Below are 57671 nucleotides of genomic sequence, written 5' to 3'. Positions count from 1 at the left end.
CCTCAACAAATTCCAGTTTGATACCCAGTGGAACAGCCCTGGTTTCCAAAACAGCTCTGGTCTGCGGCCATATATGTTCATCCACCAGACAAGCATCAACACCCGATTTTACCTGCTCACGGCTTCTGGTATTAAACATCATAATCATTGCCTCGGCTGCTGCCGTAGCTTCATCCAGCAGAGATGCGTTGGCCATGGGAAGAGCCGTCAATTCCGTCACCATGGTTTGAAAATTAAGCAACGCTTCCAGCCGTCCCTGCGATATTTCTGCCTGATAAGGGGTATAAGAGGTGTACCAGACAGGATTCTCCAAAACATTTCGGATTATAACAGAAGGCGTAAATGTATTGTAATACCCCATGCCGATATAAGTCCTGAAAATTTCATTGCGCGCTGCAATTCCACTTACCCGCTGTAAAAACTCCTGTTCCGTAAGAGCAGGTGAAAGGTTCAGCTCCCTCTTCATTCTGATACCATCTGGTATCGCCTGGTTTATAAGATCATCGAGAGATGATGCCCCGACTCTTTCGAGCATCAGGTCCGTTTCCCGGGCATCAGGCCCGATGTGCCGTTCTGCAAATTGACTCATATCGAACTGTTTGGATGATTGTTTTTGTATCAGTAACTGGTTAAATTATAAGTTTATAAAAGAACTAATTATTTCCAATTCTCACCAATGATTTTTATCAAAAACAGAACATCTGTTTTTGTAAGTTTTTATCCGCCCGGCATTGATAAAAAATTGTAATTTAGCCTGACTTCATAAAAACTGACGAATGCAAAAGACCATCAACTATAAAATCATCCTCATCCTGCTGATTTCTTTTCTTTTATCAGATTCTGTCTCTCTATCCCAAAACAAAAGCATCACCATCATCGTTGAGTCTCTGCCGGGAAACACTCCTGCAGATGAACCCATTTTTGTATGCGGAAACTTTAACAACTGGAACATCAGAGACACTGTCTATCAGCTGAAACAAAGAGCTGATGGAAAGCTAATGGTAAATATTCCTGACGTTGCTGACACCATTCAGTTTAAGTTTTCCAGAGGTGACTGGATGAAAATTGAAACATCATCGGACAACTCGTACCTCCCAAACCGGACATTGATTGATAAAACGGAAGACCATATTGATGTACGCATCCAAAACTGGCAGGACTTGGGAGGAAGAACCTCCATGCCGGTATTTGTATTCATCTTGTCTGCAGCCATTCTAAACGGGATATTTCTAATTATTCTGTTGAGGAGTAAAAAGAAAAAATACGACACCCGCAAAACCAGACATACCATCATCTGGACCCTCACACTCATATTGGTTCTGTTGGGAGCCGTTATCTATGAGTTTTCCAATCCGCTATGGAAATTCAGATTAATGCAGGGTTTCGAGTTGATGCTTTTCCTTGCAGGCCCCCTTGTTTTCATCTTTTACCGCTCTTTCCTTACAAAAATAAAATCAATTTCGCCGGTTCACTATACTCCTGCCTTATTGACTTTCATCCTTAACATGTTCCGTCTTTCGGGGCTTTGGCAGACAGCCTGGCTACAAGTCTCTTTAAAAAACAACCTTTTTCTCATTGATGCCATCCTTATTTTAACGGGAAGCATTTCTCTCCTCACATACGTTTCTCTCTCCATCTTTACACTTCTTAGGCACAAAAAAGCAACTAAAAGAGAAAATACCTCTCACCCATATGCATTCTCAATCAATTCGCCCAATGAAGTAAACTCAGATACCACACCTGCAGCATCTTCCGAATGGATGTTTTTATATCTGACGGGTGCCATCAACCTTATGTCCGTAATTGCCGGAATATCTCTATTCTGGCTGATTGCATCCGGCCTTCTTCTGTTCAGGAATTATCAGGACATTCCCCTTTCCCTTTCCTCCATCCAACTATTTGTCATCTTCTACTTCGTCTATTTTAATGAAGCCATTTTTTATCCGCCCAAGACCGAAAAGATCAATGACCTCAACCGAATACTGGCCAACAGGATTCTAATGATCATGCAGGAATCCAAACCATTCCTTAATCCTGATTTAACCCTTGCCGGCTTTGCTGAATCCATAGACAATAAGCCGCATACCATTTCAAAAACCATCAACGACTGTTTTAATAAAAACTTCCGCGACTTCATTAATGAATACAGAGTAAATGAATTCATTAAAAAAATGGATTCCGAAGATGCAAAAAACATGACCTTCCTCTATCTTGCTTACGAAGCAGGGTTCAATTCAAAATCAACTTTCAATCTTGCATTCAAGAAAGTTACAGGATTATCTCCAAGAGAATATTTCTCCACAGAAAAATAGAACCCTATATAAGACAATCACTTAAACGTCCTATTTTACAAAACCGTACCACAACCAAAGTCCTAAAACCCAAAATAAGTCGATTTTATCTTTCCGTTTTACCAACTTGCCAATGCAAAAAAAGGTCTGGATTTACCAATATTAAAATCCCTTTACATCACACCAGACCACATAATTCACTACAAAATCCAGGTAAAATGAAAAAAATCTTTACAATGCTAAGCATGGCCATGCTTATGCTGTCAGGAAATCTGACAATGCAGGCCCAAAACGATGTTATGCTCCAGGCTTTTTACTGGGATGTACCAGTAGATGCGGAAACCAACAACGGTTTCTGGTGGGACAATCTGTACAACAAAGCATCCGAGTTCAAGGAAATCGGTATCACAGGCATTTGGATTCCCTCGCCGGCTAAAGGAAACTGGGGAATCTATGATATGGGCTACGGCATCTTCGACCACTATGATCTTGGTAATTACAACCAAAAAGGAACCGTCGAGACAAGGTTTGGAAGCCGCCAGGAACTGGAGAGTATGATTGCTGCCATGCATGACACCAACAACGGACAACCAAAAGTGGAGGTGTATGCAGACATCATCCTGAATCACATGTATTCATCGGAAGAAGATGCAGAGGCAAATCCGGCAGTAAAAGAATACGTCTTCGATGAAGCCTTCAGGAACGGTCAGCAATATGTTCCCTATCCCACCAACGAAATAAAGTGGGTAATAGAAGATGCTGCCGCTGGTGACTATTACATCAAATTCAAAGGATTCTATCTCGATTACTCGGTTTCGTATCAGGAACGTGCCTACGACATCCAGATTGACTACAACAACAGCGGTTTTGGAAGTTCCTACAGCTGGGAAAGTGAACCCAACAACGGAAACGGAGAAACAAACACCTTCCCGGCATCCGGAGAAACGGTCAGAGCATTCATCAATTCGGAAGGTGACATTGATGAATTTAAAGTGACTGCTCCCGGCGGGAAAGATATCATCATTCAGTTAACCGCACGCAGGCAGTCCGGCGATGAATGGCAATGGGCGGATCAGACTCACGGATTCTATCCTTCTGAGATATGGCACAACGGGCAAAACCTTGCTGTCAACGAACTGAAAGCCATCACCAACACGGGAATATCATACATCAATCATACCGGAACCGGGGAAGCCAACCTTACCTGGGATTACTCCTATTTTCACCCGGTTGATGAGAATGACTGGCTTGGCAACTGGGGCTCGGGAGACGAAATCATTACCAACACCAAAGGGTTTGGAAATGATCTCAATACTTTCGACCCAAGAGTCCAGACACGCATGAATAATTGGGGTGAATGGCTCAGTGATGAAATCAATTTTGACGGTTACCGACTCGATTTTGTCCGCGGATTTCAAGAGGAATATGTGGCCAACTGGATTGCAAACCTGCCGCCCATCAATAATCAGCAAAGATTTATTGTGGGAGAATACTGGGGTTCTGCTTCAAGTATTCAAAGCTGGGTAAACAATGTGGCGACCAACGGCGCAGATGCCGATGCTTTTGACTTCCCCTTAAAATCAACATTGACAGGAATGTGTAACGGAGATGCGGGTTTCGATATGAACTGGCTCAACCACGCAGGCATGATACGTAACGGGGATGGTAACAGTCTTCCGGGAACATCGGTAGTTACTTTTCTTGAAAATCATGACACCGGCAAAGAACATGACAAATGGGTTACCAAAGACTGGCATCTGGGATATGCCTACATGCTTACTCACGAAGGAAAACCCTGCATCTTTTACCCCCATCTCTACGGAGTAACCCTTGTGGACAATCACGATGCCTCTGTACAGATCGAGGTTCCTGCTTCTTTGAAAGAGGATCTTAAAAAACTTATTTTTATTCGCAAAACCTACCTCAATGGCAGCCTCTCTGTCCTGAGTGAATCAGGAAATCCATATCCTTCTTCCGACACCCATGATGTATATGTTGCCAGAAGAGAGGGGAACAACAGCAAAGGTGGCGCCATTGTCGTTCTCAACAACAGCCACTCTGACAAAGGTCTTTGGGTGGATGCAACCCCTCAGGATTGGAGTTCATGGACCAATAAGACGCTTGTTAACGCTTTTAATGAAGAACAAACGACGGAGGTTTTTGGAGACGGAAGAGTTTGGGTGGAAGCCCCGGCACGTGGTTACGCGATCTATGTGCTTCAGGAGGATTATGAAAATTACAATGATTTAAAAACCATAACATCAGACAATAGTCTTATAAATCAGACCTCAGATTCTGACAATAAAAGCGAACTGAGTGTTTTCCCAAACCCTGTAAAAGCAGGTCAGTCGATTCAGGTGACAGGTACCTTTGAGGGGGCAGTTCAGATTCAGCTTTTCGACAAACACGGCCGGATGGTTTTTAATCAAAAGGAGGTTCAGCCTGCCGGAAATGATCTTTGCATTACCTGCCCCGGAATAAACCGGGGCGATTACATCCTCAGCGTAAAGGATTCAGAAAAATCGGAAAGTCGGTTTATTTCTGTACAATAATTCAAAAAAACATTTAGGCTATGGTTTAAAATAACGTTTTTGCAATTAGAGATTGCTTCTGGCATTGCCCTCGCAATGATAGTGTACTGGATGAAAGATAGGAAAAAAGGGTGCGGCAGCGCCGCACCCTTTTTTCCTCCCTCCTTCAGTGTGGCGTTGTCATTGCGAGGGCTCAGCCCAAAGCAACCTTTAAACACCGATACACAACTATAAATTTAAGCCAATATTAATTTGAGCTCACGGTAGAGGTTCAGTTTGTATTACTCAATTATGGAAAGAAAAAACTCACCAACCGGATAATCCATCGCTACTGCAAAAACGGGTTTGTTCTTTTCTCCTCTCCAATGGTGGTTTTAGGCCCATGCCCGGAATAAACAGTAACATCATCAGGCAAAATCAATAATTTCTCCCGAATACCATCAATCAACTCATGCTGGTTCCCTCCCGGAAGGTCTGAGCGACCGATGCTTCCCTTAAACAAAACATCTCCGGCAAGAAGAACTTTTTCTTCTGCACAATAAAAGGCAATGCCACCGGGTGAATGTCCGGGAATATGAATGACGTCAAAAGAGACATCACCCAGCTCGATTTGGTCGCCATGATTCAGATATCTGGCCGGATAAGGAGGGTTCTCATTCATATCCATTCCGAAGCCTGCAGCCATTTCTTTTGTTCGCTCCACCAAAAAAGCATCTCCTTCATGGCCAATGGGCTCCAGCCCCCATTTTTTTGAAACAAATCCGGTACCCAGCACATGATCAACATGCAGATGTGTTTGAAGCAACAACTTAGGTCGGAGATTTAAACCCTCCACTTTCTCTACCAAACGCTCTTCTTCATGCGGAAAAAGCATTCCGGGATCCACAATTGCACACTCCCCATTATCGGTATAAACCAAATAAGTATTTTCCTGAAATGGATTGAATACTAAACTCTCAATATGTATCATAACATTTTACGCTTTCTGATTCCTGATTCTTCTTATTATTTCACAATCCCTTTTAGAAGGGGCACAAAAGCAAAATCACCAAACTTCTCCTGTTCGAAGTCATCTTCTGATAAACGTTTAATTCTTATCATTGTTTGCGACTTTACCCCCACAGGCAGCACCATTATTCCTCCAACTGCAAGTTGAACCAGCAGCCCGGCCGGGACTGATTCCGCTCCGGCCGTAACAATAATCCGGTCAAAAGGTGCTTCATCGGGCAACCCAAGATTCCCGTCACCCAGAAAAAGTCTGATTTCCTTATAACCTGTTTTCCGAAGCAACGTTTGGGTCTTCTCATACAATTTTCTCTGTCGCTCCACCGAATAAACCTCAACTCCCATCTCGGCAAGCACTGCTGCCTGATAGCCTGACCCGGTGCCTATTTCCAGCACCTTACACCCGGGGAAAACCTCAAGCAAACTGCTCTGAAAGGCTACAGTATAGGGCTGGGAGATGGTTTGCCCCTGACCTATCGGAAACGCTTTATCCTGATAGGCAAGATGAACAAAAGAGGGATCCATGAAAAGATGCCTGGGAACCCGGCCAATGGCTTCAAGAACGCTTTTACTGGTTATACCCTTTTTTTCGACCTCTTTTACCAGTCTGTTTCGCAACCCGATATGCCGAAATGAATCATTTGCATTTAACATGGAACAAAAATAGCCTGATGACCGTAAGAAAACAAAAAAACATCTTCATTCTAATGCCGTTAGTCAAAAGAAAAAACAATTTTCCGTTATAAAACATACCAAAAGAAAAAACAATTCGTAATTTATCTTAGTCCCTCAAGAGAAAACCCGACTCCTTAGACCGATCCCGCATATTCAAATTTTATGAAATTTAGGTCGGAATTATTTTTGCTCTCAGTTTTTATAGAAATAATCCCTCAGCAAACAGAACAAAAAGATCCGGCCAAACATTATCGATGAATGAAGTTTACCAATAAAGAAACTACAAAGCGCTCAAGCAAAACCCTTTCGCTCCTGTTTTTTCAGGAACCGGGAGAGAGTGTTTTGCAGCGAATTCAGGGATACATTGAAGAGCATCATTTTATGCAAATTCAGTATTTCAGCGAACACATGCTGCCCCTGACATTCAAATTCTCAGGAGATCTGTCCGTTTTTCAGCAGACATTTCAGCAAAACCCGTCGCGGGAATTATTGGTCGTGGGAACACCTCCCGGGGGGCTTATTTCGCACGAAATTTTGCTCACATTAAAACTGTCGGGAGCCACCATAAAACTTATCCCTGCAGAAATAGATCTTCTAACCGGACTGCTGGAAATAAGCAACATTCACGACATTCCGCACATAAAACTTTTTCCGGATAAAATCGGTGCAACTCAAAAATATCTGAAAAAGCTTTTGTCCATTTTCATTTCCATTCCGGGAATTATCCTGACCGGACTTATGTTGCCCTTGATAACTCTGCTGATCAAAACGACCTCCCCGGGACCTGTTCTTTACAGACAAAAAAGACTGGGTAAAAATGCCCGACCTTTTACCCTTTATAAATTTCGGACCATGCAAGCCGATGCCGAAAAAAATGGCCCTCAACTGTCAGGAGACTACGACATCAGGATTACCCGGGCCGGGAAATTTCTCAGATACTGGCACATTGACGAATTGCCTCAATTCTGGAACATTCTCAAGGGAGACATGGCATTGGTAGGCCCCCGACCGGAGCGTCCTTTTTTCGCACATTTTTTATCTCAGAAAATCCCTTACTACAAAGTCATTTATCAGCAAAAACCGGGACTTACCTCCCTGGGAATGATAAAATATGGTTATGCAAGTGATACCGAAGAGATGACAGATCGTCTATACTATGATATTGTCTATCTTAACAATCCATCTCTCGCCATGGATGCCAGAATACTGCTGAACACCATCCGCTATCTGGCACTTAAGATGTTTTTCAGCCCATCAGAAAAGAGAAAGGAGAAAAGACAGGATGAGCTGCAAACGCTCACTTCGTCGCATGATCCAATTATACGATGGGTATCGTTTAAAAACAAAATAAACGGCTAAGTCATCCACATACAAACAAAAAAGGCCGGAAACCTCCGACCTTTTTTTACCTGGATAATTCACAAATAATCTTTTGCAATGTTATTTGAACATTTTATTAAGAAAATCCATGAATTAGCCGGTTTGACTATGAAAAATTGAATCTGCGTGTTATTCTTTAATTATTTTATGCCAGGAAGAGCTGTCCTTGCCGGTTGAAATCTCCATAAGATATAAACCGGTGGCAAGCGATGACAAATCATAAGAGTTCTTTCCTTCTGCTGACTCCTCAAACACAACTCTGCCGGAGAAATCATATACCACAACTCCTGAGACTTGTTGATTCCCCAGAGTTTCAATATAGATTTTATTTTCAACCGGATTTGGGAAAACGCTTGTACCGTTCGCATTCTCAAAAACGTCCGGCCCGGTGGATGTCACATTTCTAAAACCCGGCAACTTCTCTGACGTGTAAAGAACAAATTCTCCGGGACGAAGCGAGATCATCATATTTTCATTGGTGACATTGATGCTGTCGCCCTGAAAATGGTTGTACCACCATCCCGGGCGACTGAAAAAGGCCTCTTTACTTCCTTTTTCCAGCCCGAAATTTCCAACCAGCCGTACATCAACCTCTGCGCCGTTCAAAGCAATTCGTTTCACAGATCCGGCGACATCCATCTCAAAATCAGCAGTTGCAAACACTTCATGGTTCTTCCGAAGTTGAATCATTTCCGCATAGAAGTTCCACAATGATTCCCGGGCATAATCCTCCTGGTAATCCCATTTTGGTGGTTTTTGTCCAAGACGACCTCCGTCATCAATACTCACATCATACCCCAGTTCTCCAAACTGCCAGATCATTTTAGGACCCGGAATTGACATCAGGAAGGTAGAAGCCATGGCAGAACGCAGAATAGCGGTCTCCAGTTCCCGTACATCATAACCATTGGATGAATCGCCAAAATTCAAAGCCCTGTACATTACCCGCTCTTCGTCATGACTCTCCATATAAGCCACCACATTGGGAGAATCCCATCCGCGACGCTGGTAAGATGCCCATGAGAAATCTGATGCTCCACCATCATTGTAGCCCATCACACCTTCACTAAACGAATGATTCATATTTCCCCACAGCAAAATACCATGATTGGCCAGTTCAGTCTCTTCGGAATTATCGGAAAGATGTTCAAATATCACTATGGCATCCGAATTTCTTGCCCAAATTTCATTGGTCATCCTTTTTAAAATAGCAATCCGACTGGCATCATAATCACTGGCCCATGAACTGGTGCCATAAGGAGTGTTGGTAAATCCTTTGGTGAAATCGAATCGAAAACCGTCAATTCTGAATTCAGACATCCAGTATGAGTTGATGCTGTCAACCAATTCACGGGTATATTCACTGTCGTGATCAAAATCATACCCCCATTGAGCATCCGGGTTAGCCATATTGTGATCGCGATTGTACCATGGATTGTTCGCTGCAGGCTTTCCTCCATCCCAGTACATTCGAGCAAGAGGAGACTGGCCAAAACTATGATTCAGAACCATATCCATAATAACTGCAATACCTCTGGCGTGACATTCATCAACAAATTCTTTATAATCATTTGCGGTGCCGTAAGCCTTATCGGTGGCGAAATAGAAAGAAGGGTTGTATCCCCAGCTGTCATTTCCTTCAAATTCATTGAATGGCATCAATTCAATTGCATTAACGCCCAATCGTTGCAGATAATCCAGGGTGTCGGTCACTGTTTTAATGTCCTGTGCTGAAGTAAAATCACGAATCAGCAACTCATAAATGACCAAATCTTCAGTGGCCGGGGCAACAAAATCAGCTGTTTTCCATACATACTCATCCGGAGTAGTCGTAAAAACAGAAACAATACCATCTGCCCCTTTAGCTGTGGGATAAGGTTTCAGTCCGGGATAAATATCCTCAGAAATATATCGGTCATTCCAGGGATCCAGCACCTTATTGGTATAAGGATCAGCTATCTTCACTTCTCCATCAATATAATACTGATAGGCATATTCTTCTCCGGCTGTAAGTCCCGTAATAGTCAACCAGAAAAATTCGCCATCTTTTTTCATCTGTGCATCAGGACGGGGTTCCCAACTATTGAAATCGCCCAAGACATACACAAACTCCTTTTCAGGTGCCTGAAGAAGCAAGGTTACTGTGTTCTCGTCGATGATATTGACTCCGTTTTTCAATCCTTCCGGCCGTGGTTCTGCAACCACAGGTTCCTGAATGTAGAAATTCACAGTGTCGGCATCGGTTTCTGTTCCTGCTGAAGCCACCAGTATCAGCTGATGACTACCCTCATTCGGAGCATTAAAAGAATAAGTCAACTCACCAGTAGTCGAGCTTTCTACGGATGCATCGTCGAAAAAAAGTTCCAGATTCTCAGAATCCTGGCCCTGTCCGGTCACATTAATCAATGCGCCGGGACTGAAAAGAGCACCATCGGCAGGTTCGGCCAATAAGGCGGTCAATCCGGAGGAATAAACATCAACCAAAATATCTTTACCGCCCTCATCCTTCCCTTCTTTCCAACTACCGCCAACCTCAGCCTCACTTCTGAATACAAAAGCCATTTTCAGGATCTCTTCCCCTTCGGGCACTTCATAAAAAGTTCTGATATCAGGGGTGATTGTCAACTCATAAGCATTGTCGGCAACCCTGGTCAGCTTTGCTTTTTCAACATTCACGCCCCAGTCGGCCACCACATACTTCCAATCCGAATCACCCGTACTTTCACTGGTAATAACACCGGTATGGGCATAAACATCCCCGGTGTAATCCTCCAGCCCGCCTGTACCCTGAGTAGCATCAAATGTTACTACAATCTCACTTCCTTCGACAGGGATTGCAGGTTGAGTTGAAATTACCTGAGCCGAAACCATTTGAAAGCAACTCAAAAACCATAAAAAAGAGAGACTTCTTAGCATGTACAATAATTTTATATAAACAGAACATTTCCTTATCAATAAGCTTTAATAATAAAGCGGCCACCACTGATTATTCTCAATAAACTGTGGTAAGTATGTTTGAATATGAGTAACAACTTTCCCTGATTCCTTATTAATAAATTGAACCATTACTTTAACAACAATACGACCGTCGGCCTCCTTCTTTAAAGTGGGATATTGTCCGTTACTAACATCAAAATAAGTATAATTGGAAATGCCATATTCATCACAACTATTGTATGGGGAATCAAACCCTTCAATTAACTTAAACCATCGATTCCCTTCAGAGTCATTAACAAGTTCATCTCCGGCAACATCGGTAGCATAAGGGGGAAATAGGGAGCATCTGTTCAAATTCGTTGGGCCACTATAAAGATCATAAAAATATAGCTCTGCTTTCTTTTTTATAACAACTATATCATCTTGTATTTCAGGATTAATTTTGATATCAAAGCTATTTCGATCTAAAGAAAAAAACTGACAATATTTAAAATTACCTTTATAACTTTGAACTGGTGAATAAATTTGTTTATACCTAATTGTAGGAGTCGTAGATAAATTAAACACACCCAAAGGAACATCCTCATTATCGATATATTTGCTCCCACCTGACTGATAAATTGACCCTGGAACATATAAATTTGTTACTTGAACTGGCTCTTGCTCTGTAACGATACCACTCAAATCAATAGAGGTACTCATTTTTAAATCTACATACCCATTATTACTCGTATTTCCTTGATGAATCAAAGAGTTAACTAAATTTTGAACAGGATTTAAGGTTAAATTTAAGAAATCAGACACCAATGCCCCACCTGCATTTCCAACGGCTTCTGCTGTTTTTTGAGAAAGTTGAGGACCGACCAGACTCCACCAAGATTGAGGTTCTTTAGAATTGGCAGTGGCTGTAGCCCCGGTATCAATAAAATTATTATTTCCAAAATCTTTTTTAACAGAACTATTATCAATTTTGATACCACCAATATTAAAAAGATTAGATTGTCCCTTAGAATCGATTATTACATCCCCCGTTATTTCTCCAGCTTGAACTCCTGTCAAATCTATATGAGAAATATTAATACCCCTCAAGTAAAAGAATAAGTCATTTTCATCCACATCAAGGTTAGGAACATTATCATCATAAGCCAATGTAAAATCAAATAAATACCATTGGTTCTCTACCAAACCTTGACCTATAGAAAGGTTTCCCCAATCTCCACTTATTGACTCAGTATAATCATTCGAACGCCGCTTATCCATTGGCTTGGCAAAATCACCGACAAAATTAAGAAGACTTGTTGAACCTGTTAGCTGAAGACCATATCTTAAGTCAGAATAGGAAGATACCCCTTCATGGTAATACCAAAATCTCAGAATTCCTCGAAATTTATTATAGAACATCAAAAATTTATTAGGCTCAGGATGACCATCATCCATAGTGAAGCTATTAAAAAGCAACCTCCAACCATCTTCTGATTTAATATCTAAAGCAAGTTCTCGAGGAACGGCTGTAGAAGCCATAGATTTCCATGGTAATCTCGGCAATAATGGATCACCAGAAACGTATTCTTCATTTTCCCAATCAAAACTCAAGGATTGACTTTTTAATGTGGATGAGTTTACCGACGGATCTGGAATAGAATCATTAAAATTCAATTCCTCTGAACAAGAAACAAAAACCAAACATGTTAAAAAAACAATAAACTTTTTCATAACAATGATATTTTATCTAAACAATAATATTTCCTCAAATAAACTTTTTTATTATCTTCAACTAAAATCACACATTACAATTCAACCAAAACCTCGCAGACATCTCTCTTTCTCATAGAGATTCTTAAAAGACATTTCTTTCCTAAAAATCTTAAAAATTCAATATCCCAAAATAACAACTATCAAAACCTCTTTTTAACAACAGAAATTTTTAAAGAAAAAGGAGGTTTTTCAGCCTATTAATGGTCTGAAAAACCTCCTTTCAAATAAACCAATTATTCAATTGTTCCGGTTCCGGTTTTAAAATCAAGAGTAACTACACTTCCTGCACTCACTTGAACACGCTCCTGATCGGGTCCTTCTCCACGATAAACAATTTCACCATCTAGAACAATAAATTCTCTAGTCCACCAGTCACTGGTTGCCGCAGAAGAACCGGCATACATGCGAAGTTCACCGTCGCCTGTAGTGGTTATGCTCATTTTATCCCCAGATATTTCAAAAGGATACTCCCCAGCATCCCAGCCTCCAAAACAATCTCCCATTCCATAAACCTGGGCTGTCTCAATGGTAATTGTTCCGGCGGCCATATCCATATAAACCATATAAATTCCATCTGAAGGAACAAAAGCATTACCGTCAGCAGAAGTATATCCTACTTCTTCTTCCAGCATAAAGAAGTCTTCTCCCCAGGCTTTTGAAGGGCTCCATTTAAAGCCATTTGCTGAATTAAAATAACTAATACACCAAAAAGCTCCATCAACACCATTTACAGGTATCATTTCCACTATACCTTCTGAAGCCCAGTCCCAAGCCCCAAAGTCCTGACCAATCATGTACATATTTTCAGGAAATTCCGGAGGCTTAAAATAAGCTGTAAAAGTATATGGCTTCACATTTGAATAAACTGGATCAACAGTGCTGTCAAAAGAAATGGAATTAATAGTAGCTTTTACTCTTACATAAAAGGTTATTTCTGCGGACTCTGAGATAAACTCTGTTGCTGCCGCATTAATTTGATCTACTGTGATTTTAACATTATCATCTCCATCTACAGAGGTCATCTCAACTGCATTTGAAAACGTCTCTGAGGTATCTACTTCGATGGCATAATTCACTGAAGCAGAATAACCATAATCTGCAGGACTCCAATACCAGGTACTAACAGAATCTTCTGGACTCATGTCTTCCTCCACCACATAAAACTGTCCTTCAAGATCCTCAAGGACAGGAGCAGAAACATCAGTCTTCATTGTTACCTTATCGTCTTCCTCACATCCAAGAAGGATGGGAACAAACAACAATGGCAATATCATTTTTATATTTTTCATCGTAGATTATTTTTATGGGATTTCCAGATTTTAATTTTACTTGAAACCGGCTAAATTACCCGGCTTCAAGTAAAAAAATATCCTTTAACGTCAGTTTATTAATACCCTTCGTTTTGGACCAAATTTAAATTCGACCCAATATCATCAGAAGGAATGGGATAGACACTTCTGAAATCATTTACAGAGCGACCCTCTTTTATTCCACCTTTCCATGGCCATACGTAAGATGAACCGGAAAACTTCCCGAATCTTACCATATCAGTACGACGGAGAGCTTCATAAAACAACTCTCTGCCTCTCTCTTCGAAAATAAAATCAAGCGTAAGGTCTGCTTCTGCAATAGTTGCCAAAGCACTCTCCTCTCCATAAGCACGTTCTCTAAGCTCATTAACATATTGTAGAGCAGTTGCTTCATCGCCGCCAGCACCTCCACGAAGAACAGCTTCAGCATAATTCAGGTAAACTTCACCCAATCTAAACAAAGGAAAGTCAGTGTAGGCATTATTGCTGGGTGGATTGGAACCATCACTATTAGCATTGTAAAATTTCACGACCGGAATTCCATTGTCTTTAAACAATGAAGGAGATTCAATATCAACATTTTCTGTATAGTCCAACTCCAACATGGCAAAACGATTATCAAACTCAGTATCAGACTCTGCCTCAAAGGTCGCCAGCAATGAAGATCTCGCCCGGTTTCCCTGCCATGCACCCACTGCATTTACTTCAGTCTGCATATCGGAAGGAATGGTACTACTCAAAAGAAAAGTCATACCACCCCAAGTCTGAGTATCATCTCCTTCATAGCGAATAGGAAAAATCATTTCAGGCGATTTATGATTATCTGCTTTAAACACATTCCCATACACATTATCTAATTCATATTGAGCCTGCAACACCTTTTTACTATAAGTAACAGATTCAGTATATTTAGATTCTCCTATATAGGCCTCTGCATTAAGATATAGGCGGGACAACAGCGCCCAGTTAGCAGCTTTATGTGCCCGGCCATAATTATTACTGTCATATCCAACAATAGGATCCAGCATATCAGACTCACATGCAATCAACTCGCTCTCAATATATTCAAAAATTTCTTTTGCCTGCCTCTGTGGAGGAGCATCCTTACCCATTGCACTTTCTTCAGTTACAAAAGGAACATTCCTGAACATATCAAGAAGATAATAATATGCCAACGCCCGGTGAAATCTTGCTTCAGCACGATACTCAACGATTGTTGCTTTTGTACTCTCATCTACACCTCGGGAAGAAAGTTTTCCATCTGTGGTCTCACGAAGAAATGCATTAGCAAGGTTTATTTGATAATACAGTCTGTAATAAAACCCTTTAATAAAAACGTTTCCTGCTCCCCAGGTAATGTTGTTCAACTCAGGAATACCAGCGTCTCCCCAGGCACAATGAGTTTCGTCTGTTGGCAGTTGCTGCAGATTCCACAAACCTCTTAAAAAAGAAGCCTGACTACCTCCGTCAACACCAGCAACATCAGGATCACCATCACCACCACTATTTCCACTAATAGCAAGGCCGGCATATATTTTAGCTAAACTTTCCTGATATGCATCGAGTTCGCTCCCAAAAACAACTTCAGAAACAAGTTCCTCTTCATCTAAGGGGATTGTATCAAGATCATCTGAACAAGCCCCAAACCCTATCATCAGCATTAAAGCTAAAATGCCAACAATGTATTTATATCTAAATTCTTTCATACTATCCACTTTTTAGAAATTAAAACTTAAGCCAAGAATAAAAATTCGTGGGTTGGGATAAATGTTATTATCTATCCCGTCATTCCCGAATTCAGGATCAAGTCCGTCATAATCTGTAACCACAAATGGGTTTTCAACAGTAAACGATACTCTGGCTCGCTGATTTTCTTTCCACAAACCAAGATCTTCGAAGGTATAACCAAGAGAAATATTATCCATTTTCAAAAAGGAAGCCTCCTGAATATAATAACTTGAACGATAACGTACATTTTCAAAATCGGTATATAATGCACTATTCAATCTGTTCTTTAAAAATCCTGATGGATCATAAGTTGTATTATAGGATTCTCTGTTTGATTGCACATTATTGTACGCATAATTGCCCAAATGAGCTCTTAATGAAAAGTTGAAATCCCAATTCTTATAATTTAGTTGAGATGATAATCCCATAGTAAAATCAGGAGCAGATTTCTTATATGCGATACGGTCCTTCTCAGTAATAACTCCATCATCATTTTGATCAACATATGCACCTTCAACAGGCCTTCCTTCCTCATCATAGACCTGCTCAAAAACATAAAATGAGCCAGCCGGATTTCCGACCTGGTGAATCAGGATGTTATTACCTGTACCTCCATCGATGCCGCCATATATAACACCCTCATAATCGGGATCGTCATTAACGGTCAGTTTTTTAATTTCGTTTTCGTTATAAGCAATATTATAGCTCAAGTTCCAACTTAAATCTTTACCAACAATAGGCCGGCCAGTCACAGAGAATTCAAACCCTCTATTGGTCAATTCACCAACATTTGTCAACAATTGATTGCTAAAATTGGTTCCAGCCGGTATTGCTACAGTATTCAGCAAGTCTTCTGTCTCCCGATAATAGAAATCCAGAGTACCACTAACTCTGTTGTCCAGAAAGCCATAATCTAACCCAATATTGTAGGTAGTAGTTTCTTCCCATTTCAGATTTTCGTCGAAAGCAACAGGACGCAACAAGCGAACCATAGAATCACCAAAGAAGTAATTGGCTCCTGCATTGCTATAATTGTACCTGCCCATCCAGGGGTAATCTCCTTGTCCAAGACTTTGCTGACCTGTAATACCATAACTCAATCTTAATTTAAGATCAGAAAGCACATCCGAACCACTCAAAAATGATTCATTCGATATTTTCCAGGCTAATGCTGCAGAAGGGAAAAGTCCCCACTGATTATCAGGGCTAAATCTTGAGGATCCATCATTACGCAAAGTAAATGTAAACAAATACTTTTGCATAAAATTATAGTTCAAACGCCCGAAAAATGAAATAACATAAGCCTCTGTAGAATAATCATCTCCATCCTTATAAAATTCGGCTCCTTCTTGTTGAGCCATCGCTTCAGAATAGGGATATTTATTATTCTCCTCTCTGTAGAATTTTTGCCATGAATAACCACCCATTACATCAAAATGATGGTTATTTACTTCTTTATTATAATTCAAATAAAAATCCAACAAATAATTTCGCTTCAACTGATAATAATCTCTGTTCTCTCCCCATCCGGATTTATAAGTTCCCCAAACATAACTCATTGGTGAATTATCCTGAACAAATACATCTCCGTCACTCTCTGAAACATCATATCCAACATTAAGATTAGCCTTTAAACCATCAAGTGCCAGAAATTCATAATCCAACTGGACATTACCAATACTTCTGTACACAACTGATTCATCCTCCCGCTGATCCAAAACAGCTACGGGGTTTGCTAAACCAATATCAATAGGAGTCCCATCTTCTTTTAAAGACATATAGTATCCATTCCCATAAGGAGAATCTGAGTAAACAGGTTGTGTGGGATCAAATTGCGTTGCTGAACCAATAGCTCCCTGATCTGCAAAACTGTTGGTATTGTAAACTCCCTTAACATTTAGTTTAACACTTAATCTGTCATTAAGAAATTTAGGACTCACATTAAGTGAACCCGTTGTACGCTCCATATTTGACGTCTTCAAAATACCTTCCTCATTGGTATAACCAACCGAAACCCTATAAGGTATGTTCTTAAAATCTCCTGAAAAACTAATATTATGATCAGTACTTAGAGCCGTTTGAAATATTTGGTCCTGCCAATCAGTAGAAGCATCTCCCAGGGCCTGTGCTTGTTCACTGTCACTACCGTAAAGATTGGTAACATATTGTCTGAAGTTTTCTGCATTCATAACATCGACGGTTCCTTTGTCGGTACTAACAGAAAAATTACCATCATAAGCTATTCTCATTTCTCCTTTACGTCCCTCTTTGGTGGTTATAATAATCACACCATTGGAAGCTCTGGAACCATAAATAGCAGTTGCAGAAGCATCTTTAAGAACAGTAAATGTGGCAATATCATTCGGATGAATTGAACTTAAAGGATCTGACATACCGCTAACACCAGAAGCATTATCAACAGGCACTCCGTCAATAACAATCAATGGATCGTTGGTCGCAGACATAGACGATCCGCCCCGAATCCTAATCATAGATCCAGCGCCCGGGGCTCCACCAGAACTAACTACGCTAACTCCGGCAATTTTCCCGGAAATCAGATCTGATGGCGATGTCGCTAATCCCTTGTTAAGCTTTGACGCATCAACTGCTGTGACAGAACCTGTTAAGTCCTCTTTCTTCACAGAACCATAACCAATTACCACAACCTCATCCAATCCGAGGGTTGCAGGTTCCAAAGCAACATCAATCTGATTTTGCCCTGCAACAGAAATCTCCTGAGAATTATATCCAATAAAAGAAAATGCAAGAATTGCATCTTCAGGTACTGATACATTATAAGTTCCATCTACCTGAGTGATGGTTCCCTGCTGAGTACCTTGTATTACTACAGTTACACCCGGCAACGGGTCACCGGTTTCGGCATCCGTTACCGTTCCTGTCACTGATACTTCCTGGGCAGAAGCGCTTATAAAAAAGCCAAGTCCCAAAAAGAGAAACAGGATTTTGTAAAAACTAAACTGTTTTTTCATAAAACCTTGATTTAAAATAAACTTGATTAAACATTTTTTTTGCAAAAGACCATTCATACAATATATGGTCTCAATGTGTACCGGATTTTTTCTTAATGAATCAACCTCCTGAGAAAGCAAAAACCGGAGACATCGTTATGACCCAGGACAGGCTTTCGGGTTGTTATCATTTCTTAACAGAACAAATTTAGGAATAAAACACCCCTTGCTAAACATTTGTTAACATAGATTCTCGGCTTTTTACACAAAAAACGTCGCAAACGATACCGCAAACGTTTGCGGTATCGTTTGCAGAAAAACCCCCTGTTGTAAAACATGTTTTAGAATTTTTCGCAAACGTTTTCGATGAATTAAAAGAGGTTCAAAACAGGTATAAAACAGCACTTTTGAATGAGAATTCTAATGGCTGCACGCATATAATATTAAATTACAATAAAAATGGAGGCGTTATTCAAAAAAGGACAACAAAGGACACCTCCATCCTTTTTGACTTCAACATTGCGCCAACAGCAAATTTCGATCAAGCGAATGGAAAAACATGATTTGCTTAGTTTATAGACGGACATTTAGACAAAAACCAATAAAGCAAGGTTGTCTTTCTTTAAAAAAACAGGCTCTGCAGTGAATTAGTGTTTTTTTTATATATATTTAAACAAATAAAAAAGTCATATTACCGGTCATCAACACCATGACATATTATAATGTATGAAACGAGCATGGCAATGATTGCCTTAAGAGAACACCTATAAGTTCTTACATGCAAGTTCTATCCGGCCTTAATAAATAAATTTCAAACGGATGAAATCAAATCACGTTACATTAAAAGATATTGCCCGAATACTGGAACTTTCGCCTTCAACGGTTTCAAGAGCGCTGAAAGATCATCCGGATATTAATGAAGAAACCAAAAAGCTGGTAAAGACCTTTGCCGAAAAGGTTAATTACCGCCCAAACGCCCTGGCATTAAGCCTCCGGCAACAAAAAACCAATACCATTGGGTTGATCATTCCTGAAATTGTTCATCACTTTTTTTCATCTGTAATCAGCGGTATCGAAGACATTGCTTACGGTGAAGGATACAACGTCATGATTTGTCAATCCAACGAAAATTATCAGCGTGAGGTCATTGACACGCAGGCGCTCATTGATCACCGGGTGGATGGAATACTGGTGTCGGTCAGCAAAACCACAAGAGATTTCAAACACCTCCAGAATGCCTATGACAACGGTATCCCCATGGTATTTTTTGATCGTATTGTGGAAGAAATAAAAACCGACAGAGTTATTACAGACGATTTCCTGGGGGCCAAAATAGCCACCAGCCACCTCATCGAAAAAGGTTGTAAAAACATATTACACCTGGCTGCACCACAGCATCTGGTAATTGGAAGCAGGCGCAAGGAAGGATACCTGAAGGCATTGGAAGAGCATGGGATTGAAACAGATGAAGAATTAATTGTCAAGTGCGACACCCGCGAATATGTTTTCAGCCTTCAACAACATTTAATGAAACTGATTGAAGAAAAACATATTGACGGCATCTTTGCGGTCAATGACAGCACAGCCATCGCCACCATGCAGGCCCTTCAGGCAGAAGGCATTAAAATACCGGAACAAATAAAGGTAATCGGGTTTGGAGATGGTCCAAATGCTGACATTGCTTACCCGCCCCTCAGTACCGTAGAACAAAAAGGCTATGAGACAGGACGTGAAGCCATGCGCCTTTTACTTCAAAGACTTGAAAACCCTGGCATTGAAATTAATTTTTCAACCAAGGTGCTGACGCCGACTCTTAAACAAAGGAAATCAACTTAACGGAATGATACTCCCTGCCCCATGTTGAGTTTCCGAAATCGTTTGCAAAAATTAACAATCACCACAAAAGCATTTCAGCAAACCACACCGCAATCGTTTGAAATAAGTCATTTACAGGCATTTTAACTAATTATTGTTTCATCAAAACATAAAAATAATTGCAAATTAATCCCTGATATTCCTACATTTGCATTGTACCGATTTTTTCTTTTACAAGAGAGGTAACATAACGCCTCTTCAACTTCCTTTCGTAAGACAACTGAACCAGCAGGATGTCTGCTACTGATTCGTGTTGGCTCCACCGGTTAAAGAAACTGGCAAGCCAACTTACCAATCATGTGTAACAGCAGCCCGTTTTCGAAGTTGTATATTTACTTATCTTTTCTTTTCAAACAATCATTTAATGGAATTCTGATCATTCCGGAGAGAGATTAATCCCCGGTGGGATTATCATTTTATTAATTTCCGGTGGTGGTAAGCATAGAGGCTCTGTATGCACAAAGACCTTTCCACACCACACTTAAGCAGTCTGAGACTGAATAAACAACTGATAAAAAAGGAAAAAGCGAAACATGAAGAAGTTACCTCGATTATCAAAAGCCCAGATATGGAATATGAGCATTGGCTTTCTGGGAATCCAGTTTGGATTTGCACTCCAAAATGCCAATGCCAGCCGCATATTACAGACCTTTGGTGCCGATATAGAACACCTGGGATGGTTTTGGCTGGCAGCACCCATCACCGGGATGCTCATTCAACCCATTGTAGGGCATTACAGCGACAAGACCTGGACAAAACTGGGTCGCAGACGCCCCTATTTCCTGTTTGGAGCCATCTTTGCCGCTCTGGCACTAATTTTCATGCCCAATGCGGAAATTCTGGCATCCATCATTCCACCCATGTTTGTGGGAGCAGGTATGTTGATGATCATGGATGCTTCCATTAACATCTCCATGGAACCTTTCAGGGCACTGGTAGCCGACAAGTTACCCCTGGACCAGCGAACCATGGGATTTTCGGTGCAATCAACACTCATCGGTATTGGTGCAGTAGTAGGTTCCTGGATTACCTACGCACTGGCCGAATGGTTTAATATATCAAAGACCGCTCCTGCCGGAAGTGTACCCGACAATGTCATATTCTCCTTTTACATTGGAGCTGCAGTATTAATTGTAACCATTATATGGACAGTAATAACCACCAAGGAATATTCTCCGAAAGAACTGGAAGAATATACGGGAGAAGATACAGAAATCAACCCTGCAACTGAAGTCATAAAAAAAGAGAATGGCTTTGTTCAGATCATGAAAGATTTTGCGGCGATGCCCAGCACCATGAAACAACTGGGAGTCGTTCAGTTTTTCTCATGGCTGGCACTTTTCGGAATGTGGGTTTATACCACCCCGGCTATTGCACAACATGTTTACAACCTTCCGGTAAGTGATACCAGCTCAGAGATGTACAACGATGCTGGAAACTGGGTCGGAGTGCTGTTCGGTGTTTACAACGGAGTTGCTGCCCTTTACGCACTTTTGCTGCCCTTTATAGCCAAAGCAACCAGCCGAAAAGCAACCCATGCACTTTCACTCCTCATCGGTGCTGCAGCACTCATCTCCATCTATTTTGTGAAAGATCCTGACATGCTTATAATACCAATGATTGGTGTTGGAGTCGCATGGGCAAGTATTCTTTCAATGCCCTACGCAATCTTATCCGGAGCTCTACCGGCCAAAAAGATGGGCATATATATGGGCCTCTTTAACTTTTTTATCACCATTCCGCAAATTGTAAACGGATTGGCCAGCGGCCCCTTATTAAAGAGCCTATTCAATTCTCAGGCCATTTACGCATTAATTATTGCCGGTGTCAGCTTATTAATCGCAGCCGGTGCAGTCTATTTTGTTGAAGATAAAGAAAATTAAGCCATGATAAAAGCTTGTTTATTCGATTTGGACGGTGTGATTGTAGATACTGCACGCTATCATTTTATTGCCTGGAAAGCCCTGGCAGAAGAACTGGGATTTGAGTTTACCGAAAAAGACAATGAACGTCTGAAGGGCGTGAGCAGGATGAGATCGCTCGACATTCTTCTGGAGATAGGCAACATAGAGATGGAGCAAGAGAAAAAAGAGGAACTGGCAACCCGGAAGAATGATCATTACCGATCTTTTATCACGCAAATGAAACCGGATGAGATTCTGCCGGGAGCTACAGAATTCATCAAAGAACTCAAGGAGAACAATATAAAAATAGCCCTCGGATCAGCCAGTAAAAATGCCATGACCATACTGGACCGGTTGCAACTTACCGACTGGTTTGATGCTGTGGTTGACGGCACCAAAGTAAGCAAAGCCAAACCCGATCCTGAAGTGTTCCTGAAAGGAGCTGAAGAGCTGAATGTCCTGCCCGGCGAATGCGTCGTATTTGAAGATGCAGAGGCAGGCGTGGAAGCAGCCCTTGCCGGAGGAATGAAATGTGTGGGCATAGGAACACCCGATGTATTGGGCAAAGCTCACCTGGTGGTTTCCGGATTACATGAGATGAACTTTGATAAATTATCAAAGCTCTAATTAGTGTCTGTTCATAAAGTACCATTTGCTGCGTTACGCTCGTCCGAAAATTACTCATTTACGATGAGTAAACTCCGTATTTTCGGACTTCGCAAGCCTTGCAACTGGCACTTTCTGACCAGACACATGACTAAATACAGACTTTGCTTAGTTTATAGACAGACTCTAATTAGCATATAATTGATTACCCGCAAAGGCGAAAATCAATCAACACAAAGATGGATTTTTAAACAACACCGCTTTTGACAATCACTTAACAAGAACGAAAATGAGACAATATTTGAAGCAGGATGAGTGGCGAATAATAGAAGAAGGCTTCAGTCCTGATCACCATAAAGCATCCGAAAGTATTTTCAGCCTTGGAAACGGCCAGATGGGACAGCGTGCAAACTTTGAGGAAGCATGGAGCGGTCCCACTCTTCAGGGCAGCTATGTTGCCGGTGTCTATTATCCGGATAAAACCCGTGTGGGCTGGTGGAAAAACGGATACCCCGAATACTTTGCCAAAGTATTGAATGCTCCCAACTGGATTGGTATTGATGTAAACATCGATGGTGAAACACTGGATCTTTTCAAGGCAGACAAAGTAGAAGATTTTCGCCGCATTCTCGATATGCGGTCAGGCGTATTAAGCCGGTCGTTCAGGGTAACACTCAAAAACGGGAACACTCTTTCGGTCAAATCCGAACGATTTCTTAGCATGACCCGCAATGAAACGGGTGTTGTCAAATACTCAGTAACTCCCGAAAAAGATTGTAAAATCATTTTCTCCCCATACATCGACGGGGATGTGGAAAATGAAGACAGCAATTACGATGAAAAATTCTGGAACATTCTGAAAACAGATGTCGATGAAGGCAAGGGGTCTCTTCTTTCACAAACCAAAAAATCTGATTTCCAGGTAGCCTTTGCCATGGAGACGGAAATTTCCGGAATTGACAATTTCGACATTCAGACGGTGAAAAACGAAACCTTCGCAGGTAACCACATCACCATAAAAGCTGACAAAAACCAAACAATTACCCTTATTAAATATGTAGGTGTTTGCAGTTCACTCAATCATAAGCCGGAAGAATTGACCGCTGCAGCCAAGAAACAAGCTTCTGAAGCCAGACTTCTGGGATTTAAAACACTCCTGGAAGAACAAAAACAACACTGGGAAAACATCTGGAACCTGGGTGACATCAAAATTAAGGGAGATGTGGCCGCACAACAGGGAATTCGTTTCAATATTTTTCACCTCAATCAAACCTACACCGGCGAGGATGAACGACTGAATGTTGGGCCCAAAGGTTTTACCGGCGAAAAGTACGGCGGTACAACTTACTGGGATACTGAGGCCTACGGCATTCCTTTCTTCCTGATGACCGCCCCTCAGAAAGTTGTTCGCAACCTGTTGGTTTACCGCTACAAACATCTCCAAAAGGCCATTGAGAATGCCGAAAAACTGGGATTTACCAATGGCGCTGCACTCTACCCAATGGTTACCATCAACGGAGAAGAGTGCCACAACGAATGGGAAATCACATTTGAAGAAATTCACCGCAACGGTGCCATTGCATTTGCCATCTACAACTACATCCGTCACACCGGAGATATCAAATATCTTTCAGAATACGGATTGGAAGTATTGATTGGCATTGCCCGCTTCTGGAGTCAGCGTGCCACCTTCTCACACGACAAAAAGAAATTTGTCATTCTGGGGGTAACCGGTCCAAATGAATATGAAAACAACGTCAACAATAACTGGTACACCAATAAGATTGCACAATGGTGTCTCAATTACGCACGTGAAGCAATTGACATTGTGCGAAGAAATCATCCTGAAAGATTTGACGAAATTACCGAAAAGGTAAATCTGGACACCGCCACTGAAACCAGCGTGTGGAAATCTGTGGCTACCAACCTGCATCTTCCTTACAGCAAAGATCAGGAAGTTTTTCTTCAGCAGGACGGGTATCTGGATAAGGAACAGATTACCGCCGATGAATTAAGTCCTTCTGTTCGCCCTATCAACCAGCACTGGTCGTGGGATCGCATCCTTCGCTCCTGTTTCATCAAACAGGCCGATACACTTCAGGGAATTTATCTGTTCGAGGAAGAATTGGATACTGAAACAATTCGCAGGAACTTTGCGTTCTATGAACCACGAACCCTTCATGAATCGTCCCTCTCCCCATGCGTCCACAATATTTTAGCGGCCCGTATTGGCAATCTGGAGAAGGCTTACCAAATGTATCTGAGGACCAGTCGTCTGGACATTGATGACTACAACCATGAAGTACATGAAGGCCTCCACATCACCAGTATGGCAGGAACCTGGATGTCAATCGTTGAAGGATTTGGCGGGAAACGCGTTTACAAAGATGGTAAATTACGTCTCTCCCCCATCATTCCCGGACAATGGAAAGAGTATGCCTTCAAAATTCGTTTCCACGAAAAGAACCTTGAGGTAAAAGTAACTCAGGAGGACGTGGAAATTTGTTCGCATGCCGATGAGAAAATTTCCCTGATCCTATACGGAAATGAGATTTCCCTGGCCCCCGGAAAATCAATCAAAGAACCAATAAATGTCAATTATCATGCTTAATAAAAACAGAGTAACCACCCTGCTTTTTGCCGTTCTCATTCTGGCCGGATCCATTCCTGCCATGGCAAAATCAGAGGTAAAAGACCGTCTCGAGCCATCCTCCTGGTGGATAGGATTCAAAAATCCTGTTGTTCAATTAATGGCCTACAGCAAGGACATTGCTCACCTGCGCCCACAGGTCGATTACAAGGGAGTTTCCATTGAACGGATCACTGCCGTTGAAAACCCCAACTACCTGTTTATAGATCTACTGATCGATGAAGATGCCAAACCGGGTAAGGTGGAACTAAATTTTTCTGATGGTAAAAAGATCAGAAAAACCATGGTCCTGGAGTTGAACGAACGGGAAAAAGGCTCGGCTCTTCGTCAGGGATTCACAAGCGCCGATGCGGTTTACCTGCTGATGCCCGATCGTTTTGCCAATGGCAACCCCGAAAATGACAATGTTGCCGGAATGCTCGAAGAAGCAGACCGCGAGGCACCTTATGGCCGTCACGGAGGTGACCTTCAGGGAATCATGGACCACCTGGATTATATTGCAGATATGGGCTTCACTGCCATCTGGCTTAATCCGGTGCTGGAAAATGACCAACCCGAATCATCTTACCATGGATATGCCACCACCAACTATTACAAAATAGATGCGCGCTACGGGACAAATGAAGAGTACCGCCAGCTGGTTGAGAAAGCCAACGAAAAAGGGCTCAAAGTCATCAAGGATATGATTTTCAACCATTGTGGAAGCAAACACTGGTGGATGGAAGATTTGCCGTCGGATGACTGGATCAACTACGATAGTTTTGTAAGATCAAACTACAGACTGTCAACCATTTCCGACCCCAATGCTTCAAAAGCCGACGTTAAACTGGCTACCGAAGGATGGTTTGACACATCTATGCCCGACCTGAATCTGAGAAACGACTTAATGCTCAATTACCTGATTCAGAACAGCATTTGGTGGATAGAATACGCCGGCCTGCAGGGCATCCGTCAGGACACTTATCCCTATCCCGATAAGCATGGAATGGCAGAATGGAACAAACGCATCAACCTGGAATATCCCAATTTCAATATTGTGGGAGAAGCATGGATTGGTGAAGCTGCCAAACTTTGCTACTGGCAAAAAGATTTTCCCAATAGCGACGGTTTTAATTCCCACCTCAAAAGCATCATGGACTTTCCCCTGATGGATGCCATGCATGTTGCCTTCAACGAAAAAGGAGGAGGCTGGAGCGACGGACTCATGCGATTGTACGATGTCCTGGCCAACGACCACCTGTACCCCGATATCAACAACCTGATGGTGTTCCCTGAAAATCATGACGTAGGACGCATATACAATGTTCTGAACAACGATCTCAGAAGTATGAAGATGGTCACCGCCTTTTTTGCCACCGTTCGGGGAATCCCACAATGGTATTATGGCACAGAACTGCTGATGGACGGCAACGGTTACGAAGGTCATGCACATATTCGTCATGATTTTCCCGGAGGATGGGAAGGCGATGAAGTGAACGCATTTACGCGCGAAGGACGGACAGATGATCAGAACGAAATCCTCGATTATCTGACCAAAATTCTGAACTATCGCAAAAACAGTGAAGCCATTCATCATGGAAAAACGCTTCATTTTGTTCCGGAAAACAATGTTTATGTCTATTTCAGATATTTGGATGATCAGGCAGTGATGGTGCTGCTCAACAATTCCAATGACGAGAACCGGACTGTAAATGGCGACCGCTTCAACGAAATCCTTTCAAAATATTCTGAAGGGAAAGACATCATAACAGGTAAGGCAGTAAGTTTTGACAATTTCGAAGTACCTGCCAAATCAGCAAGAATTATTGAATTAAATTAGCCTGACTGTTTTAAAAACCAGGTTAATATCTGTTCCGTGAAACACCGCAACAGAGAGGCTGACAAGTCTTTCTGTTGCTTTCACAAAGTATTTTCCGGTTGTTTTATTCCGGTTTTTTATTAAATCCCTGTAATTTGTGAATGTGGGGCTTCGTCTTCATCCAAAAACGAAGCTACCACATTCATAATAATTAAACATGCCTTATACATCAATAATATGCAAAATTTAAAAACCATCAGCCTTTTATTGGCCGTTCTGTTTCTGATTTCATCCTGTCAGAACGCTTCTCAAAAAGACTCCTCACAGGAGGCTTCCCACGAATATAGCAGCAACAGCCCACTTCCCGAGTGGAGCAAGGATGCCGTGATTTATGAAGTAAACATTCGTCAATACACCGAAGAAGGAACCTTCAATGCCTTTGCAGAACATCTTCCCCGCCTTAAAGAACTGGGTGTTGACATTCTCTGGCTGATGCCGGTTCATCCCATTGGTGAAAAGAACAGAAAAGGAACACTGGGATCTTATTATTCCATCAAAGATTACAAAGCCATTAATCCGGAATTCGGAACCATGGAAGATTTTAAAGCCCTGGTGAAAAAAGCACATGATATGGACATGCACCTGATTCTCGACTGGGTGGCCAATCATACTGCATGGGATCATCCGTGGACAGAGACCAACCCCGAATGGTATCTGCACAATGAAGATGGTGAAATCATTGCTCCGGTGGAGGACTGGACCGATGTTGCCGGATTGGATTACAGCAACCAGGAGATGCGTAAAGCCATGACCGATGCGCTCACTTTCTGGGTGGAGGAAGCCAATATTGACGGCTATCGGTGCGATGTGGCCGGAATGGTACCGGTGGACTTCTGGGAAGATGCGCGGGTTGCCATTGAAGCCGTGAAACCGGTATGGATGCTGGCTGAAGACGAAGAAGAGATCTCATTGCTTGAAAACGCATTCAATGCCAACTACGGATGGTCTTTTCATCACATTATGAACAAAGTAGCCCAAAACGAACAAAATGCCACCCATGTGGCTGAATATTTCCAGAAAATTGACACCCTTTATCCTTCAGGAACCTGGCCTATGCAGTTTACCACCAATCATGATGAAAACAGCTGGAACGGTACTGTTTGGGAACGAATGGGAGATGCCACAAAAACCATGGCTGCCCTGACTTTTGTAGTGGAAGGAATGCCTTTGATTTATTCAGGTCAGGAGGTTGGTCTCAGCAAACAACTCGAGTTTTTTGAAAAAGATCAGATCGACTGGACCGGTGGAGAAGAAATGACTGAGTTCTATAAGACTCTGACCCGGTTAAAGTCTGACAATCCCGCCTTGTGGAACGGCGAGTTTGGAGGTGACCTGGAGATAATTGATACCAATGATGCAGAATCTCTATTCTGTTTCTCCAGACAAAAAGGTGAAAACACCGTTGTAGCCTTGTTCAATTTTTCAGAGAGTTCAGTTTCCGCATTTGTGGAAAACAGTCCTGAAGGTACTTTTACAGAATATTTTTCAGGTGAAGATGCAACACTGCCAGTGAACGGATTGTTGCTTCAACCTTGGGAATTCAAGGTTTTTGTAAAATAACACCTGCTAAGTGTCTGTCCATAAAGTACCATTTACTGCGTTACGCTTGTCCGAAAAGTAATCATTTACGAAAAGTAAACTCCGTATTTTCGGACTTCGCAAGCCTTGTAACTGGCACTTTCTGAACAGACACAGATCCAGCCAGAAACCTTCCCGACTTCATAGACGGGCACTAAGCAGAGCGATTGTTCTATCTCTTCCACAGGGAAAGAGCGATCAAAAAACATAAAAAGGTTGATTTTCAATGCAATTGGGAATCAACCTTTTTTTTCAATTCAAATCTGTCTAAAACCGAATACACAGGCCCATCCTGCGTTAATTCACTTTTGTACAAAATAACCTCCTGCACCTGCTGCTGACACCACCGGGTGTTTTCATGAGCTTCGACTTCATTTATCAATCTCTCCGGACTCTTAATATTTCTTATTCGGGCCAGTGTAAGATGAGGGTTAAACGCCTTTGGACTTATCGGGATGCCTGCTTCACGGCAAACATTCTCCGCAATTTTATTCAAACCACCCAGCCAGTCGCTCTTTTCCACGCCTGCCCACAAAACTTTGGGTGACCGAAGCGACCCAAAAAATCCGGCACCTTCCACAACCATTTGCCCCCCCGCATTTTGGCTAAAACCATTCCTATGCTTTCCGGCAAGCTCCGGAATTTCTGACACAGAAAAATCTCCAATAAACTTAACCGTGATGTGCCATTGAGCAGGCCGGGTCCATCTCAACTGATCTCCGTACCCCTCCCTTTGTAGGATAGCTATCCAATCTTTTAACGAAGGAATTTCGTCCAGCCCTATGCCTAAAAACATCCTCATTTTTTCCATAACAAATGACTTTGCATAAAGGACCAAAAAATTTTAAATTAGTCATTCCTGATGATCACCAAAATAGAAAAAAATATGTCTGAAAAAAAGAGAATTGCAGTAATACTGTCAGGCTGCGGAGTGTTTGATGGCGCAGAGATTCATGAATCCGTTTTCACACTTTGGGCCATTGAAAATGCCGGTGCAGAATATGAAATTTTTGCTCCAGATGTGGAACAGCACCATGTAATAAATCACATATCGGGTGATGAAATGGATGAGAAACGCAATGTCTTAATTGAGTCTGCCCGCATTGCTCGGGGCAACATAAAACCTTTAAGCGGGTTCAATGCAGCAGACTTTGATGCGCTGATGCTTCCGGGTGGATTTGGAGCAGCAAAGAACCTGAGTTCTTTTGCTTTTGACGGGCCTGAATCTACTGTAAACAAAGAGGTGGAAAAAGCCATTTTGGACATCAATAAAGATGGGAAGCCCATTGGAGCCTTGTGCATTTCTCCCGTTATTCTGGCCAAAATATTCGGAAAGGCCAAAATGACCATTGGTTCCGATCAGGGCACTGCTGATGCCATTCAAGCCATGGGGGCCACACATGTGAATACCACACATGGTGAAGTGGTTATTGACGAAAACCTTAAAATTGCAACCACTCCATGCTATATGCTGGATGCAAAAATCACCCAGATTGCCGAAGGAGCAGAAAATGTGGTTAAGGCCGTATTTAAGATGCTGGATTAATTGAATTAAAGATTAAACACCCGACCAATAGCCGGGTGTTTTTTTGCCTTTTGCCTTACAAACTTCCGATTAAATAGAGTCCGTCCATAAACTAAGCAATATTTGTTTCTGGTCATGTTTTTGTCAAGAAAGTGCCAGTTACAATGCCTGCCCCGATTTTTCTTCGGGGGCTTGCAAAGCCCGAAAATCTGCAGTTTACTTGAGTAAATGAGGAATTTTCGGGCAAGCGTAACGCAGTATATGGTACTTTATGGACAAACACTAAATAAAATCGTTACAACATCCCGTTGTCAATCATAATGATGATGTGTTCAATCATTCGGTCTTCTCTCTCACCATCATATTCATCCTTCAGATTGGAGCCAAACAAGCGGGCCACCGACTGCCAGAAAAATGCGGAGAACCCGCCTTTATATTCTTTTATCAGATTATAACTGGTATCACCTGTTTCGCGGTCAATCAGCTTAATAAGCATACGTCCCTGGGAAAAGGTGAGTTTCCGCAAAGGCTTTTCAAATTCATTGAACAACTCTTTTTCGGCTTCTTTCAGAAATTCTTTACGCTCTTTCTCCCGTTCAATAAGGGCCAGCTCTGCATTTATCGAGTTCAGTTTGTGAGCCGCAACTCTTGCATATGGAAGAGCTATTTTTATATTCTTTACCAAACGGTTATAAGTCCTTCGCTCACGTTTATTCCTGAACTTCCAGTCGGGAACAACCTTTACTTCACGTAAAACAATGTGCGGAATGGTATCACCTTTCACAATTTCTGATTCAAGAAGATACACTTCCTTACCTGCCATCTCTTCCGTGCGCACATTCTGAGCAAATCCGGAAGTAACAAGCACGAGAATAAGTGTTGCCAACACAAAATATCTTCTCCAATCAACCATTTAAAAACAATCTTTACATATCTGATATGCAAAAAGCTTACCGAACCAGTGTAAAGAATCTTAATATCCCGAACTAATTTTTACGCTGGTTTCCTTTTTTCTTCGTTAACCTTTTCCGCCGTAGGGATGGCTATGGCTGTAAAGATTGCCTTGAAAAAAGAAAACCTTCATCAAAAATTTTAGTTCGTTCTATTAAAACTCTTTACACTAATCTTTCATTGCCTGCTGGCATTAACTAATTTACAATCAAAAAAATCAAAGACCGGCCTTCTCTCTGAGCCATTTGATCTCATCGGGCCACCGCAAAGGATCAGGCGTTTCCAAAATTATCGGAATGTCATTGAAACGATCATCTTTCATCATTCGCTCAAAAGTTTTATTGGTCATATAACCATCCCCGAGGCTGGCATGACGATCCACCTTACTTCCCACATCCTTTTTGGCATCATTCAGATGCACCCCCTTCAAATACTCCAACCCGACAAGTTCTTCAAATGCAGTCCAGCTCTTCTCGTAACCTTCATCTGACAAAAAATCATATCCGCCGGCCCAGCCATGACAGGTATCAATACATACCCCAACGCGGGATTTATCGTCCACCAACTCAATAATTCGTGCCAGATGCTCAAACCGGTAACCCACATTAGAACCCTGACCGGCGGTATTCTCGATCACGGCCGTCACTCCATTTGTTTTTTCCAGCACGATATTCACCGATTCTGCAACCCTTTGGAGGCACTCATCTTCAGAAATCTTTTTAAGATGACTTCCCGGATGAAAATTCAGCAATTCCAACCCCAACTGCTCACATCGTTGCATCTCATCAAGAAAAGCTTCCCGTGATTTTTCAATCCCGGCTTTCTCAGGATGTCCCAAATTAATAAGGTAACTGTCGTGCGGCAATATATGACGGGGTGAAAATCCCAGATCATCGCAGTTCTTTTTAAACTTACTAATGCTCTCCTCTGTAAGTGGTTTGGATTTCCACTGACGCTGGTTTTTGGTAAACAATGCAAAGGCGGTAGCTCCTATTTCCTTAGCATTAACCGGAGCATTCTCTACGCCACCGGCAGCACTCACATGGGCTCCAATATACTTTTTACTCATTCTCAATGTTTTTTAAGTTACAATCATTTATCCCTGGCAGATCAGCCCTCAATGGTTATATCTTCTCACAAAATAACACAAAAACTCAAAACAGCGAAACTGACATTTTGACAACCCTCCAAAATTGGCACTATTTCTGATTTATGGATTTATGTATTTTTGTAGATATTAATATATTTATTGAAAAAATGAACCATATTTCTGTTACATCACTCCAGGATTTCAAAGAACAACTGAAATCAAATCCCGATCTCTTTTTACTGATTTACAAAATGGGATCAGAACAAAGCGACTGTGCATTGACAAACCTCGATGCAATGAAGCCGGAGAATGCATCAACAGTATTTTCGGTAAACGTGGCTGAAGTAAGAGATGTTCATCCCGAATACAATATCACCTCGGCTCCTACCCTCATTGAATTCAAAAGAGGGGTGCCGGCACGTTACCTGAAAGGTTGTCATCAGGAGGGGGCTTTGGAAGCATTTTTCAACCCTCTTTCCATTACTGGCAACGCCGAAGGGGAAAAGAAACAAAAACAGGTAATTGTCTATTCCACTCCCACTTGTTCGTGGTGCAGAACTTTAAAAGATTACCTGAAGAACAATCAAATACAATTCAGGGACATCGATGTAAGCAAAGATGAGAAAGCCGCCACTGAGATGGTAAAAAGAAGTGGTCAGCAAGGAGTGCCGCAAAGTTTAATTGACGGCCAGGTAGTCGTTGGATTCGACAGAAACAGAATAAACAGCCTTTTAGGCATCAATGCATAATAACTAAAATAAATAAACAATGAAGGAGTTACAACCAATCAATCAGAATGTATTGCTTGAGCTTCCGGAAGAAAGCTCAGAGCAGACCACTGCTTCGGGAATTATTATTCCGGACAGCGCAAAAACCAAAGAAAAAACCGGGAAAGTTGCCGGAATCAGCAACATCGACAATGCTGAAATATCCGTCGGCGATACGGTCCTTTACAAAGAATTCTCAGGTACGGAACTGGAGTTTGAAGGCAAAAACTACTTGCTGGTTCCCTATTCCGACATTCTTGGAAAGGTCGTTGAGACAGACGCTATTTAACCATTGACGTTTCAAAGACGAAAACATTTAATTATTCCAATATTCCATAAAAGGCCGGATTTCCTCCGGCCTTTTATCATTTTAGGGGTTGGGAAAAAATCAGATTTTTTTCCCAAAACATTCACTAAATTGCATTCGATTGAACACCTATAACCAAACAATCGTTGATTTGTAAGAACATTTCTAAAAAACCGGAACAACTACAATAAACCACTGAAATACAAACAAAAAGCATTTCTCGTATGAGTAGCACCCCAATAGTTCCCCATGTAACTTCCGAAATAGGAAATTTAGAAGCTGTAATACTGCACACACCAGGGCCTGAGGTAGAAAACATGACCCCAGGTAACGCCGAGCGCGCACTCTACAGTGACATTCTGAATCTACCGGTAGCCATTGAAGAGTATCAGCAACTCAGCGGTGTGCTGAACAAGGTATCAAAAACATTCCAGGTCAAAGACTTACTAACAGAAATTCTTATTGACCCCGACATCAAAGTTTCCCTTATTGAACGCATCTGCACCCATGAAAAAGTGCTCAACATTAAAGAAGATTTGCTTTCGCTCAACAATAAAGAGCTGGCCGCACAACTCATCGAGGGCGTTGCCCTGAAGCGCGATTCCCTTACCACATTCCTTTCAGATGAGAGGTATGCCCTGCGACCATTGCATAACTTCTTCTTCACCCGGGATGCTTCTGTTACCGTTTACAACCAGGTAATGATCTCCAAAATGGCCAATAAAGTAAGAGAACGGGAATCTATTATCATGGATGCCATTTTCAACTATTCACCACATTTCAAGACCTCCATCATCAACCCGATGAACACCTGGCATGTGGGCACAGAAACTTTTATTGAAGGGGGAGATGTACTCATTGCCCGGGATGATATCCTGATTATCGGCAACGGCACCAGAACCTCAACACAGGGCATTGATTTTCTGGCAGAACAAATCAAGACACAAAAAGGGAAGAAGCACATTGTGGTGCAACAACTTCCCGAATCCCCTGAATCGTTCATCCATTTGGATATGATATTTACCCTGCTGGACAGGGATACCTGCATGATATATGAACCTCTGCTGCGCCAGGAGAATTCCTATGCCACCATACTTATGACCATCGAAAACGGTGTGGTAAAAGAAATATCCAGGCAACCGGGCTTACTTCAATGTCTGAAAAGCCTCGGTATGGATCTGAAGCCGGTCCCCTGTGGAGGAACAGATTTGTGGCAACAGGAGCGGGAACAGTGGCACAGTGGGGCAAATTTCTTTGCTCATGGTCCCGGGAAATTAATCGGTTATGCCAGAAACGTGCACACTCTGGAAGCCTTAAATCAGGCAGGATTTGCCATTATCAAAGCAGCAGATGTAATCAGCAACAAAACAGATCTTTCCGATTACGAGAAATATGTAATTACCATCGAAGGCTCAGAGCTGCCCCGTGGAGGCGGTGGCGCGCGTTGTATGACAATGCCCGTAAGAAGATCAAAAGTTAACTGGTAAAAAATAATTAATACCCCCCGGTATGAAAATTGAGATTGCTCAGCTACATTTGTATTAAGAGCACTCTGCTGGGTGAAAATAAATTGTAGGGGGTTGATGTTCGGCAAATCCGAACATCAACCCCCTACATCGACTTAAACCACTTCCTTTACAATATCTGCCGCCTCTTTAAGAGTTATAGCCGACCGAACTTTCAATCCGGAGTTATCAATGACGGCTTTACCCTCTTCTGCATTGGTTCCCTGCAATCGTACAATAACGGGCACCTTGATATTTCCAAGGTTTTTGTATGCCTCAACAACACCGGAAGCCACTCTGTCACAACGAACAATGCCACCAAAAACATTTATCAACACCGCTTTCACCGCCGGATCCGACAAAATAATCTTCAACCCTGCCTCTACAGTTTCGGCATTGGCACCACCTCCTACATCCAGAAAGTTGGCTGGTTCTCCACCTGACAGTTTTATGATATCCATAGTGGCCATAGCCAAACCGGCACCATTGACCATACACCCCACGTTACCATCCAATTTCACAAAATTAAGGTTGTTTTTGCCGGCTTCGGTTTCAGTGGCATCTTCTTCATTCAGGTCACGCATATCAGCCAGATCAGGGTGTCTGAACAATGCATTGTCATCAAGATTCACTTTGGCATCAACAGCCATAATCTTATCGTCGGTGGTTTTAAGAACCGGGTTGATTTCAAAAAGAGAGGCATCAACAGCTACATAGGCACGATAGAGTGCAGCAACAAACCGGGTCATCTCTTTGAACGCCTGACCTTCCAAACCAAGGTTAAAGGCAATTTTACGGGCCTGAAAAGGCAAAACTCCTGTACCCGGGTCAATCTCTTCCTTAAAAATGAGTTCGGGAGTTTTATCGGCTACTTCCTCAATATCAACACCCCCCTCGGCAGAGTACATGATGGTATTTTTTCCGGTTTCCCTGTTTAGCAGAACACTCATATAGTATTCCTTCTTCTCTGAGGGACCAGGATAATATACGTCCTGAGCAATTAAAATCTTTCTGACCTTTTTCCCTTCAGGGCCTGTCTGATGCGTGACCAGTTGCATACCAATCATCTCGGTTGCCAGTTGATGAACTTCATCCAGGCTCTTGGCCAGCTTTACACCTCCACCTTTACCTCTTCCTCCTGCATGAATCTGAGCTTTCAGCACCCACCAACCGGTTCCGGTTTGCTTTTGAAGCTCTTTGGCTGCCGCTACTGCTTCGTCGGCAGTTTCTGCTGTTAAGCCTTCCTGTATGTTAACACCATTTTGTTTAAGAATTGCCTTTGCCTGGTACTCATGAATATTCATATTGTAGATTTTTTTGTGAAAACTATGGTTAAACGTTCAATTAATTCGTTTGACTAAAAGAGAATCTCTAATTTTGTCCCTTAAAAAAATGCGAAAACTAAAGCTCAATGAACTGGGCAGAATTTCTGTTCAGCAATTCAAAGAATCACCCAAAACACCAATAATTGTCGTATTAGACAATGTCAGGAGTCTTCATAATGTTGGCAGCATCTTTCGCACTTCAGATGCATTCCGGCTGGAGGCCGTTTACCTCTGCGGTATCACGTCCACTCCGCCCCACAAGGAAATTCACAAAACGGCCCTTGGGGCTGAAGATTCTGTAAAATGGCAGTACTTTAATGAAACAACAGAGGCCATAGAAAAGTTGAAAAGCAATGGTTATTTACTTCTCGGAATTGAACAAGTGGAGAAAAGCACCCCTTTGGAAGAGTTTCAAACAGATACGCAACAAAAATATGCAGTTATTCTGGGCAATGAAGTGAAAGGTGTTGATCAGAAAGTAATAGACCGGTGTGACCAATGTCTGGAGATTCCGCAATTCGGAACCAAGCACTCCTTCAACGTTTCTGTCTCGGCAGGAATCGTGCTTTGGGAGTTGTCAAAAAAATGGGTTCTCACATCAAAGGATTACTGATTGTCTGATCAGCGTCGATGCAATCGGGCAAAAAAACAGACAATTTTCCCCATTTATAAGCAAAAAAAGGCTGCCATCCGGCAGCCTTTTTTTTTATCTCAAAGGTTAAAAACCTTATGCTTACTGTACAATTTCTTTGAAAGAAGCATCTTCAAAGTAGCGTGCAAATTCCATATCGGAAGCAGCAACTTCTTTCAGAGAAGCGTCCAATTCAACGGCTTTGTCAAGATTTTCAAACAACATATCAGTGTCATTCTGACGAGCACCAATAATTGCTTTCAAATAGTACTTGGTCCCTACTTCAGCGTCATTGGCATTCAAGGTAGCCAAAGCAGCGTCATAGTTACCGTTAAGAATTTTAGCTAAAGCAGCGTTGCAGTTGTTGCTGTTACCGAAGTAACGAACAGCCTCGTCGTAGTTACCATTGTAAATGGCCAATACACCAAGATTGTTGTCAAGAGCAGCACCGGCACCGGCAGCTGAATCAAAGTATTCTTTAGCAGCCTCAACGTCGTCTTCATAAAGAGCAATTACACCAAGGTTATTCAAAACCACAGGCTCATTGGCTTTCATCTCATTGGCTTTCTCGAAGGCAACTTTTGCACCATCAACATCACCCTGCTTCATCAGAACTACACCAATGTTGTTCTGAGCTCTCCAGCAATTTGAATGCTGCTCTAAAGCAGATTTGTAAATAGCCAGTTGCTCTTCCAGATTGTCTGTCAATGTAGCAGCATAAAGAATTTCCTCGAGTTTCAATTCTTCAGGAGAAGAAACAGCCAACTCAGAAATCTCATCATCAGATTTTCCGATAACCTCTACATTTACATTCAATTTGGCACGACGCAATTCAGGAAGAATGTCATCAGCAAGTACCTTATAGGTAGCAGCCATGTTTTTAATTTCTGACTCACGAACTTCAGGATCATTGTGTGTAGAAAGAACTCTCAAAATAACATCTTTATCTTCGATGTCGCTCTTTTCTACCAATGCCTTAAATCCTTCCCAGTCTTCGGGAGTGTTACGCAATTCGAAGAAATCTTCGGCAGTAACATCCTCAACACCGGCTTTCTTCAAAGCACCTTCCAGGTATTTTTTAGCTGAAGCTTCACGATCACCTGCCAAACGAGTGTTCAAATCAATTGGTCCGTCAGGAGAAGCATAAGCAGAAATATTCACTCCTTTAAATTCTTTGTTGTCAGCCTCTTTGGCAGCCTTCACAAATTCTGAAAGAGCTTTAATGTCTTCGTTTCTCAACTCTGAGTTACGAACATTTGAACGCTGAATCAGATAGTGAATATCAGCTTCGCCAACCTCGGGAGTTACGCGCTGGAAGTTATCTTCTCCAAGGGCAGCCATTGCACCTTTTTTGCCAAGCAATTGAGATGTTGAAATAACACCTTCAGCAATCTTTACCGGCTCAAAGTCTATAGATGAACCACCACGGGTAGCAGTAACCCTGACAACGAGATCAGAAACTCTCATGTTGTCGTTGTAGTCAACAGTTCCTTCATAAGTAAACTGACCACCATTGGCATAAGAAATAACCTTAGCATTACCATCTACGCTCTCGCCTTGCAACTGGTAAGGAGCATAAGCAGTTTCGCCTCCGTCATAAACCAATACAGGAGTTGCAGTAATTTCAGTTTTCTTATCGAAGTAGCCACCAGGCACTTGCACCTTAATGGTTACGGGCACCTGACCACCGTGTGCTTCCAAAACCTCAGGAGTCACAGTATAATTAATGTCTGGTGCATTGTCTTTCATCTTATCCAGACCGGAGCAGCTGGCCAGCAAAGCAGCAAGTGCAACAGTCGCAAAAAGATTGATCCTTGTTCTTTTCATAATGTTAACCGAATTATTTGTTCTTGAATAAATCCTATCTTCTATACAAATTTAGGAATGTTTTTAATAAATGAAACACTTCAAACACGATTTAATGCAAATATAGCCAATCGTAGAAGTTTTTCAACAAAAAAATAACCTGACACAAAGAAGAATATTTACATTGGACAAAATTCATCTCTTTTTCGCCAATGAATATCTAACATAAACCAAAACTTACCGATAGGTCATTCTTGTTTTTAAGCCCAATAGCGGTAATAGTTTCGGACCGATTACCCTTTTCTGGTTGCAGTGTCTTTTTGCAAAGATTTTTTTGTTATCAAACAATACAAATTTTCTCTTTTACAAAGACTATTTACAATAATAAGTTTTTTTGCTGACAAAATAAAGTATTTCATGGTTTTTTAATCCCTGTTTACCAATTATATGGTTCCAGCCCCATATTGTAAAATGTAAATGCATACATATCGGCAACCTCCTCGATCTGTTTGGAAACCGGTTTTCCTGCTCCATGACCTGCTTTCGTTTCAATTCTGATAAGCACGGGATTCTCTCCTTTGTATTTTTCCTGCAGGGTAGCAATGTACTTAAACGAATGTGCAGGTACTACACGGTCGTCATGATCAGCAGTAAAAACAAGAGTAGCAGGATAATCTACCCCAGATTTGATATTATGAACGGGCGAGTATCCGTATAAATAACGGAACATCTCCTCGCTCTCATCGCTGCGACCGTAATCTCCGGCCCAGGCCCAGCCAATAGTAAATTTATGATATCGAAGCATATCCATTACACCTACTGCAGGCAAAGAAACCTGGAACAGTTCAGGCCTTTGATTCACCACTGCTCCGAGCAACAAACCACCATTGGAGCCCCCACGGATGGCAATTTTATCTGCATTGGTATAACCCATCTCAATCACTTTCTCGGCAGCAAGGATAAAATCATCAAATACACGTTGTTTATTCAACTTTGTCCCGCCCTGATGCCAGTCTTCTCCATACTCTCCTCCACCACGGATGTGCGCATTTACATAAACGCCGCCGTTTTCAAGCCAGGGAATGAGCCGCACATCAAATCCGGGAGAATAAACTACATTAAAGCCGCCGTATCCGTAAAGCATCAGAGGATTATTGCCATCGAGTTCAATACCTTTTTTATGGACAATGTGCAATGGCACCTGAGCTCCGTCTTCAGCTTCAATGAACACCAGTCTGGTTTCATAGTTGTCTCCGTCAAAATCAACTTCCGGCTCAAAGATTATGTCACTCTCTCTGGTTTCCAGATTAAAGTCAATAACCTGCCCCGGGACATTATATGAATCAAAGGAGTAAAACAATTCATCGTCTTCGCGAGTGGTGCGTAAAGCTCCCACTGAACCTCTTCCGGGCAACTCAATCTCATACAACTCTTTACCGAAAAAATCAAAGACCAACAGCTTGGATTCGGCATCCACCATATAATGAGCAACAGCGTAGTTTTCTGAAAGAGCAACGCCGTTCAGCACGTCTCCCTTTTCAGCAACCACTTCCTCCCATAGATCAATTGCCGGATTTTCAGGATTGATGGCCATTACCCGGTAACGTGGAGCATCAAAATCAGTCAGAACCCAATACTTTCCGTTTACCGTCCCCAAATAAACGGTGTTGTTTTCAAATGATGTATCGGCAACCGCCCACTCCTCACTGTTCCATTCTCTGATTAAGAATGAGTTATTGCTGGTTGATTCACTTCCCGAAAGAACAATGTTCTTATTGTCATCATCCACTTCTGCAGTAAAATTACGCAACGCATTTACAGGATCTTTGTAGATTAATTCATCTTGGGATTGCTCATCGCCAATCTGATGATAATAAACCTGTTGAAATTCATTCACATTCGTCAACTCTTCTCCCTGAGCGGGGGCATCATAACGACTGTAAACAAACCCCTTTTCTCCCATCCAGGAAATACCGGAAAATTTAACCCACTCCAGGTGATCATCCAGTTGTTCTCCGGTTGCCACATCCAATACATAAATTTCACGCCAGTCGGAACCACCTCGTGAAATGGAGTAGGCCATATAAGTTCCATCTTCAGAAACTGCATAATCCGACAAAGCTACCGTTCCGTCATCGGATAATTTATTGGGATCGAGCAGAACCCGTTCTTCTCCGTCTTCCCCCTCTTTCACATATACAACATATTGGTTTTGCAGGCCGTTGTTACGCATAAAAAACCAATACTTCCCTTTACGAACAGGCGTTCCCTGTTTTTCATAATTCCAGACCTCCGTAAGTCTCTCTTTAAGCCTGTCCCGAAAGGGAATTTCGCTCAGATACTTATTGGTAACCTTTACCTGACGCTGAACCCAATCCTTCGTCTCTTCCGACTGATCATCTTCCAGCCAGCGATAAGGATCGGGAACCTCTGTTCCGTAGTAAACATCCACCGTATCTACTTTTTTAGTTTCCGGATATTCCGGAGTATCAGGACCTTTATCCTTACAGGAAAATAATGTTGCCATAGCAAGCAGTGACACAATTAGAATTCGATAGTTCATTTTTTTTAGATTTTATACTGGTGTAACCGATTAATAAAGACGATTCTGTTTTTTAATTTTTCTTTCTTTGTTTTTACCGGCTATCCACCCCACCATCATACCAATAAAAGCACCGGTAAGAAGTACGCCCCCGATAACAACCCCGGCAACCACCACAATGGTTATCAAGGCCCCGAGGATTCCAACCAGAATACCCATCAAGACAAAACGTGACAACCACAAACCTTTGGGAAAAACTTTATGATCAGAACGCAAATGACGGACGCTATCTTCCAGTTCGGCCTGAAAATTTACCATCTCAGGGGCATCTGTTTTCATCCATTGTCCCAGCTCAAAACTCATCTCATCAAGTGTTTCAAAGTGACGACGGCAAACTTCGCATTCAGTTTTATGCGTTTCAAGATGATGCATCAGCCTCGGGAAAGCCTCAAGACTATAAAATCTAATACTCTCGCGCGGGGCACCTTTAAGACGACTGCTCAAAATATCGTACCACTGTTGAATCGTTCGGTAGCGGCTCATAGTTTAAAATTATTGATTATTCAGCAAAACAAACAGGGGACTATCCCGGATTAAAAAGCAGGCTAAAAATACAAAATCCCCGATGGAATAACATATTCCACCGGGGATTTGTTGATATTTTGAAAATTCAACCCAATTGAACCCTCAAATTAATCCGATTAATTAGTGTCCGTCCATAAACTAAGCGTTTCTCACGTGTTTGAACTAGAAAGTTCACATTCAAGGCGTGTGAAAAATCTAAACCGCAGTCCCGAAGTAGCTTTTGTAAGGTTTTAAACAAAAAACCAACAAAAAGCACAATCGGGATGAGAATTTAGATTTTGAGCAACAACGCAGAAATTGGACTTTATAGACAAACACTAGTTACGCTCGGGGCGGGGAAGCAATACTTTACGGGACAGCTTCAGTTTACCTGAACGCTGATCCACGTCAATCAGTTTCACCTCAACCATATCTCCTTCTTTGAGAACATCCTCCACTTTTTCGAGACGACGCCACTCAATTTCAGAAATATGCAACAAACCGTCTTTTCCGGGAAGAATTTCCACAAATGCACCAAAAGGAACAATCGATTTTACTTTTCCGGTGTAAACGGTGCCTACCTCTGGGACAGCAACAATGCCTTTGATACGGTTCAATGCCTTATCAATAGCATCCTTATCGCTGGCAGAAATACCTACAATACCATTCTTCTCATCTTCGTCGATGGAGATACTGGTATTGGTTTCGGCCTGAATTTCCTGAATAATCTTTCCACCTGGTCCGATTACAGCACCAATCATATCCTTAGGAATCCTCAGGGTAACAATACGAGGAGCGTGTGGTTTATAGTCTTCACGTGGCTCACTGATGGTTTCAGTGATTTTATCCAAAATGTGAAGACGTCCGCGACGAGCCTGTTCAAGTGCTTTTTCCAGCACTTCATACGACAATCCGTCCACTTTTATGTCCATCTGGGTAGCAGTAATACCATCAACGGTACCGGTAACTTTGAAGTCCATGTCTCCAAGGTGGTCCTCGTCGCCAAGGATATCTGAAAGCACCACATACTTATCACTGTCCTTATCGGTAATCAATCCCATAGCGATACCCGAAACAGGCTTCTTGAAAGGGATACCGGCATCCATCAAAGCCATTGTACCGGCACAAACGGTGGCCATAGATGAAGAACCATTTGATTCCAGAATGTCAGAGACAACCCTGATCACATAAGGTGTTTCATCGGGCAACATCCCTTTAAGAGCTCTGTGAGCCAGGTTACCATGTCCTATCTCACGACGGCCTACACCTCTGTAAGGCTTGGCATCCCCGGTAGAAAAAGGAGGGAAATTATAATGTAATAAAAATCTGTCATACCCTTTGTAGAGTACATCATCCACCAGTTTTTCATCCAGTTTGGAACCAAGGGTAACAGTAGTTAAAGACTGTGTTTCTCCACGAGTAAAAATGGCTGAACCATGTGGTCCGGGGATACAATCCACTTCACACCAGATGGGACGAATTTCATCCATTGCCCGGCCATCAAGACGAACATTCTCATCCAGCATTACCCGGCGAACAGCATCTTTTTCCACATCGTGAAAATATTTTTTGATCAGAGTGGTAGGAATTTCGTCCTCTTCTGCATCATAATTGCTCTCAATAAATTCATCAACGATAGAAGCGAATCCGTCCAGACGTTCATGCTTATTGGGATTTGCAGAACGGGCAACTTCACGAGCCTTTTCATAAGTAGCATCCCAAACTTTTTTACGCAGCTCCTCATCGTTGACTTCGTGCGAATATTCACGTTTCGTAACGTTGACCATTTCGGCAAGTTCAATCTGAGCTGCACACTGTACCTTGATGGCGTCATGGGCAAATTTCATGGCTTCCAAAAGCTCAGCTTCAGAAACCTCCTTCATCTCACCTTCCACCATCATAATATTATCCATCGAAGCGGCCACCATTATTTCAAGATCGGCCTCTTTCATTTCTGATGCAGAAGGGTTAATTTTCAATTCCCCGTTAACACGAGCTACCCTCACTTCGGAAATAGGTCCGGCGAAAGGAATATCGGAAATAGTCAATGCAGCAGAGGCCGCAAGACCGGCAAGAGAGTCAGGGACACTTTCATTATCAGCAGATATAAGACTCACATTCACAAAAGTATCGGCATGATAATCCTCCGGGAAAAGTGGCCTCAAAGCTCTGTCAATCAACCTCGAAACAAGAATTTCGAAATCAGAAGGACGACCTTCCCGCTTAAGAAAACCTCCGGGGAAACGCCCTATGGCAGAATACTTCTCTCTGTAGTCCACAGAAAGTGGCATAAAATCGACATCAGGTTTCGCTTCTTTAGCAGAAACCACGGTAGCGAGCAAATACGTATTGCCCATTCTAACAACGACCGATCCGTCGGCCTGCTTGGCCAACTTTCCAGTTTCAATTACAATTGACCTTCCATCACCGAGGTCAATACTTTTTTCAATCGGCTTAATCATAAATAAATTTCTATTTTTCTTACAATCTCTTAATCAACTCCAAAGATAGATAATATCTGCCACCCATCGCCCGGAAACATCACTTTTTTTCAAAATGTGCTTGAAAACGAGGATAAACAAAAACAAAAAGGCAATTCCCGGGAGGGAACTGCCTTTCTGATACTATCCTTTTTTGACCTACCTGCGGAGCCCAAGATCCTTAATCAGCTCACGATATTTTTCAATATCTTTTGCTTTAAGATAATCAAGTAAGTTTCGACGCTTACCAATCATCTTCTTAAGTGCGTACTGGGTGCTGAAGTCTTTCTTATTAGCCTTCAGGTGCTCGGTCAAATGTGCGATACGGTTGGTAAATAATGCTATCTGGCTTTCAGGTGAACCAGTGTCAGTATTCGACTTCCCGTACTTCGCAAAGATCTCTTGTTTTTCTTCTTTTGTCAGATGCATACGATCTAATTAAATATATGGTTTACAAATAGGCCGCAAAGATATGGAATAATTTAAAAACCTGCAAACAGGTCGTTTATAGTTTTTTGCAAATGCCTGGCAAAAGATTAAAAAGACTGAGGTTGAGCATCTACACGCATAAATTTCTCTTAACCTCAACCCGTATTCTCAATACCCTCTCTCTTCGGCCATTTGCTCCATCTCCTCTTCAAAAATCTCCTGAAACTTTTGCTTATCGTAATCGAGTTGCAATTTATCATCGTTGGAAATTCTCCGGTCAATTCCTTTTAATACATCATCGCGATGTACCTCAATAGCCACAAAACCGTGATATTTACCCTCTTCAGTAACACTTGCTTTCTCACAGGTAACCACTATGTTGTTGATGGTTTCATCGGCAACTTCGCGGGTCATGTTTTCAAACTTCTGCTCAAATTCTGCAGCATCACCAATTTCACGCTCATTCACATACCTGTCGGTTACCGACTTGGTATTGGAATTAATAAGAGTCACCAGGCGCTGCTTGGCCAGCAAGAGCGCTTTTTCCTTGGCCAGACTCAGATCTGCACTGGTGGACATAGCACTGGCCCGGAAAAAATTCTTATCCGATTTCCCCTTGTCTTCGCAAGGTAGTTCTTCGATAATATCTCCTATTTCACTTTTGGCAGTAACTTTTTTCTTGGATTTACAGGAAGAAAAGGCCCCCATCAGAATCAGAGAAAACGCGGCAATAATTAAAATTCGAGATTTCATAACAAGATGTTTTGAGTTCAATGATACAAAATAAATACTTTTTAACACTTTTGAAAATAACAAAAAGCGAACCAATTTTTAACTTTACTCTGAATTTAATGACAAAACATTGCGCCCCAACCTGCACGACAGGCACTTTCGGAGATCACAATAATTTCTTTTCAGATACACCAATCCCTGACTTTGAGCCGATGACAAAGCGCTGACTCCAATGGAAGGGTTCGCCCAGCCGGTCACAATATTATTCTTTTCCGGCGGCAATTCCGAAAGCCAATCCAGGGCTCTTTGCTGCAAATCAAAATTACCCCTCAATTTGCCAAATGCAAAAAGCATCGGAATAACTGTATTGATAATTATAAGATTAATGGTCTGACTCCCGGTTTTCTTTGATTTGGGCGGACTTTCAACTCCCGGGCGATAATGATTATGCCAATATTCTGAGGGCTGAACCGCCAGTAATTTTCGTGCTTCAGCGAGTGTTTCACACGATAAAAGTTTATCAAACAAAAAGGGATTTCCGGAAATAAGCGCTGCCAGTTGAACCAGACGAACCGTCGGGAAATTACCCGGTCGCATCCGAAGAAATTTCCACAGATGTGCAGACATTGGCTGAAGTGCATATTTATGCTTCAACAGGCGGTATTCCCGCACCAACGTCTGTACATATTTATCCTCATGCAAAATCAGCTCCAAAAAACCTGCCTGTCCTAACATCAGAGCCTCCAGTTTAACCGGTGAATCAGCATTTTTCTGAATATATTGCCAGGGAAGTTGTCGGGCCAGTTGCTCAAATGGTTCACCATTGAGACCAAACCCGAAATTTCGTGCCAATACCACAAAAAAGACCTGCTGCCAGTTGTTTTGAGAGTTTTCTAAAAGGGCCTCGATACCTGACACTTTTTGCTCCAGCTTCTCTATCAACATCCGTTCGATCCATGCATCAATTTCGAACCGTGAAATCTTATTGATCTTGTTCTCACATGCAATCCAGCCCTGATGTTTTCTGAGCGACTGATACTCACTCATTATATTTTCAGGAATCTCCATCTCCCAGCAGGGGATTACTCTGCCGGCACTGTTTTTAATCTCCTTATCGTTGCGCAACACCACATGCAGTACCACATTGTCATAAAGAGAATCCAAATGGTGTTTGTGGTTATACCAATCTGAAGCATTGGCATGAATCTCTACATTTCCGGCCCACAACACATCATCCAGCTTAATTTTTGCATTGAAGAAATCGGGTCCTGAGTTGGAGTTGGGCAATCCCGGATGAATTACCTCCACTTGTTGGTTCCGGTCGGTAAAAAAAATCCCCGGCTTATAATATTTATATTGCCAGAGAAACTGGAGAAACTCTTCATTCATAGAACAACAGGCTTTGCGGATTTTCAAGATGGTTTGAATATAACCACACAAAAATCCCGGTCATCAAATAATTTGATGCACCCCAGCCTAAAATGCAAGCTACGAATAAAACTGAAATAATTCAATTATAAGAGTGACCCCTCTTTGAGAAGAGAAGCCATCTCCTGCTGAACCTCGGTGGCAGCAGCACGGGCTTTCTGAGCAAAATCCTCACCATCACCGGCAAAAATAATCCCCCTGGAAGAGTTGACCAGCAATCCGCATTGCTCATTCATACCATTGCGTGCAACTTCGGCAAGACTTCCGCCCTGAGCTCCCACGCCGGGAACCAAAAGAAAATGTTTGGGAGCAATTTTCCGGATATCCTGAAGCATCTCAGCACGTGTAGCACCAACCACATACATCATATTTTCCTCAGTTCCCCAATCCTTTGAAGTATTAATTACCTTTTCAAAAAGCCGCTCATCATTTTCTTTTACATACTGAAAATCGGAAGCCCCTTTGTTAGAGGTAAGAGCCAGCAGAATGACATATTTCCCAACGTAAGTAAGAAACGGCTTTACCGAATCTTCCCCCATGTATGGAGCCACAGTAACGGCATCAAAATCCATTGCATCAAAAAATGCTTTGGCATAAAGATTTGAGGTATTCCCGATATCGCCGCGTTTGGCATCAGCAATAATAAATATATCAGGATAATTATACCGGATATAGTTTACTGTTTTCTCCAGGGTATTCCAGCCGCTGACTCCCATACTTTCATAAAAGGCCAGATTGGGTTTGTAAGCCACGGTCAAATCGTGTGTAGCATCAATAATCTCCTTGTTGAAGGCAAAAACAGGATCGGTGGTGTCGTACAGAAACCTCGGTATCTTATTCACATCACTGTCGAGTCCCACACAAAGGAAGCTTTGTTTCTTCTTTATCTGTTCAAAAATCTCCCGGCTGGTCATGGCATTTAATTTTTACTTATTTCGGATTGAATATGTTTTAGTGCTGATCTTTTCTTCAAATAAGACTGAGAGGCTGCATTACATCTCACTGGCTTTCAGCCGCTCTGCATTCTCTTCAATCTGCAGTTTGTCAATCACTCCTCCTATATCGCCATCCATCACTGCAGGCAAATTATAGATGGTATAATTGATGCGGTGATCGGTAACACGTCCCTGTGGGTAATTATAGGTTCTGATTTTTGCAGAGCGGTCACCCGTGGAAACCATAGTTTTCCGTTTGGAAGAAATCTCGTCGAGATATTTCTGATACTCCAGGTTGTAAATCCGGGTACGCAGTTCAGTCATCGCCTTATCCAGGTTCTTGAGCTGCGACTTCTGATCCTGACAGGTCACCACAATACCGGTCGGGATGTGTGTTAACCGAATGGCCGAATAAGTGGTGTTTACAGACTGACCACCCGGACCGGATGAACAATAAGTATCTTTCCGGATATCCTCTTGTTTCAGGTCAATATCGAACTCCTCGGCCTCCGGAAGAACAGCAACTGAAGCAGCCGATGTATGCACCCGCCCCTGTGTTTCGGTTTGAGGAACCCGTTGGACACGGTGAACACCCGACTCATATTTCAGAATTCCATATACCCCGTTTCCGGTGACTTTCATTACGACCTCCTTGTATCCACCAGAAGTCCCTTCCGAGTAGTGAGTCACTTCGGTTTTCCAGCCTTTACTTTCACAGTACTTTGTGTACATACGAAACAAGTCTCCTGCAAAAATACTGGCTTCATCACCTCCGGCTCCGGCCCGAATTTCCATAACGGCATTTTTGGAATCTTCGGGGTCGCCCGGCAAGAGCAACATTTTGATTTCCTCCTCCATTTTGGGGCGTTCATCCTCCAAACCGTCCAGCTCCTCACGTGCCATAGCCCGCATCTCTTCATCGTCTTCTTTCAGCATTGCCCTGGAAGACTCAATATTCTCCAGAAGATTTTTGTAATCTTTTCCAACATTTACAATATCTTCAAGCTCCCGGTACTCCTTATTCAACTTCACATATCGCTTCTGGTCGGAAATCACCTCCGGATCCGTAATCATTTGACCGATCTCTTCGAATCGCAGGCGCAGTGCCTCAATCTTCTCAAGCAATGAATTATCTTGTGCCATATTACCTCAATATTTCCACACAGCGTTTTACTGTGACAATAAACAATTTCTTAAACTTAATACATAAAAAAACCTGACTGCAGAACGGGAAGTCAATGAAGTCTCCCGGGCATCTGCAACAGGTTATAATTATCCGGTGAACCTAATAATGATAAGTTCCCTTTTCTCCTTTAATGGTCAGTTTGTTTCCTTCGGAAGAAGCTTCACAACGCCCAACGATCCGGGCATCCACACCAAACGAACCGGCAATATCGATAATACTGGCGGCAGCATCTTCTTTCACATAAAACTCGAACCGATGGCCCATATTGAATACTTTATACATCTCCTGCCACGGAGTTTGTGATGTTTCCTGAATAATGCGGAACAACTCGGGAACCGGAAACAAATTGTCTTTTACAACATGCATGTCATCCACAAAGTTCATTACCTTGGTTTGCGCACCTCCCGAACAATGTACCATCCCGTGAATCTGGGGACGAATCTGCTCAAGCACCTTTTTTACAACCGGCGCATAAGTACGTGTGGGTGAAAGAACCATTTTTCCGGCATCCACACCCAATGCCTCAACCATTTCTGTAAGCTGGTATTTTCCCTGATAGATCAGATCATCAGCCACCTCCGGGTCAAAACTCTCCGGGTATTTGTTGGCAAGATAATGTGCAAACACATCGTGACGTGCAGAAGTTAATCCGTTGCTCCCCATACCCGCATTATAAAAATCTTCGTAATTAGCCTGTCCTGTGGATGACAGTCCGACAATAACATCACCGGGCTGAATCAGGTGGTTGGAAATTACATCACTCCTTCGCATACGCGCGGTGACAGTAGAATCAACAATAATGGTACGTACCAGATCTCCCACATCGGCGGTTTCTCCTCCGGTGCTGTAAACCGAAATCCCCTGCTCTCTGAGATTTTGCAACAACTCCTCGGTTCCATTAATGATTGCAGAGATAACCTCCCCCGGAATTCTGTTTTTATTTCTTCCGATGGTGGATGACAACAAAATATTGTCGGTAGCTCCCACACATAACAAATCATCAAGATTCATGATAAGTGCATCCTGAGCGATGCCTTTCCATACCGACAGATCTCCTGTCTCACGCCAGTAAAGATAAGCAAGTGATGATTTGGTTCCTGCCCCGTCGGCATGCATAATGTTGCACCACTGCGGATCTCCACTTAAGAAGTCCGGAACAATTTTGCAAAATGCTTTGGGAAAAATTCCCTTGTCCACATTTTCAATGGCCTTATGCACATCTTCTTTGGAAGCAGAGACGCCCCGCTGATTGTATCTTAAATCTTGCTGCACGAAGAGTTGGTTTTGGATGTTTTTTAATTTCCTGCAAAAATACAGAAACTTTTTGGGGTAGAAAAACAAGATCTTTTACAATCCACTGGAAACTTGAGTGGTTTCACTGTCGGAGTCAACAGACTTAAGTGTTATTTGCTTTTCAAACTCATCACTTTCCTCCATTCCCACTGTCGAAAACTCCAGCTTTCCGTTAAAATAACCGCTTGCAGTAACCATCACAATATAATCGGCATCAGGGTCCAACACAAAAGTAAAGGCTCCTTCGGGGGATGTTGATGTGGTAAGATTTATTCCATTATTTCCCACTACACGAACCGTGGCTCCCTCAATAGCGTCGCCCTCCTCATCAACAACTTTCCCCTGTAATATTGCATCAATATCGGGCAATTCAAAATTGAAAATTTGCTCCACCCCACGATAACTGCCCCGTGAGGAGGAAAGCATTCCCATCTCCCGGGTTCCTCTGAAAGCAATACCAAAGTCATGTCCCGGAGAATTCAGCGGTAAACCCAGATTTTTTATTTCCCATTCTTCATTTTCAGCATCATATACCGCTTCAAAAATATCCAGGCCTCCATATCCGACCAATCCATCGGACGAGAAATAGAGCCGACCGTCACTGCGAACCGTTGGGAACATCTCATCTGCAGGGGTATTGATGTCCACCCCCAGATTCTCCGGCAATCCCCAGTCGCTGCCGGATGAACGGGTGACCTTCCAAAGATCTTTTCCTCCAAAACCACCCGGCATATCAGAAACAAAATACAAGGTGTTTCCATCGGGAGACAGGGCCGGATGAGCAAAAACAAGGCTGTCAGGCCCCAAAGGAAGCTCTTCTGGTTCGCCCCAGCGACCTCCGGCCTTATGCTGAACCATAATTTTGGTTCCCATTGGCTCTTCTTCAGGGTACAAACATCGGGTAAAAAACATCTCTTTTCCATCAGAAGAAAAAGCTGCCACACCATCGTCCTGCGCAGGATCCTTTACTCCTACAAAAGGGATCGGATCTTCCCAACCTCCATCTCCATCCTGAATAGAACTGTATATCATAGAACTCCCCTGCCCGGTAATCTGATTGATATCTCTTTTTTTATCCCCTCCCCTCATGGAAGAAAAATAAACAGTAGAATAGTCATCTCCGGCAAAAGCTGGCGAGTAATCACTTTCCCTCGACCTGAGATCGCGGTTTTCCTCTACAACATACCGGGTTGTTTGGGGATTATTCAGAGCCATCTTACACGACTGGATGCCATTCAAAGCAGCCCTGTTTCCGACATCATGCTCCAGATAAGTTTCATAAGCCTCAATGGCTTCCTCATAATCTTCCCGCATTCGCAAGGACTGCCCCAGGAAGAAATGAGCTACCGGATCAGGGAAACCATACCTGATGGCTCGCTGAAAATAAGAAGAAGCTCTGCCGGCCTGACCTATATTGTAATACGACATGGCCAGGTAGTAGGAAGCCTGCGCCCTGTAGTAACGATTATCAAAGTCCATTTTTCTAAACTTCTCCACCGACCGGCTATACTCTCCAACCTCATAAAGCTTAACTCCGGAAGCCAGTTTGGCTTCGGCACTACATCCGGACAACAACAAAACGGACAGACCTGTCAATAAAAAGAATAAAATGCGGATTACCATGCGAGGCAAAAGGTAAAAAAAGAATTAATACTCGGTTCACAGTATTCAAAGGTAATGCTAACAAAACACAAACGAAAAAAAGAACAATATATTTTATATGGGTAAACGCTTCATGAGCAACCTGCTCTCTCCACAAAAAAAGAGTGCCTGCTCCAAAAGAACAGACACTCCCGAGTCAAAACCTCCCCCGTTCGTTAACGGGCAAACAAAAGCTCCCTGTATTTTGGCAGGGGCCAAATTGCATTATCAACAGTCAACTCAAGCTTATCGATATGGTATCGAATGTCATCCAGATATGGAAATACTTTTTGCTCGTACATCTCTGCCATTTCAGTCATGTCTTCCAACTTATTGGCAACTTTCCGGGCCTCCACCATATCATGAGTCTTGTTCTTGATGTTCTTAATATGGAAAGAGATCTTTTTGATCAAATCCAGACGATCACCTGCAAGATCCTGATAATCGGAGTTCTCCCCAAACACATCCTTCAATCCCTGAACATTTTCAATCAAAGTGTTCATGTATTGAACAGCCGTAGGAACGATATGATTCAGCGCAAGATCTCCCAGCACACGTGATTCAATCTGAATCTTTTTGGTAAACTTCTCCATCTCCACCTCTGTACGGGCTTCAATCTCCACATCGGTAAACACACCGTTATCCACAAAAAGATTCTTTGATTTTGGAGACAAATAAGTCTTGATGGCTTGCGGAACACTTGAAATATTCGACAATCCACGACGAGCAGCCTCTTCTACCCAGTCTTGTGAATAACCGTCACCGTCGAAGCGAATATTTTTTGACTGTTTAATATATTCCTTTATCATCTGGAAAATAGCCTCATCTTTCTTCACACCCTTATCGATAAGAGCATCCACCTCTTTTTTAAACTCCTTCAACTGACCGGCCATAGCTGTGTTTAGTGAAATCATAGCTGAGGCACAATTGGCAGCAGACCCTACAGCACGGAACTCAAAACGATTGCCGGTAAATGCAAACGGAGAAGTACGGTTACGATCGGTGTTGTCCAGAAGAATTTCGGGAATCTTGCCGATATCCAGCTTCAATGCTGTCTTCTCATCAGGAGTCATTTTCTTATCCGGAACTCTGGTTTCCAACTCGTCAAGCATGGCCGAGATCTGACTTCCCAGGAAAATGGAGATAATTGACGGAGGAGCCTCATTGGCTCCCAGACGATGAGCATTGCTGGCTGACATGATACTTCCGAGCAGTACATCCTGATTGTCGTGAACTGCTTTAAGCACATTCACCAGGAAAGTCAGAAACTGAAGGTTTCCTTTTGGATTCTTACCGGGAGACAACAGGTTTACACCTGTATTGGTACTCAATGACCAGTTGTTATGTTTTCCTGAACCGTTAACCCCTTTAAATGGCTTCTCATGGAACAGGATTCTGAATTTATGCTGACGAGCCACGCGCTTCATCACATCCATAATCAGCTGGTTGTGGTCGTTGGCAAGGTTGGTTTCCTCGAAAATAGGAGCCACCTCAAACTGATTGGGAGCCACCTCATTGTGGCGCGTTTTTACAGGAATTCCCAGTCGGTAAGCCTCTTTCTCAAAATCCTCCATAAAGGCAATGACCCGTGTCGGTATCGAGCCAAAATAGTGATCATCCAGCTGCTGATCTTTTGCGGAAGAGTGCCCCATCAAGGTCCTTCCGGTGAGCATCAGGTCAGGACGAGCATGATAGAGTGCCTCGTCAATCAGAAAGTATTCCTGCTCCCAACCAAGGTTACTGTTAACCTTTGTTACATTCTTATCAAAATATTGGCAAACATCCACTGCTGCCTTATCCACTGCATGCAAAGCTTTCAGCAACGGAAATTTATAATCGAGTGCATGACCGGTATAAGAGACAAAAATAGTAGGAATACACAAAGTTGACCCGATGATAAAAGCGGGTGAAGAAACGTCCCAGGCAGTATATCCGCGTGCCTCGAAAGTATTACGGATACCTCCGGACGGAAAACTCGATGCATCAGGCTCCTGCTGAACCAATAATGAGCCTGAAAAGCTTTCCACCATGGTACCAAATTCACCAAAAGTCAGAAAGGCATCATGTTTCTCGGCAGTTCCGTCGGTAAGCGGATGAAACCAGTGTGTATAATGGCTTGCTCCATTCTCCATCGCCCAGGCTTTCATTCCCAAAGCAATTTGATCCGCCATTTTACGATCAATCCGGGTCCCTTTTTCTATGGACTCCATCACATGAACAAAAGCTTCAGGTGAAAGATACTTTTTCATCTTTGGACGATCAAACACCATCTCACCATAATAATCGGACGAAGGCATCCTGGTACCCTCACTTTTTTTGGGCTCCCTGTTCAGAAGCTCTTCCAATGCAGTAAATCTTAATTTTGCCATAACTAATATTTTCGAGTTAACTACCGCAAATATATCATATTTTTCAATCACACCCATAATTTTTTAGGGTTATAATTGATTTTTGTTGTTTTTTATTTGACAAACCCTCTTTTTTAAACCCTAAATGAATATTTTTTACACAAAAACACTCAAGCACATTCAAAAAAAAATCACAGACCAGATAAAAAAAACAGCAAAGAAATAACTCAATTGTAACTACATTCTGCATCAGACACGATAAATCTACCCGGAACATTACAAAAAACAACCACCACAACACACCATTTCGAAAAAATCCGGACTACACCCCAAAAAAAGAGGGTCTCTGCAAAAAAACAAAGAACCTCTGAATGGAATACATCAAAAATCTACTTCATCTCTGAAGAAAAGTATTTATAGAAATAAGGTATCGTCTCAATTCCTTTAAAGAATTGTTCCAGCGGATAATTTTCATTGGGACTATGAATCGCATCACTTTCCAAACCAAATCCCATCAATACCGATTTTATTCCCAGAATTTGCTCAAATGTTGAAATAATCGGGATAGACCCCCCGCTTCTCACAGGAACGGGTCTCTTGCCAAAAGTTTCCTGGTATGCTTTTTCAGCTGCCCGGTAAGCAGGAATATCTATCGGACATACATAGGCCTGCCCGCCATGTAAAACTGAAACCTCAACATTAACAGAATCAGGAGCAATGGATTCAAAATACGCTTTAAACTGATCAGCAATTTTATGATGGTCCTGATTGGGAACCAATCGCGATGACAATTTAGCATGAGCTTTAGACGGCAAAACAGTCTTAGCTCCTTCCCCGGTGTATCCGCCCCAGATTCCACACACATCAAAAGAAGGACGAATCCCGGTTCGTTCGGGAGTGGTAAAACCATCCTCTCCCTGAAGCGCATCAACACCAATTGCTGCTTTATATTTCTCTTCATCGTAAGGCGCCCTTCCCATCAATTCTCTTTCTTCGGAGCTTACCTCAAGAACATCATCATAAAACCCGGGAACAGTAACCTTGCCATTTTCATCAAGCAAACCTCCAATCATTTTGGCCAGCACATTAATGGGGTTTGCCACGGCACCTCCAAAAATCCCGGAATGCAAATCACGGTTGGGACCAGTAACATCAACCTGCCAATAGGCGAGTCCTCTGAGCCCTGTTGTAATAGACGGAGTATCAGGAGCAAGCATTGAAGTATCAGAAACCAAAATCACATCCGCTTTCAACAATTCTTTATTGTTTTCGCAAAATTCGGGAAGATTTTCCGAACCAATCTCCTCTTCCCCTTCAATCAAAAATTTAACATTGCACTCCAACTGATTTGTTTTCACCAGATACTCAAAAGCTTTAGCGTGCATAAAAGCCTGCCCTTTATCATCATCTGCACCTCTGGCCCAGATTTTTCCATCTTTAATTACCGGCTCAAACGGATCTGTATTCCAAAGCTCTACAGGATCAACAGGCATTACATCAGTATGCCCGTAAACCAAAACAGTTGGGGCATTTTTATCCACCATTTTTTCGCCAAAAACCACGGGGTGCCCCTTAGTTTCCATCACCTCGGCCCTGTCGGCTCCGGCTTCCAGCAGAATCTGCTTCCATTTTTCCGAAGCTCTGCGCATATCTTCTTTTCGCGAAGAATCACTGCTAATAGACGGTATCCGGATAAGCTCAAACAATTCCTCCAGAAAACGATCCTTATTATCCTCAATGTATTGCTTAATGTCTTGCATAGTATTTTGTTTTTTAGTTGTTGTCATCAAATTTCCAGGCTAACCTGGATTATTCATAAATTATCTATTGCGATGTTCAACTACCTGCTAAATTCTGGCGTCCTCAATAAAATTGATTTGTAAATAGTTCACTATTCCCTTTGTCAATTTTATCTGCGGTTGCCTGAATTTATTGGCATTAGAACATCTCATAACGAAAACTCATGAATAAACCAGGCTAAAAAAGAACAACCCGAAAAAATAAAAATAGTTCGGGACATCATTCCAACATCGAAATTAAGCAAAATACAATCAAACAGGAATGAGGGATATCAAGTTTCTTATTTTCGGGACTGAACATTTCGAAACATCTAAATGTTTCAATAAATATTATTAACCCCAAAGAATGATATCATGAAGAAATTATTATTTTCACTCTTGCTTTTTGCCATAACCATAAGCTCAAGTATGGCTCAAAAGGCAGTATTTGAGAAAGAGAGCAAAATGAACTTTCAGGAAACGCTGGATGCAATAAAAGAGAAAGCTGCAGAGAAAGGATGGGCCATCCCCGCAGAGCATGACATGCAGGCCATCCTGAAAAAAAAGGATAAAAGTGTATTGCCATCCACCATTCTGGTTCTTTGCAATGCAGAATTTGCTTATGCTCTATTAAAAAATGACGAATCCCGAAAAGCACAAACATTACTCCCATGCAGGGTGGCTGTTTATGAGAAAGAGGATGGTAAAACCTATGTTGCCTGGAGTAATTATGAAGAAGCCGGAGTGAAAGTGGCTCCAAAGGCAGAAGACATTTTCAAAGGAATTTCGGAAGGGTTAAAAGGAATTACCTCCACGGTAACTAAATAGTGTTTGTCCATAAAGTACCCTTTACTGCGTTACGCTTGCCCGAAAACTCCTCATTTACTCAAGTTAACTGCGTATTTTCGGGCTTCGCAAGCCCCCGAAGAAAAATCGGGGCAGGCATTGTAACTGGCACTTTCTTGACAAACACATGACTTGATAGACAAACTTTACTTAGAGTTTGTCTATCAAGTCCAATTTCTGCGTTGTTGCTCAAAATCTAAATCCTCATCCCGATTGTGCTTTTTGTTGGTTTTTTGTTTAAAAACCTTACAAAAGCTACTTCGGGACTGCGGTTTAGATTTCTCACACGCCTAAAACTTTCTTGTTCAACCACGTGAAAAAACGCTTAGGTTCTAGACAGTCTCTAAATAAAAAAGAAAGACCGGTGGCATTTGCTTCCGGTCTTTCTTTATATATAATGCGAATTAAGGGTTGAAAAAAACCCAATTTATTGTTTGTAAATATTTAAAAATCAATGAAATATATGCTTGAAAAATTAGGTTAAATCCCTGAAAATCAGTATCTTAAGAG

At 42.2% G+C, this 57671-nt stretch carries 40 protein-coding genes (1 of these 40 running past the window's edge); 15 read left to right on the top strand and 25 right to left on the bottom strand.

The genetic code is table 11. The annotated features are described in order from the left end of the window. Window positions 1-589, bottom strand: the start of a protein-coding gene (gene gcvP / locus BY457_RS16120) for an aminomethyl-transferring glycine dehydrogenase (RefSeq protein WP_106154358.1). Its footprint begins 2297 nt before the window's first position; 589 of the gene's 2886 nt are visible here — the first part of the coding sequence; the start codon lies at window positions 587-589; the stop codon falls past the left edge of the window. Between the two features lie 187 nt (window positions 590-776). Between gcvP and BY457_RS16115 the strand changes: the two genes are divergently transcribed. Together BY457_RS16115 and BY457_RS16110 are read left to right on the top strand one after the other, a co-directional pair. Next, window positions 777-2312 carry a helix-turn-helix domain-containing protein gene (locus BY457_RS16115; protein WP_106154357.1) on the top strand — a complete coding sequence of 512 codons (1536 nt, stop codon included), beginning with the start codon at window positions 777-779 and terminating at the stop codon, window positions 2310-2312. Window positions 2313-2509: 197 nt separating this feature from the next. Beyond that, a complete protein-coding gene (locus BY457_RS16110; RefSeq protein WP_106154356.1) occupies window positions 2510-4843 on the top strand; it encodes a T9SS type A sorting domain-containing protein in 2334 nt (777 codons plus the stop codon). A gap of 307 nt (window positions 4844-5150) precedes the next feature. On the opposite strand, the gene BY457_RS16105 is transcribed toward BY457_RS16110, so the two are convergent. Both BY457_RS16105 and BY457_RS16100 read right to left on the bottom strand, forming a co-directional pair. Then, window positions 5151-5792, bottom strand: coding sequence for an MBL fold metallo-hydrolase (locus BY457_RS16105; RefSeq protein WP_106154355.1), 642 nt, complete (start codon window positions 5790-5792; stop codon window positions 5151-5153). A gap of 35 nt (window positions 5793-5827) precedes the next feature. Next, entirely contained in the window at window positions 5828-6481 is a 654-nt protein-coding gene (locus BY457_RS16100; RefSeq protein ID WP_106154354.1) for a protein-L-isoaspartate(D-aspartate) O-methyltransferase, read from the bottom strand. Window positions 6482-6760: 279 nt separating this feature from the next. Between BY457_RS16100 and BY457_RS16095 the strand changes: the two genes are divergently transcribed. Continuing rightward, window positions 6761-7861, top strand: a complete 1101-nt coding sequence (locus BY457_RS16095) for a sugar transferase (RefSeq protein WP_106154353.1) — start codon at window positions 6761-6763, stop codon at window positions 7859-7861. A gap of 150 nt (window positions 7862-8011) precedes the next feature. Here BY457_RS16095 and BY457_RS16090 read toward each other — a convergent pair whose 3' ends face one another. The 5 genes from BY457_RS16090 to BY457_RS16070 form a co-directional block, all read right to left on the bottom strand. Beyond that, window positions 8012-10798, bottom strand: a complete 2787-nt coding sequence (locus tag BY457_RS16090) for an alpha-amylase family glycosyl hydrolase (RefSeq protein ID WP_106154352.1) — start codon at window positions 10796-10798, stop codon at window positions 8012-8014. 45 nt (window positions 10799-10843) lie between these two features. Further along, on the bottom strand, window positions 10844-12532 hold the full coding sequence (locus tag BY457_RS16085) for a hypothetical protein (protein WP_106154351.1): 1689 nt from the start codon (window positions 12530-12532) through the stop codon (window positions 10844-10846). A 275-nt stretch (window positions 12533-12807) separates the two neighbouring features. Further along, a complete protein-coding gene (locus BY457_RS16080; RefSeq protein WP_106154350.1) occupies window positions 12808-13863 on the bottom strand; it encodes a SusF/SusE family outer membrane protein in 1056 nt (351 codons plus the stop codon). 98 nt (window positions 13864-13961) lie between these two features. Beyond that, a complete protein-coding gene (locus BY457_RS16075) occupies window positions 13962-15590 on the bottom strand; it encodes a RagB/SusD family nutrient uptake outer membrane protein (RefSeq protein ID WP_106154349.1) in 1629 nt (542 codons plus the stop codon). A 12-nt stretch (window positions 15591-15602) separates the two neighbouring features. Then, window positions 15603-18602 (bottom strand): SusC/RagA family TonB-linked outer membrane protein, encoded by a 3000-nt coding sequence (locus BY457_RS16070; protein WP_181256511.1) that lies wholly within the window; start codon window positions 18600-18602, stop codon window positions 15603-15605. Between the two features lie 798 nt (window positions 18603-19400). Between BY457_RS16070 and BY457_RS16065 the strand changes: the two genes are divergently transcribed. The 6 genes from BY457_RS16065 to BY457_RS16040 all read left to right on the top strand — a co-directional run bounded on the left by BY457_RS16065 (window position 19401) and on the right by BY457_RS16040 (window position 29034). Continuing rightward, complete coding sequence (locus BY457_RS16065; RefSeq protein ID WP_106154347.1) at window positions 19401-20417, top strand: LacI family DNA-binding transcriptional regulator; 1017 nt, start codon at window positions 19401-19403, stop codon at window positions 20415-20417. 572 nt (window positions 20418-20989) lie between these two features. After that, a complete protein-coding gene (locus BY457_RS16060) occupies window positions 20990-22339 on the top strand; it encodes an MFS transporter (RefSeq protein WP_181256510.1) in 1350 nt (449 codons plus the stop codon). Window positions 22340-22342: 3 nt separating this feature from the next. Continuing rightward, window positions 22343-22987 carry a beta-phosphoglucomutase gene (pgmB, locus tag BY457_RS16055; protein WP_106154346.1) on the top strand — a complete coding sequence of 215 codons (645 nt, stop codon included), beginning with the start codon at window positions 22343-22345 and terminating at the stop codon, window positions 22985-22987. Between the two features lie 268 nt (window positions 22988-23255). Continuing rightward, complete coding sequence (locus BY457_RS16050) at window positions 23256-25577, top strand: family 65 glycosyl hydrolase domain-containing protein (protein ID WP_106154345.1); 2322 nt, start codon at window positions 23256-23258, stop codon at window positions 25575-25577. Next, a complete protein-coding gene (locus tag BY457_RS16045) occupies window positions 25570-27435 on the top strand; it encodes a glycoside hydrolase family 13 protein (RefSeq protein WP_106154392.1) in 1866 nt (621 codons plus the stop codon). Before BY457_RS16050 ends, BY457_RS16045 begins: the two co-directional genes overlap by 8 nt. Before the next feature lie 216 nt (window positions 27436-27651). Continuing rightward, complete coding sequence (locus BY457_RS16040) at window positions 27652-29034, top strand: alpha-amylase family glycosyl hydrolase (RefSeq protein ID WP_106154344.1); 1383 nt, start codon at window positions 27652-27654, stop codon at window positions 29032-29034. 241 nt (window positions 29035-29275) lie between these two features. Here the strand turns inward: BY457_RS16040 and thpR are convergent, their stop codons facing one another. After that, window positions 29276-29863 (bottom strand): RNA 2',3'-cyclic phosphodiesterase, encoded by a 588-nt coding sequence (thpR, locus tag BY457_RS16035; protein ID WP_106154343.1) that lies wholly within the window; start codon window positions 29861-29863, stop codon window positions 29276-29278. A gap of 75 nt (window positions 29864-29938) precedes the next feature. On the opposite strand from thpR, the gene elbB reads away from it, so the two are divergent. Further along, window positions 29939-30598 (top strand): isoprenoid biosynthesis glyoxalase ElbB, encoded by a 660-nt coding sequence (gene elbB, locus BY457_RS16030; RefSeq protein ID WP_106154391.1) that lies wholly within the window; start codon window positions 29939-29941, stop codon window positions 30596-30598. A 274-nt stretch (window positions 30599-30872) separates the two neighbouring features. On the opposite strand, the gene BY457_RS16025 is transcribed toward elbB, so the two are convergent. Together BY457_RS16025 and nfo are read right to left on the bottom strand one after the other, a co-directional pair. After that, entirely contained in the window at window positions 30873-31490 is a 618-nt protein-coding gene (locus BY457_RS16025; RefSeq protein WP_106154342.1) for a DUF4294 domain-containing protein, read from the bottom strand. A 255-nt stretch (window positions 31491-31745) separates the two neighbouring features. Then, window positions 31746-32597, bottom strand: a complete 852-nt coding sequence (gene nfo / locus BY457_RS16020; RefSeq protein ID WP_106154341.1) for a deoxyribonuclease IV — start codon at window positions 32595-32597, stop codon at window positions 31746-31748. Window positions 32598-32785: 188 nt separating this feature from the next. Between nfo and BY457_RS16015 the strand changes: the two genes are divergently transcribed. From BY457_RS16015 to BY457_RS16005, 3 genes are all read left to right on the top strand, one after another. Further along, the gene (locus tag BY457_RS16015) at window positions 32786-33367 is read left to right on the top strand and encodes a thioredoxin family protein (RefSeq protein ID WP_106154390.1); all 582 of its coding nucleotides are present in this window, start codon (window positions 32786-32788) and stop codon (window positions 33365-33367) included. Window positions 33368-33386: 19 nt separating this feature from the next. Beyond that, window positions 33387-33674, top strand: a complete 288-nt coding sequence (locus tag BY457_RS16010; protein ID WP_106154340.1) for a GroES family chaperonin — start codon at window positions 33387-33389, stop codon at window positions 33672-33674. A gap of 242 nt (window positions 33675-33916) precedes the next feature. Beyond that, the gene (locus BY457_RS16005) at window positions 33917-35179 is read left to right on the top strand and encodes an arginine deiminase (RefSeq protein WP_106154339.1); all 1263 of its coding nucleotides are present in this window, start codon (window positions 33917-33919) and stop codon (window positions 35177-35179) included. Window positions 35180-35313: 134 nt separating this feature from the next. Here the strand turns inward: BY457_RS16005 and sucC are convergent, their stop codons facing one another. Then, entirely contained in the window at window positions 35314-36501 is a 1188-nt protein-coding gene (gene sucC / locus BY457_RS16000) for an ADP-forming succinate--CoA ligase subunit beta (RefSeq protein WP_106154338.1), read from the bottom strand. 88 nt (window positions 36502-36589) lie between these two features. Between sucC and BY457_RS15995 the strand changes: the two genes are divergently transcribed. Further along, a complete protein-coding gene (locus BY457_RS15995; protein WP_106154337.1) occupies window positions 36590-37135 on the top strand; it encodes an RNA methyltransferase in 546 nt (181 codons plus the stop codon). 120 nt (window positions 37136-37255) lie between these two features. Here the strand turns inward: BY457_RS15995 and BY457_RS15990 are convergent, their stop codons facing one another. The 13 genes from BY457_RS15990 to BY457_RS15930 all read right to left on the bottom strand — a co-directional run bounded on the left by BY457_RS15990 (window position 37256) and on the right by BY457_RS15930 (window position 56297). After that, window positions 37256-38980, bottom strand: a complete 1725-nt coding sequence (locus BY457_RS15990) for a tetratricopeptide repeat protein (RefSeq protein WP_106154336.1) — start codon at window positions 38978-38980, stop codon at window positions 37256-37258. A 415-nt stretch (window positions 38981-39395) separates the two neighbouring features. After that, a complete protein-coding gene (locus tag BY457_RS15985; RefSeq protein WP_106154335.1) occupies window positions 39396-41522 on the bottom strand; it encodes a prolyl oligopeptidase family serine peptidase in 2127 nt (708 codons plus the stop codon). A 30-nt stretch (window positions 41523-41552) separates the two neighbouring features. Continuing rightward, window positions 41553-42044 (bottom strand): hypothetical protein, encoded by a 492-nt coding sequence (locus BY457_RS15980; protein ID WP_106154334.1) that lies wholly within the window; start codon window positions 42042-42044, stop codon window positions 41553-41555. Between the two features lie 359 nt (window positions 42045-42403). Then, entirely contained in the window at window positions 42404-44527 is a 2124-nt protein-coding gene (locus BY457_RS15975) for a polyribonucleotide nucleotidyltransferase (protein WP_106154333.1), read from the bottom strand. Window positions 44528-44704: 177 nt separating this feature from the next. Next, the gene (gene rpsO / locus BY457_RS15970) at window positions 44705-44974 is read right to left on the bottom strand and encodes a 30S ribosomal protein S15 (protein ID WP_106154332.1); all 270 of its coding nucleotides are present in this window, start codon (window positions 44972-44974) and stop codon (window positions 44705-44707) included. Window positions 44975-45142: 168 nt separating this feature from the next. Continuing rightward, a complete protein-coding gene (locus tag BY457_RS15965) occupies window positions 45143-45727 on the bottom strand; it encodes a hypothetical protein (protein ID WP_106154331.1) in 585 nt (194 codons plus the stop codon). Between the two features lie 84 nt (window positions 45728-45811). Next, window positions 45812-47095, bottom strand: a complete 1284-nt coding sequence (locus tag BY457_RS15960) for a DUF2851 family protein (protein ID WP_106154330.1) — start codon at window positions 47093-47095, stop codon at window positions 45812-45814. 125 nt (window positions 47096-47220) lie between these two features. After that, window positions 47221-48048, bottom strand: a complete 828-nt coding sequence (gene pyrF, locus BY457_RS15955; RefSeq protein WP_106154329.1) for an orotidine-5'-phosphate decarboxylase — start codon at window positions 48046-48048, stop codon at window positions 47221-47223. A 78-nt stretch (window positions 48049-48126) separates the two neighbouring features. Continuing rightward, entirely contained in the window at window positions 48127-49212 is a 1086-nt protein-coding gene (prfA, locus tag BY457_RS15950; protein ID WP_106154328.1) for a peptide chain release factor 1, read from the bottom strand. A gap of 142 nt (window positions 49213-49354) precedes the next feature. Continuing rightward, entirely contained in the window at window positions 49355-50527 is a 1173-nt protein-coding gene (locus BY457_RS15945) for an AIR synthase related protein (RefSeq protein ID WP_106154327.1), read from the bottom strand. A 75-nt stretch (window positions 50528-50602) separates the two neighbouring features. Further along, on the bottom strand, window positions 50603-52171 hold the full coding sequence (locus BY457_RS15940; protein WP_106154326.1) for a carboxypeptidase regulatory-like domain-containing protein: 1569 nt from the start codon (window positions 52169-52171) through the stop codon (window positions 50603-50605). A gap of 194 nt (window positions 52172-52365) precedes the next feature. Continuing rightward, window positions 52366-54558 carry a glutamine synthetase III family protein gene (locus tag BY457_RS15935; protein ID WP_106154389.1) on the bottom strand — a complete coding sequence of 731 codons (2193 nt, stop codon included), beginning with the start codon at window positions 54556-54558 and terminating at the stop codon, window positions 52366-52368. A gap of 368 nt (window positions 54559-54926) precedes the next feature. Next, window positions 54927-56297: a dipeptidase gene (locus BY457_RS15930; RefSeq protein WP_106154325.1), complete on the bottom strand. Its 1371-nt coding sequence runs from the start codon at window positions 56295-56297 to the stop codon at window positions 54927-54929. Window positions 56298-56690: 393 nt separating this feature from the next. Here BY457_RS15930 and BY457_RS15925 point away from each other — a divergent pair, with 393 nt between their 5' ends. Beyond that, window positions 56691-57143, top strand: a complete 453-nt coding sequence (locus BY457_RS15925) for a DUF302 domain-containing protein (protein ID WP_106154324.1) — start codon at window positions 56691-56693, stop codon at window positions 57141-57143. Window positions 57144-57671 lie beyond the last annotated feature (528 nt).

Origin of the sequence: Marinilabilia salmonicolor, assembly GCF_003003035.1 — a bacterium.
Lineage (GTDB): Bacteria > Bacteroidota > Bacteroidia > Bacteroidales > Marinilabiliaceae > Marinilabilia > Marinilabilia salmonicolor_A.
Note: the sequence above shows the minus strand (reverse complement) of the source record. Positions and strands in the feature narration are given on the sequence as shown.

What these genes read in the sequence shown, in the direction of transcription:
- BY457_RS16115 (WP_106154357.1), top strand. Translation starts at nt 777, where the DNA reads ATGCAAAAGACCATCAACTATAAAATCATCCTCATCCTGCTGATTTCT.
- BY457_RS16110 (WP_106154356.1), top strand. Translation starts at nt 2,510, where the DNA reads ATGAAAAAAATCTTTACAATGCTAAGCATGGCCATGCTTATGCTGTCA.
- BY457_RS16105 (WP_106154355.1), bottom strand. Translation starts at nt 5,792, where the DNA reads ATGATACATATTGAGAGTTTAGTATTCAATCCATTTCAGGAAAATACT.
- BY457_RS16100 (WP_106154354.1), bottom strand. Translation starts at nt 6,481, where the DNA reads ATGTTAAATGCAAATGATTCATTTCGGCATATCGGGTTGCGAAACAGA.
- BY457_RS16095 (WP_106154353.1), top strand. Translation starts at nt 6,761, where the DNA reads ATGAAGTTTACCAATAAAGAAACTACAAAGCGCTCAAGCAAAACCCTT.
- BY457_RS16090 (WP_106154352.1), bottom strand. Translation starts at nt 10,798, where the DNA reads ATGCTAAGAAGTCTCTCTTTTTTATGGTTTTTGAGTTGCTTTCAAATG.
- BY457_RS16085 (WP_106154351.1), bottom strand. Translation starts at nt 12,532, where the DNA reads ATGAAAAAGTTTATTGTTTTTTTAACATGTTTGGTTTTTGTTTCTTGT.
- BY457_RS16080 (WP_106154350.1), bottom strand. Translation starts at nt 13,863, where the DNA reads ATGAAAAATATAAAAATGATATTGCCATTGTTGTTTGTTCCCATCCTT.
- BY457_RS16075 (WP_106154349.1), bottom strand. Translation starts at nt 15,590, where the DNA reads ATGAAAGAATTTAGATATAAATACATTGTTGGCATTTTAGCTTTAATG.
- BY457_RS16070 (WP_181256511.1), bottom strand. Translation starts at nt 18,602, where the DNA reads ATGAAAAAACAGTTTAGTTTTTACAAAATCCTGTTTCTCTTTTTGGGA.
- BY457_RS16065 (WP_106154347.1), top strand. Translation starts at nt 19,401, where the DNA reads ATGAAATCAAATCACGTTACATTAAAAGATATTGCCCGAATACTGGAA.
- BY457_RS16060 (WP_181256510.1), top strand. Translation starts at nt 20,990, where the DNA reads ATGAAGAAGTTACCTCGATTATCAAAAGCCCAGATATGGAATATGAGC.
- pgmB (WP_106154346.1), top strand. Translation starts at nt 22,343, where the DNA reads ATGATAAAAGCTTGTTTATTCGATTTGGACGGTGTGATTGTAGATACT.
- BY457_RS16050 (WP_106154345.1), top strand. Translation starts at nt 23,256, where the DNA reads ATGAGACAATATTTGAAGCAGGATGAGTGGCGAATAATAGAAGAAGGC.
- BY457_RS16045 (WP_106154392.1), top strand. Translation starts at nt 25,570, where the DNA reads ATGCTTAATAAAAACAGAGTAACCACCCTGCTTTTTGCCGTTCTCATT.
- BY457_RS16040 (WP_106154344.1), top strand. Translation starts at nt 27,652, where the DNA reads ATGCAAAATTTAAAAACCATCAGCCTTTTATTGGCCGTTCTGTTTCTG.
- thpR (WP_106154343.1), bottom strand. Translation starts at nt 29,863, where the DNA reads ATGGAAAAAATGAGGATGTTTTTAGGCATAGGGCTGGACGAAATTCCT.
- elbB (WP_106154391.1), top strand. Translation starts at nt 29,939, where the DNA reads ATGTCTGAAAAAAAGAGAATTGCAGTAATACTGTCAGGCTGCGGAGTG.
- BY457_RS16025 (WP_106154342.1), bottom strand. Translation starts at nt 31,490, where the DNA reads ATGGTTGATTGGAGAAGATATTTTGTGTTGGCAACACTTATTCTCGTG.
- nfo (WP_106154341.1), bottom strand. Translation starts at nt 32,597, where the DNA reads ATGAGTAAAAAGTATATTGGAGCCCATGTGAGTGCTGCCGGTGGCGTA.
- BY457_RS16015 (WP_106154390.1), top strand. Translation starts at nt 32,786, where the DNA reads ATGAACCATATTTCTGTTACATCACTCCAGGATTTCAAAGAACAACTG.
- BY457_RS16010 (WP_106154340.1), top strand. Translation starts at nt 33,387, where the DNA reads ATGAAGGAGTTACAACCAATCAATCAGAATGTATTGCTTGAGCTTCCG.
- BY457_RS16005 (WP_106154339.1), top strand. Translation starts at nt 33,917, where the DNA reads ATGAGTAGCACCCCAATAGTTCCCCATGTAACTTCCGAAATAGGAAAT.
- sucC (WP_106154338.1), bottom strand. Translation starts at nt 36,501, where the DNA reads ATGAATATTCATGAGTACCAGGCAAAGGCAATTCTTAAACAAAATGGT.
- BY457_RS15995 (WP_106154337.1), top strand. Translation starts at nt 36,590, where the DNA reads ATGCGAAAACTAAAGCTCAATGAACTGGGCAGAATTTCTGTTCAGCAA.
- BY457_RS15990 (WP_106154336.1), bottom strand. Translation starts at nt 38,980, where the DNA reads ATGAAAAGAACAAGGATCAATCTTTTTGCGACTGTTGCACTTGCTGCT.
- BY457_RS15985 (WP_106154335.1), bottom strand. Translation starts at nt 41,522, where the DNA reads ATGAACTATCGAATTCTAATTGTGTCACTGCTTGCTATGGCAACATTA.
- BY457_RS15980 (WP_106154334.1), bottom strand. Translation starts at nt 42,044, where the DNA reads ATGAGCCGCTACCGAACGATTCAACAGTGGTACGATATTTTGAGCAGT.
- BY457_RS15975 (WP_106154333.1), bottom strand. Translation starts at nt 44,527, where the DNA reads ATGATTAAGCCGATTGAAAAAAGTATTGACCTCGGTGATGGAAGGTCA.
- rpsO (WP_106154332.1), bottom strand. Translation starts at nt 44,974, where the DNA reads ATGCATCTGACAAAAGAAGAAAAACAAGAGATCTTTGCGAAGTACGGG.
- BY457_RS15965 (WP_106154331.1), bottom strand. Translation starts at nt 45,727, where the DNA reads ATGAAATCTCGAATTTTAATTATTGCCGCGTTTTCTCTGATTCTGATG.
- BY457_RS15960 (WP_106154330.1), bottom strand. Translation starts at nt 47,095, where the DNA reads ATGAATGAAGAGTTTCTCCAGTTTCTCTGGCAATATAAATATTATAAG.
- pyrF (WP_106154329.1), bottom strand. Translation starts at nt 48,048, where the DNA reads ATGACCAGCCGGGAGATTTTTGAACAGATAAAGAAGAAACAAAGCTTC.
- prfA (WP_106154328.1), bottom strand. Translation starts at nt 49,212, where the DNA reads ATGGCACAAGATAATTCATTGCTTGAGAAGATTGAGGCACTGCGCCTG.
- BY457_RS15940 (WP_106154326.1), bottom strand. Translation starts at nt 52,171, where the DNA reads ATGGTAATCCGCATTTTATTCTTTTTATTGACAGGTCTGTCCGTTTTG.
- BY457_RS15935 (WP_106154389.1), bottom strand. Translation starts at nt 54,558, where the DNA reads ATGGCAAAATTAAGATTTACTGCATTGGAAGAGCTTCTGAACAGGGAG.
- BY457_RS15930 (WP_106154325.1), bottom strand. Translation starts at nt 56,297, where the DNA reads ATGCAAGACATTAAGCAATACATTGAGGATAATAAGGATCGTTTTCTG.
- BY457_RS15925 (WP_106154324.1), top strand. Translation starts at nt 56,691, where the DNA reads ATGAAGAAATTATTATTTTCACTCTTGCTTTTTGCCATAACCATAAGC.